Origin of the sequence: Alkaliphilus metalliredigens QYMF, from assembly GCF_000016985.1 — a bacterium.
Taxonomy (GTDB): Bacteria; Bacillota; Clostridia; order Peptostreptococcales; family Natronincolaceae; genus Alkaliphilus_A; species Alkaliphilus_A metalliredigens.
On record NC_009633.1, the window covers coordinates 3,224,770 to 3,282,440 of the forward strand.

At 37.1% G+C, this 57,671-nt stretch carries 54 protein-coding genes, 1 tRNA gene and 1 riboswitch (2 of these 56 only partly in view); of the genes, 14 read left to right on the forward strand and 41 right to left on the reverse strand.

Annotation, left to right across the window (positions count from 1 at the left end; genetic code table 11):
* The 3 genes from AMET_RS15625 to AMET_RS15635 form a co-directional block, all read right to left on the reverse strand.
* Positions 1–644 carry the 5' portion of a dicarboxylate/amino acid:cation symporter gene (locus tag AMET_RS15625; protein ID WP_330368602.1) on the reverse strand. Its footprint begins 592 nt before the window's first position, so 644 of the gene's 1,236 nt are visible here — the first part of the coding sequence; the start codon lies at positions 642–644; the stop codon falls past the left edge of the window.
* Between the two features lie 270 nt (positions 645–914).
* On the reverse strand, positions 915–1,814 hold the full coding sequence (locus tag AMET_RS15630; RefSeq protein WP_012064281.1) for a DNA-binding domain-containing protein: 900 nt from the start codon (positions 1,812–1,814) through the stop codon (positions 915–917).
* A 4-nt stretch (positions 1,815–1,818) separates the two neighbouring features.
* Positions 1,819–2,328, reverse strand: coding sequence for an ATP-binding protein (locus AMET_RS15635; RefSeq protein ID WP_083761022.1), 510 nt, complete (start codon positions 2,326–2,328; stop codon positions 1,819–1,821).
* A 27-nt stretch (positions 2,329–2,355) separates the two neighbouring features.
* Here AMET_RS15635 and AMET_RS15640 point away from each other — a divergent pair, with 27 nt between their 5' ends.
* Positions 2,356–3,810: an ISNCY family transposase gene (locus tag AMET_RS15640; RefSeq protein ID WP_041721426.1), complete on the forward strand. Its 1,455-nt coding sequence runs from the start codon at positions 2,356–2,358 to the stop codon at positions 3,808–3,810.
* A gap of 91 nt (positions 3,811–3,901) precedes the next feature.
* Here the strand turns inward: AMET_RS15640 and AMET_RS26365 are convergent, their stop codons facing one another.
* Both AMET_RS26365 and AMET_RS15650 read right to left on the reverse strand, forming a co-directional pair.
* The gene (locus AMET_RS26365) at positions 3,902–4,399 is read right to left on the reverse strand and encodes a hypothetical protein (protein ID WP_157047270.1); all 498 of its coding nucleotides are present in this window, start codon (positions 4,397–4,399) and stop codon (positions 3,902–3,904) included.
* Between the two features lie 609 nt (positions 4,400–5,008).
* The gene (locus AMET_RS15650) at positions 5,009–5,599 is read right to left on the reverse strand and encodes a hypothetical protein (RefSeq protein ID WP_012064282.1); all 591 of its coding nucleotides are present in this window, start codon (positions 5,597–5,599) and stop codon (positions 5,009–5,011) included.
* 118 nt (positions 5,600–5,717) lie between these two features.
* Here AMET_RS15650 and AMET_RS15655 point away from each other — a divergent pair, with 118 nt between their 5' ends.
* Positions 5,718–6,008: a hypothetical protein gene (locus AMET_RS15655; protein WP_012064283.1), complete on the forward strand. Its 291-nt coding sequence runs from the start codon at positions 5,718–5,720 to the stop codon at positions 6,006–6,008.
* 23 nt (positions 6,009–6,031) lie between these two features.
* Here AMET_RS15655 and AMET_RS15660 read toward each other — a convergent pair whose 3' ends face one another.
* Complete coding sequence (locus AMET_RS15660; RefSeq protein ID WP_012064284.1) at positions 6,032–6,658, reverse strand: hypothetical protein; 627 nt, start codon at positions 6,656–6,658, stop codon at positions 6,032–6,034.
* Between the two features lie 159 nt (positions 6,659–6,817).
* Positions 6,818–7,966 (reverse strand): dicarboxylate/amino acid:cation symporter, encoded by a 1,149-nt coding sequence (locus AMET_RS15665; protein ID WP_012064285.1) that lies wholly within the window; start codon positions 7,964–7,966, stop codon positions 6,818–6,820.
* 309 nt (positions 7,967–8,275) lie between these two features.
* Between AMET_RS15665 and AMET_RS15670 the strand changes: the two genes are divergently transcribed.
* On the forward strand, positions 8,276–9,529 hold the full coding sequence (locus AMET_RS15670) for a [Fe-Fe] hydrogenase large subunit C-terminal domain-containing protein (protein WP_012064286.1): 1,254 nt from the start codon (positions 8,276–8,278) through the stop codon (positions 9,527–9,529).
* 87 nt (positions 9,530–9,616) lie between these two features.
* On the opposite strand, the gene AMET_RS15675 is transcribed toward AMET_RS15670, so the two are convergent.
* From AMET_RS15675 to AMET_RS15685, 3 genes are all read right to left on the reverse strand, one after another.
* Positions 9,617–10,282, reverse strand: a complete 666-nt coding sequence (locus AMET_RS15675) for a P-II family nitrogen regulator (RefSeq protein ID WP_012064287.1) — start codon at positions 10,280–10,282, stop codon at positions 9,617–9,619.
* Positions 10,275–11,765, reverse strand: coding sequence for a DUF1538 domain-containing protein (locus AMET_RS15680; RefSeq protein WP_012064288.1), 1,491 nt, complete (start codon positions 11,763–11,765; stop codon positions 10,275–10,277). Before AMET_RS15680 ends, AMET_RS15675 begins: the two co-directional genes overlap by 8 nt.
* Positions 11,766–12,229: 464 nt before the next feature.
* Positions 12,230–12,306, reverse strand: a tRNA-Val gene (locus AMET_RS15685).
* 252 nt (positions 12,307–12,558) lie between these two features.
* Between AMET_RS15685 and AMET_RS15690 the strand changes: the two genes are divergently transcribed.
* Genes AMET_RS15690 through AMET_RS15710 form a run of 5 tightly spaced genes read left to right on the forward strand, consistent with a single transcriptional unit; the run spans position 12,559 to position 16,458 of the window.
* Complete coding sequence (locus AMET_RS15690; protein ID WP_012064289.1) at positions 12,559–13,521, forward strand: RnfABCDGE type electron transport complex subunit D; 963 nt, start codon at positions 12,559–12,561, stop codon at positions 13,519–13,521.
* Positions 13,518–14,120, forward strand: coding sequence for an FMN-binding protein (locus tag AMET_RS15695; RefSeq protein ID WP_012064290.1), 603 nt, complete (start codon positions 13,518–13,520; stop codon positions 14,118–14,120). Before AMET_RS15690 ends, AMET_RS15695 begins: the two co-directional genes overlap by 4 nt.
* Position 14,121: 1 nt before the next feature.
* Entirely contained in the window at positions 14,122–14,751 is a 630-nt protein-coding gene (locus AMET_RS15700; protein ID WP_012064291.1) for an NADH:ubiquinone reductase (Na(+)-transporting) subunit D, read from the forward strand.
* Positions 14,751–15,341, forward strand: coding sequence for an NADH:ubiquinone reductase (Na(+)-transporting) subunit E (locus tag AMET_RS15705; RefSeq protein ID WP_012064292.1), 591 nt, complete (start codon positions 14,751–14,753; stop codon positions 15,339–15,341). Before AMET_RS15700 ends, AMET_RS15705 begins: the two co-directional genes overlap by 1 nt.
* Before the next feature lie 16 nt (positions 15,342–15,357).
* Positions 15,358–16,458, forward strand: coding sequence for an NADH:ubiquinone reductase (Na(+)-transporting) subunit F (locus AMET_RS15710; protein WP_012064293.1), 1,101 nt, complete (start codon positions 15,358–15,360; stop codon positions 16,456–16,458).
* 63 nt (positions 16,459–16,521) lie between these two features.
* Here the strand turns inward: AMET_RS15710 and AMET_RS15715 are convergent, their stop codons facing one another.
* The 11 genes from AMET_RS15715 to AMET_RS15765 all read right to left on the reverse strand — a co-directional run bounded on the left by AMET_RS15715 (position 16,522) and on the right by AMET_RS15765 (position 27,605).
* Positions 16,522–17,190, reverse strand: a complete 669-nt coding sequence (locus AMET_RS15715; protein ID WP_012064294.1) for a beta/alpha barrel domain-containing protein — start codon at positions 17,188–17,190, stop codon at positions 16,522–16,524.
* Between the two features lie 89 nt (positions 17,191–17,279).
* On the reverse strand, positions 17,280–17,639 hold the full coding sequence (locus AMET_RS15720) for a DUF5416 family protein (RefSeq protein ID WP_012064295.1): 360 nt from the start codon (positions 17,637–17,639) through the stop codon (positions 17,280–17,282).
* 172 nt (positions 17,640–17,811) lie between these two features.
* Complete coding sequence (locus AMET_RS15725) at positions 17,812–18,990, reverse strand: aspartate aminotransferase family protein (RefSeq protein WP_012064296.1); 1,179 nt, start codon at positions 18,988–18,990, stop codon at positions 17,812–17,814.
* Complete coding sequence (locus AMET_RS15730; protein WP_012064297.1) at positions 18,987–20,207, reverse strand: aspartate kinase; 1,221 nt, start codon at positions 20,205–20,207, stop codon at positions 18,987–18,989. The genes AMET_RS15725 and AMET_RS15730 overlap by 4 nt, the downstream gene beginning before the upstream one ends.
* A gap of 6 nt (positions 20,208–20,213) precedes the next feature.
* Entirely contained in the window at positions 20,214–20,927 is a 714-nt protein-coding gene (dapD, locus tag AMET_RS15735) for a 2,3,4,5-tetrahydropyridine-2,6-dicarboxylate N-acetyltransferase (RefSeq protein WP_012064298.1), read from the reverse strand.
* A gap of 104 nt (positions 20,928–21,031) precedes the next feature.
* On the reverse strand, positions 21,032–21,754 hold the full coding sequence (gene dapB, locus AMET_RS15740; RefSeq protein WP_012064299.1) for a 4-hydroxy-tetrahydrodipicolinate reductase: 723 nt from the start codon (positions 21,752–21,754) through the stop codon (positions 21,032–21,034).
* Between the two features lie 14 nt (positions 21,755–21,768).
* A complete protein-coding gene (gene dapA, locus AMET_RS15745; protein ID WP_012064300.1) occupies positions 21,769–22,641 on the reverse strand; it encodes a 4-hydroxy-tetrahydrodipicolinate synthase in 873 nt (290 codons plus the stop codon).
* A 15-nt stretch (positions 22,642–22,656) separates the two neighbouring features.
* Positions 22,657–23,652, reverse strand: a complete 996-nt coding sequence (locus tag AMET_RS15750; RefSeq protein WP_012064301.1) for an aspartate-semialdehyde dehydrogenase — start codon at positions 23,650–23,652, stop codon at positions 22,657–22,659.
* Positions 23,653–23,981: 329 nt separating this feature from the next.
* Positions 23,982–24,164, reverse strand: a riboswitch (Lysine riboswitch).
* Positions 24,165–24,355: 191 nt separating this feature from the next.
* Positions 24,356–25,339 carry a cell wall hydrolase gene (locus tag AMET_RS24430; protein WP_012064302.1) on the reverse strand — a complete coding sequence of 328 codons (984 nt, stop codon included), beginning with the start codon at positions 25,337–25,339 and terminating at the stop codon, positions 24,356–24,358.
* 224 nt (positions 25,340–25,563) lie between these two features.
* On the reverse strand, positions 25,564–26,379 hold the full coding sequence (locus tag AMET_RS15760; RefSeq protein ID WP_012064303.1) for a carbon-nitrogen hydrolase family protein: 816 nt from the start codon (positions 26,377–26,379) through the stop codon (positions 25,564–25,566).
* Between the two features lie 98 nt (positions 26,380–26,477).
* Positions 26,478–27,605 carry a GerAB/ArcD/ProY family transporter gene (locus tag AMET_RS15765; RefSeq protein WP_012064304.1) on the reverse strand — a complete coding sequence of 376 codons (1,128 nt, stop codon included), beginning with the start codon at positions 27,603–27,605 and terminating at the stop codon, positions 26,478–26,480.
* An 86-nt stretch (positions 27,606–27,691) separates the two neighbouring features.
* Between AMET_RS15765 and AMET_RS15770 the strand changes: the two genes are divergently transcribed.
* From AMET_RS15770 to AMET_RS15785, 4 genes are all read left to right on the forward strand, one after another.
* Entirely contained in the window at positions 27,692–29,308 is a 1,617-nt protein-coding gene (locus AMET_RS15770) for a spore germination protein (RefSeq protein WP_012064305.1), read from the forward strand.
* A 23-nt stretch (positions 29,309–29,331) separates the two neighbouring features.
* Entirely contained in the window at positions 29,332–30,483 is a 1,152-nt protein-coding gene (locus tag AMET_RS15775) for a Ger(x)C family spore germination protein (RefSeq protein WP_012064306.1), read from the forward strand.
* Positions 30,483–30,707: a hypothetical protein gene (locus AMET_RS15780; protein WP_012064307.1), complete on the forward strand. Its 225-nt coding sequence runs from the start codon at positions 30,483–30,485 to the stop codon at positions 30,705–30,707. The genes AMET_RS15775 and AMET_RS15780 overlap by 1 nt, the downstream gene beginning before the upstream one ends.
* A gap of 115 nt (positions 30,708–30,822) precedes the next feature.
* Positions 30,823–31,815, forward strand: a complete 993-nt coding sequence (locus AMET_RS15785; RefSeq protein ID WP_012064308.1) for a lipoate--protein ligase — start codon at positions 30,823–30,825, stop codon at positions 31,813–31,815.
* Between the two features lie 104 nt (positions 31,816–31,919).
* On the opposite strand, the gene AMET_RS15790 is transcribed toward AMET_RS15785, so the two are convergent.
* The 6 genes from AMET_RS15790 to AMET_RS15820 all read right to left on the reverse strand — a co-directional run bounded on the left by AMET_RS15790 (position 31,920) and on the right by AMET_RS15820 (position 38,313).
* Positions 31,920–32,933 (reverse strand): alpha-hydroxy-acid oxidizing protein, encoded by a 1,014-nt coding sequence (locus AMET_RS15790; protein WP_012064309.1) that lies wholly within the window; start codon positions 32,931–32,933, stop codon positions 31,920–31,922.
* A gap of 273 nt (positions 32,934–33,206) precedes the next feature.
* Complete coding sequence (locus tag AMET_RS15800) at positions 33,207–33,740, reverse strand: hypothetical protein (RefSeq protein ID WP_012064310.1); 534 nt, start codon at positions 33,738–33,740, stop codon at positions 33,207–33,209.
* A gap of 73 nt (positions 33,741–33,813) precedes the next feature.
* Positions 33,814–35,238 (reverse strand): sensor histidine kinase, encoded by a 1,425-nt coding sequence (locus AMET_RS15805; RefSeq protein ID WP_012064311.1) that lies wholly within the window; start codon positions 35,236–35,238, stop codon positions 33,814–33,816.
* Positions 35,235–35,912 (reverse strand): response regulator transcription factor, encoded by a 678-nt coding sequence (locus tag AMET_RS15810; protein ID WP_012064312.1) that lies wholly within the window; start codon positions 35,910–35,912, stop codon positions 35,235–35,237. Before AMET_RS15810 ends, AMET_RS15805 begins: the two co-directional genes overlap by 4 nt.
* 406 nt (positions 35,913–36,318) lie before the next feature.
* Positions 36,319–37,083, reverse strand: a complete 765-nt coding sequence (locus AMET_RS15815; protein ID WP_012064313.1) for an acyl-CoA dehydratase activase — start codon at positions 37,081–37,083, stop codon at positions 36,319–36,321.
* A gap of 69 nt (positions 37,084–37,152) precedes the next feature.
* Positions 37,153–38,313 carry a double-cubane-cluster-containing anaerobic reductase gene (locus AMET_RS15820; protein WP_012064314.1) on the reverse strand — a complete coding sequence of 387 codons (1,161 nt, stop codon included), beginning with the start codon at positions 38,311–38,313 and terminating at the stop codon, positions 37,153–37,155.
* Between the two features lie 253 nt (positions 38,314–38,566).
* Between AMET_RS15820 and AMET_RS15825 the strand changes: the two genes are divergently transcribed.
* Positions 38,567–40,033: a spore germination protein gene (locus AMET_RS15825; protein ID WP_012064315.1), complete on the forward strand. Its 1,467-nt coding sequence runs from the start codon at positions 38,567–38,569 to the stop codon at positions 40,031–40,033.
* Positions 40,034–40,083: 50 nt separating this feature from the next.
* Here the strand turns inward: AMET_RS15825 and AMET_RS15830 are convergent, their stop codons facing one another.
* Both AMET_RS15830 and AMET_RS15835 read right to left on the reverse strand, forming a co-directional pair.
* On the reverse strand, positions 40,084–41,388 hold the full coding sequence (locus AMET_RS15830) for a CitMHS family transporter (RefSeq protein WP_012064316.1): 1,305 nt from the start codon (positions 41,386–41,388) through the stop codon (positions 40,084–40,086).
* 71 nt (positions 41,389–41,459) lie between these two features.
* Positions 41,460–43,760, reverse strand: a complete 2,301-nt coding sequence (locus AMET_RS15835) for a hydratase (protein WP_012064317.1) — start codon at positions 43,758–43,760, stop codon at positions 41,460–41,462.
* 138 nt (positions 43,761–43,898) lie between these two features.
* On the opposite strand from AMET_RS15835, the gene AMET_RS15840 reads away from it, so the two are divergent.
* A complete protein-coding gene (locus AMET_RS15840) occupies positions 43,899–44,837 on the forward strand; it encodes a LysR family transcriptional regulator (RefSeq protein ID WP_012064318.1) in 939 nt (312 codons plus the stop codon).
* Between the two features lie 166 nt (positions 44,838–45,003).
* Here the strand turns inward: AMET_RS15840 and AMET_RS15845 are convergent, their stop codons facing one another.
* The 12 genes from AMET_RS15845 to AMET_RS24440 all read right to left on the reverse strand — a co-directional run.
* Positions 45,004–46,242, reverse strand: coding sequence for a sodium ion-translocating decarboxylase subunit beta (locus tag AMET_RS15845; protein ID WP_012064319.1), 1,239 nt, complete (start codon positions 46,240–46,242; stop codon positions 45,004–45,006).
* A 37-nt stretch (positions 46,243–46,279) separates the two neighbouring features.
* Positions 46,280–46,666, reverse strand: a complete 387-nt coding sequence (locus AMET_RS15850; RefSeq protein ID WP_012064320.1) for a biotin/lipoyl-containing protein — start codon at positions 46,664–46,666, stop codon at positions 46,280–46,282.
* 22 nt (positions 46,667–46,688) lie between these two features.
* The gene (locus AMET_RS24435; RefSeq protein WP_012064321.1) at positions 46,689–47,090 is read right to left on the reverse strand and encodes an OadG family protein; all 402 of its coding nucleotides are present in this window, start codon (positions 47,088–47,090) and stop codon (positions 46,689–46,691) included.
* Between the two features lie 35 nt (positions 47,091–47,125).
* Complete coding sequence (locus AMET_RS15860; protein ID WP_012064322.1) at positions 47,126–48,673, reverse strand: acyl-CoA carboxylase subunit beta; 1,548 nt, start codon at positions 48,671–48,673, stop codon at positions 47,126–47,128.
* Between the two features lie 107 nt (positions 48,674–48,780).
* Positions 48,781–50,178, reverse strand: coding sequence for an oxaloacetate decarboxylase subunit alpha (locus AMET_RS15865; protein WP_012064323.1), 1,398 nt, complete (start codon positions 50,176–50,178; stop codon positions 48,781–48,783).
* 204 nt (positions 50,179–50,382) lie between these two features.
* On the reverse strand, positions 50,383–52,002 hold the full coding sequence (locus tag AMET_RS15870; protein WP_012064324.1) for a methyl-accepting chemotaxis protein: 1,620 nt from the start codon (positions 52,000–52,002) through the stop codon (positions 50,383–50,385).
* Between the two features lie 193 nt (positions 52,003–52,195).
* The gene (citX, locus tag AMET_RS15875) at positions 52,196–52,708 is read right to left on the reverse strand and encodes a citrate lyase holo-[acyl-carrier protein] synthase (protein ID WP_012064325.1); all 513 of its coding nucleotides are present in this window, start codon (positions 52,706–52,708) and stop codon (positions 52,196–52,198) included.
* Positions 52,708–54,252: a citrate lyase subunit alpha gene (citF, locus tag AMET_RS15880; protein ID WP_041721755.1), complete on the reverse strand. Its 1,545-nt coding sequence runs from the start codon at positions 54,250–54,252 to the stop codon at positions 52,708–52,710. Before citF ends, citX begins: the two co-directional genes overlap by 1 nt.
* A gap of 21 nt (positions 54,253–54,273) precedes the next feature.
* Complete coding sequence (locus AMET_RS15885) at positions 54,274–55,149, reverse strand: aldolase/citrate lyase family protein (RefSeq protein WP_012064327.1); 876 nt, start codon at positions 55,147–55,149, stop codon at positions 54,274–54,276.
* Between the two features lie 3 nt (positions 55,150–55,152).
* The gene (citD, locus tag AMET_RS25880; protein ID WP_012064328.1) at positions 55,153–55,425 is read right to left on the reverse strand and encodes a citrate lyase acyl carrier protein; all 273 of its coding nucleotides are present in this window, start codon (positions 55,423–55,425) and stop codon (positions 55,153–55,155) included.
* Between the two features lie 106 nt (positions 55,426–55,531).
* On the reverse strand, positions 55,532–56,872 hold the full coding sequence (citS, locus tag AMET_RS15895; RefSeq protein WP_012064329.1) for a citrate/sodium symporter CitS: 1,341 nt from the start codon (positions 56,870–56,872) through the stop codon (positions 55,532–55,534).
* 381 nt (positions 56,873–57,253) lie between these two features.
* Positions 57,254–57,671, reverse strand: the 3' portion of a protein-coding gene (locus tag AMET_RS24440; RefSeq protein WP_012064330.1) for a Na-translocating system protein MpsC family protein. The gene runs 350 nt beyond the window's last position; only the last 418 of its 768 coding nucleotides appear in the window; its start codon lies off the right edge, out of view; its stop codon occupies positions 57,254–57,256.

A 57,671-nucleotide genomic window follows, 5' to 3' on the forward strand; every position in this document is an offset into this window, starting at 1 on the left:
AAGGGCAGTAATACAGCCGGTCCATTTTTAGCTACAACTGGTGTAATCAATCCAAATACACCATAGGGGGCGAAGTTCATAATCATTGCAGTAATTTTATACATAATTTCAGCTAAGCTATCAAAAAAGTTTATAAAAGGCTTTCCCTTATCGCCAGGAACTGCTGTAAATCCGACACCAAGGAATAGCGCAAATACTATAATTTGTAACATACTACCAGAAACAAGTCCCTGAAGTGGATTACGTGGGATCATATTTACGATGGTATCAACAAGTTTCGGTGCCTCCGATGCGGCGGCTGCTGCTGCGTCTGTTGGAATACTAAGTCCAGCACCAGGATTAATAAGTTTTCCCAGTAATAATCCTATACTAACTGCAAAGGCAGTGGTGAACAAATAGTAAGCCAGTGTTTTCCCACCGATTCTACCTAATGTCTTAGCATCCCCTATGCTGGCGGCTCCTACAATTAACGAAGAAAATACTAAAGGTACAATAACCATGCCAATCATATTAATAAAAACGCTACCAATAGGTGCAATAAAGTTATCAACGAAGTCAGGCGCGCCTGCTAAAGCAAGACCAGCAACAATACCAGCAATAAGACCAATGAATATTTTTGTTGTTAAACTCATTTTCTTTTTCACCAATAATTCCTCCTTTTTTATTTAGAAGTAAACATAGACTCAACGCCATTATTAAATTTTATCCTCTCCCATCTGTTTTTTTCTTGTAACTCATTTTACATCAACATCCATTTGGATATTTTGGGCTATTGATGTAAACTAAGATACTAAAATGATCTTCATTATAAACTATGCATACCAAGTACATTATATTAAGATTAGTACATGTCCTACAAATAAATACTAAAACATACAGAATAATACTTAGATAATTTTGAATTGTCTGATATTTTACCGATCTATTAAAAGAATAAAAATGCCCTCGATAAATTTTTTCACGCTTATCTTTCCACCATAATTGCATTTCCCTCTTTCAAAATCCATTTCTCTTCTTACCTCAGCAAAATCAAATAGTGCAGAGGAGTAATTGACAAATGAATCATTGTAGTAATCCTCTATCCCTAGGTTAGCAAGGTTTTTTAGCGCACTTTTTATAGCCCTTCTTATTCTCTGCTCTATTGATCCTATATTTGTTGGTGTCCCTTGCTTTGATTCATAGTTTTCCTTAAGATAGCTATAGGCATGTGAAAGCTTGAACTGTGATTGTATACTATTATCTAGGGAACCCTTTTCACGCATCCACATTACTATTTCTATGATATCCTGGCAGCCAGCCTCTCCTAGTATACCAATTTGTGCCAGAAGCTTTCGGATCTCTGCTCTTTCATCATAGACCTCATCCTTCTTTTCCAGAGTCTCTACACCAAGTACTTTCATGCTTTTTATGGCACTTTCAAAGGATTGAATCATTCTAGTCATTTTGTACTTTTCTTTAACACTTTTTATCACAAAAACTACCTCAACAACATTGATTGGTTTATTTATATAAAACGCTATACCCTCTTTGTAGGCTCCTGATATCATCTCCTTTGAGTCTACCTGGGAGATCATAATAAAAAGACTATTGCAGCCCGTATCTCTAAGGGCTGAAACAACACCAATTCCATCTATTTGGGGCATAAGTAAGTCAACCAGCACGATATCTGGCTTTAGTTCTTTGATTTCCTCTATAGCAGTTCTACCATTATCTGAGGTTCCTATTAAACTTCCGAGATTTTGATTTAAAATAATCCCCTTTAGTATCTTCTGAATCACTTTATCATCATCTACGATGTAGAAACTTGTATCCAAATTATCACCTCTTTATTTCAATATTTTCCTTAGGAATCAGAACCTTAAAACAGGTCCATTGATTCTCCTTGGAGCTTTCTGCTGATATGCTTCCTACAAAATGTTTATCAACAATCTGCTTTACATGAGACAGGCCTATTCCTGTAGACATTCTGCCTGTAATAGGATCATACTTCGTTGAAAACCCTGGTTCAAAAAGCACCTCCATATCGTCACTCTCGATCCCAGCTCCACTATCCACTACTCTAAATAAATAACTGTCTCCTTCTCTTTGTTGATCCACTAAAATATGACCACTGCCCTCTATGGCATCTATAGAGTTAATTATCAAATTATTCAACACAGAAATCAGCGGGTAAAAATCTATGGTCCTAAAGTTATCCTTACACTTAAATTTAAAGATAGGCGTTTGCCAAACGCCGCAACCCGCACTATTGCGGGACTTTTTTAAGCATAAAAAAATATAACTCCTCACCAGATTGTGGTAAAATTGAATTGACAGAAACAAATTCACCCAACCTGAAAGGAGTTATATATGGCTATTTTACCACACAAACAGCTTTCTTTGGCTGAAATTTATTCCGATTGTGCCAATTATTTTGAAAATGATAAGCATCACTTTCTTTCTCTTTTAAAAGAAAACCTTAATCTTGATGAGTTAATCCCTCTTTCTTTTCATCGTAATTACTATGCATCTACTGGCAGACCTAGAAAACATCATCTTACATCAATGGTTTGGGCTTTGCTTCTGCAGCGGATTTTCTCCATTCCAAACGATACATTGTTGCTGACTTTTCTTCAGTTTTCTAAGGAACTTAGAAATTTTTGTGGTTTCACCAATGTTCCTGATGCTTCTAGATTTACTAGATTCAAACAAGATTTTCTGCCAGACTTACAATCATTTTTTGAATATCTTGTGGATGTCACTGAACCTATTTGCCAGGCTATTGATCCTCATAAGGCTTCTATGACTATCTTTGATACTTCTGGCATTGAAGCTTTTGTTACTGAAAACAATCCTAAATACGCTAATAAAATTATTAAACAACTTAAAGCTTTTAAAAAGACTCATAACCTTGATGATTCCTATGATCCATATAAAGCAGCCTATGGTTCCATGCCTTCTCATGCAGCTGCTAATCCAGAGATCAAGCAACTTTACATCAATGGTCATTTTTGTTATGTCTATAAATTTGGGATGATCACCAATGGTCTTGGTATTATTCGTGATATTACTTTTTATGACCAAGATTTTATGAATGCTCATCCTAACATCGTTGTTGACAAAAAGTCGGATTCTCCTGATGAGGATAAGTCCCTTGGTGATGCAAAAGCTCTTTTACCAGTGTTATCTGACTTTTTTAATAAACATCCACTCATTCAACCTAATATCTTTATCGGAGATGCTGCTTTTGATACCATTTCTATCTACAAAGGAATTTTTTCGGATTTAAAGTTCAATAAAGCTTATATTCCCTTAAATCCTCGTTCTTCCCTTAGCAGCTCTGAATACACTCTTACTGAAGATGGGATTCCCTGTTGTCCTCATGATCCAAAACTACCTATGAAGCCTGAAGGCAATACTTCTCATCTTCGCTGTGGTATTCCTACTTTCAAGTTTGTCTGTCCGAAAATGTCTTGGACTAAATGTGAAGACGGCAAGTACCGACGCCGGCATAATTGCGATAATCCCTGTACTTCATCACCTTGTGGTAGAATGATTTATGTGTATCCTGAAAAAGACTTACGGGCATATCCAGGCGCCATTCGTGGTACCGATGATTGGGATAAAACCTATAAAGCCCGAGGTGTCGTTGAGCAAACCATTAACCATTTCAAAGATAGCTTTTGTATTGCTAACCGAAGAACACAGAATGCTAAAACATTGCATGCCGACCTGATTATTGCTGGTATAACGCAGCTTGTTACAGTTATCCTTGCTGACAAAATACATCAACACAAATATATCAGAAGTTTAAAACCACTTATTGCATAGTTAACCGGTACGCCTTGTCTCTTTAGAAAATTTAATCAGCACTCAATTTTCTGCCCTTCTAATTACTTTTCAAATTTAGTTTCGCAATTACCTAAAATTTAAAGATAACATCTAATTTCCTAGCTAAGATTATTTTGTTACTATTTTCACTAATTATATCAAATATTTCCCTCAAGCATATACTGGTTTTTCTATCCTCCTCGGATAGTACTTTTTCCATACCATCGGTTACCCTATAGTAGTCCTTCTTTATCTCATGTATATTTTTAGAAATTGTAAGTATCCGCTCCTTAAGAGCTACGTCCTCAATATCTCTATAGAGTTGATAGCTCTTTTCCATTGAATCCTCAATATCAAAAACAGATTTCCTAAGAAAGAAAAGCTCCGTCTTCAGCCTTGAAATAAAAAGCACCATTTCCCTATACTTGCTTTCCTTCTGAGCCCGATCATATCTATCCTTATAATACAGAGACCCATTGTAAAAGATATAGGTTATTATGGATCTTACAAGCCCTACAATAATTATATTCAGAATGGCATGGCTAAAATCAAAATCTGTAAACAGCCTCCTAACTGTAACCTCTGCCACATTAGACATGCTATCACAAAACCAAAGTGATAAAATTAATAGGATTGGTGTATTTAGCTTTTTACGTATTTCTAGTAATTCAAAGAACACTCCATAAAGGATATAAAAAGTCACCACTGGAAAGTAATATAGGACATTTTGTAAAAAAGTAGTCTCCTGGTAGGAGAGAAAATGTACCAAGGCTCTAAAAAACGGTACCAATAGAGCTATCATATTACAGGTGACTATTACTGGTATTTGTTTAAAATAAATTAGCATAATCGAAAGCACTATCACCGCCATAGAAAGTCTAAAGACATTAGATGTAGGATTTATGTAAATTTGTCCCATAAAGGTTGTTAAAATTGCTATAAGAAATATGTTCTCAACATTTCTTCTGCTCCATTTCAATCCACATCATCTCCTTTACAGGAACTGGTCATAAATTTTAAAAATTTCAAATTGATTTTTTGAATGCTTCTAAAACCCTTAGAACTCGAATAACTTTTTGATTATTGACATGTAGAATATAAGTATACCATAATTAACCATGGGTTTTATTTAACTATTCCGACAATTCAGGGCTATTTTTGTCCTTTTTTGTAGAATTAAAAAAGAGGGGTGGTATAGTTACCCCTCAGAATTAAGTCTCGTTTTATAGTGTAGTAGCATTAAGATATTTCCGTAGATTTCTTTGATCAAAATATAATGAGAGAATTCGGATTCGATAAATTGCATTAACTCTTTTTTATTACTCTCACTATGGAGTATTTCGTAAACGTCTACCTCTACAGGGAGCCAACCTAAATACTCTAGCTTATTACTTTGTACCGTTGACATCAATTCTTTTGGCATAGATGCAAATACGTTCCCCTTCTGAACTTCATGAGCCTTCCAAAACTCATTATGTATTGAAAGCAAATTAATATTCTTTAAATCCGAGGTTCTGATCTCACCGAAGCGTTCCAAATAATCTCCTTCATAATAGTCTCTAACTAGAATAGGCCGATATAAAAACTCCTCTTGAGAGATTTTTTCCATCTTGATATTCCTTGTTTTACTCTGATGCTGTTTCTGTTTCTCTTTTTCCTGGGTTAATTGTTTTTTCATTTTTTCAGCAGTCTCAATTAACTCCTCTAATAATCCTTCTTTTTTCATATTTTGATTTTCTTTTTCCAAGTTAAACATAATCTTCTTTAAGTCGTAGAGTGTGACTTCCATTGCAATCCCCTTCCTTGATGCATTACTCTATTATTTAATTATATTACACATCGAATAAATATAAAATAATTTTCCAATACTAAATGTAAATTCAATCATTAGGAGAGGAATTGATCAAATGAAGTGCAAATCATGTCCCAATGGAAATTTAATTTTAAAGGATCAAGTCACTTATGTTTATCATTACCAAATTAGAGATGACGGTGCCATCAAATGGAATGATAAAGAAGGCTATACTCCTTATTTATTTTTTAATCGAGAACAACAAGACTTCAGACAAACTGTTCAGTGTGATCAGTGTACACAAATCTATGATTTTAAAATTAAGAAAGACTACGATAACGAAATGGTCATCCTAAAAGGGGCCATCCATTCCCAAGGAGAGATCGATGCCCAACCCTTCGTTTAAAAACCAGAAGCACTTCTTCTGGTTTATTTATTTAACTCACCATAAGTAAAATTGACACTGCCTTCAGTCCATTGCCTACGGTTTTTACCTTCTTTATAGAATGCCAGCATGCCATGATTTGGGTCTACTTTCCATAATCCTTGCTCGAATTCAGCACTTCCCTTTAATAATATCTCTTCAATTAACATTGTATTATCATAGAAATGTTCATCATAAATTGCTTGAAGGCCTATGGAACTGACTCTCAAATGCTGATATGTGTCTATGGCCATAGCCTTAAGTATCCACGATAAGGAGTCTGCCATATTAAGCATTTTTTTCATGTAATATTTTCTATCGGCAAAAACATAGGTTTTAATATCCTTAGAGGCCTTGAATCCATCTTCAATTCTTTCAAAAATAATTTGATCTACAAAAATCCAATTGTTCTCTTTAAGTTTTCTCTCAATGATATCGATAAAGTCTTTTTCATCAATTTTCTTTAAGTCTAGTAAAATTTCTTCTTCTGGAACATCATCAGATACAAGATTGAGGACAATATCAAGAAAAATTTCTTCATTTACCCATACCCACATTTGCTCTTCTAAATTGATTTGAAACATGGCTTCAACATTAGACTCTCGAAGCTTATTCATTATGTCAGCTTTCATTTTCATCCCCCTCTTCATCTTCACTCTTATTATAACCAAATGATATCAAACATACAATCTCTCATCTTACCACTATTAATATGAGTCAGTGTCTGTCTTGTTTACAAAAAAAAAGAAAGGTCAAGTTTGACCTTTCTTCTATTTAATTTTGTGGCTATATTAAGCCTTAGCCCGAGCAAATTTATTAACAACTAATGCAATGGCACCATCACCAGTTACATTTGCAGCAGTTCCAAAGCTATCTTGAGCAATATATAGCGCCATCATCAACGCAAGGTTTGCATCAGTAAATCCAAGCATGGTTTCTAAAAGCCCCAGAGCTGCCATAATTGCGCCTCCAGGTACCCCTGGAGCTGCTACCATTGTTACCCCTAGCATTAATATGAAAGGAAATACCTGGCCAAAGGTCAATGCATTCCCAGCTAAAGCCATTACAGCGATAGCACAAATTGTTAGGGTGATCGTACTTCCTGCCAAATGGATTGTAGCGCATAAAGGCACTGCAAATTCAGCTACTTCGTCAGTAACACCATTTTTTTGTGCACTTTTTACAGTCACAGGAATTGTTGCTGCCGATGATTGTGTTCCAATCGCAGTAAAGTAAGCAGGCAGCATATTTTTAATAGCCTTAAATGGATTGATTCCTGTTACCGAACCTGCAATTAAATATTGAAGAATAATAAATCCTATATGTACTGCAATTACAACAATAAACACTCTACCAAATACCGCTAATGTTTGAGTTGCTTCTCCTGTAAAAGCCATTCTTGCAAAAATTCCCGCAATGTGAATTGGTAATAAAGGAATGATAATCGTTTCAATTACCTTTTGGATAATTTGTTGGAAATCTTGCATAAACGACAACATTGCCTTACCTTTAATTGCTGCCATTCCTAAGCCAAATAAGAAGGCAGTCACTAATGCTGTCATAACGCCCATGATCGCTGGCATTTGAATTTCAAAGAAGGCTGAAACTGTTATTCCACTCTCTGCAATTTCTCCTCCACTGATAATGCCAGGTAAAATAAGTGTCGCCACAAAATATGCTAAAATACCTGCAACAACGGTAGAGAGATAAGCGATCCCCGCTGTAATACCTAGTAACTTTCCTGCTTTACTTCCTAATTCTGCAATTCCTGGTGCCACAAATCCAATGATTAGAAGCGGGATAATGTATCCTAAGAAGTTTCCAAAAATACCACTGAAGGTCACCAGTAATCTCGTTAACCATTCAATCCCTGTAGTTCCAATAATAATACCTAAAATAATACCAATAATGAGTTTGGGCAGTAATCCTAATTTTTTCATTTTGTTCCTCCTGTCTTTTATTGTTTGATACAATTGTGAATAATACTTCAGGTAAATTTTACCTTAGAACCGCAATATTTACAATACTTTTTAAATGATTTCCATATTAAAATCTTTTTATTCATATATTTTCACTTCAATAACTCTAATAATTCAACATATATATTAATACAAAGCGAATTATATAAATATTGTTATTTTTATATTGATTAAGCCTTCTATTTTATTATATTTATTGTATAATAATAATAACTAATACTATCTATATCATGCACAACCATTCATAATTTGCTTCTAGGAGGAGTTGTTATGCACCCTACAATCCATGGTATTTCTTTGGACCTTTCCAAATGTGTCGGATGCACTCGCTGTGTTAAAAACTGTCCATCAGAAGCAAGTCGTGTAAGAGATGGTAAGTCTCTCATTATTAATACAAAGTGTATCCATTGCGGACAGTGCACACAGGTGTGCACTCACCATGCCCGAAGTAGCATTACAAATGAGCTCAATTCAATTTTAAAATATCCCTACCGAATTGCCTTAGTGGACCCAGTTCTTTACAGTCAATTTGATGAACACCTTTCCATAGATCAAATTCTCTCAAGTATAAAGGATTGTGGTTTTCATTCTATATTTGAGACTTCTCAAGGTGCGGATCTTGTTTCTGACTTTACTAGAGACTGCATTAACGCACCACAACAACTTCCAATTATTTCTTCTTCCTGCCCTACTATCATACGACTTATTCAAATGCGTTATCCCAGCTTAATTCAGAACATTTTGCCAATCAACTCACCAGTAGAGATCGCAGCTTATATGGCTAAGACCCAGGCAATAGAAAAACGACAGCTCTCAGAGGAAGAAATTGGGGTTTTTTATATCACTCCTTGTACAGCTCGCACCTACAGTTTCCAAAATCCTGTAGGAACTCAAAATTCTTATGTGGATGGCACTTTTTCAATCAAAACCATCTTTTTAGAGGTCAGTAAAATCATCGGAAAAAATGACATCTCAAATCCACAAGAGAAGAGCTCCTTTTATCCTTCTGGTAAAGGCATCGGATGGGCTCGGACCGGTGGTGAATCTCAATCCTTAGGAATTAAAGAGTATTTAGCTGTTGATGGGATTCAAAATGTAGTCAATGTTTTAGATGAAGTAGAATTTAAAAAGATCGATGATGTTATCTTTCTTGAGTGTCATGCTTGTACCGGTGGATGTGTCGGCGGATGCTTGACAGTAATCAATCCCTTTGTTGCCCGTAATCGGATCCGCAGATTAGCTGAAAAACATTATGCTAATTCGCCTAATTATGTCAACATTTCCCCTGAGACCTTTGCCCTTACAGAGCCCATCCAATCCTTAGAAATCCTGCAATTAGATGAGGATATGTGCCATGCCATTAAAAAGATGGAAGCGATTCAAAAAGTTTTATCTAGTCTTCCTAACATTGATTGTGGTGCGTGTGGTTCTCCCTCCTGTAGGGCCCTAGCAGAAGATGTTGTAGGAGGCTATGCTTCACTATCAGACTGTATCGTTCAATTAAAAACCCAGCTTAAAAAATAACACAAAAATGTCAAGTACTCAAAAAATCAAAACCGCTGTTCGAGAGCATTGCGCATCTCAATCAGCGGTTCTTCGTATAGAGAAATACTAATACAACCCATAAGTTTTGTTCACATCTTGAATGAAAATAATACCGTTACCAGGTTCATCAATTTGAAGTTCATCTCTAATAGAAGATGAAATTGATTCTGTTAGATGATTCTCAGATATGATCAAGACAATTTCCTTTTCTGGTTCTATTTCCATAGCAAATAGCTTACTGGTTTCATGTATGCCCGAACCTCGTGCATTAACAATCGTCGCTCCTCTAGAACCGGCCTTCTTTGCAGCTTCTACCACAGATTCTGCATTACCTCTATCAACAATTACAAAAATAATATTATACATTGGATTTTCCACACCTCTGCTTTCTTTAGTATCATTACTTGTTAAGTTTTTAGCTCCGAATATGTTCAGGACCGAAGTACTAAATGCGATGCCATGATTTGGTTTATTAAAATTAAATTTCTTATTAAGTGCCTCTAGGCCAGCATAAGCTATGGTTTGTTCAGCTACCATTAAAACAATTTCTTTTCTAGCTTCAGCTAAATCCAGAAATTCTAGAATCGGATTTCTGATCGTTCCTTTACCTAAAAAAATTGTGCCCCCTGTTATTCCATTTTGCTTTGCACATTTTATGACTTTACTTCCCAATCCTCGACTTACTATTAAACATAACAATTCATGCACTATGTAATTAGTACTACTATTCATTCTTTAGAATACCTCCTTTTTTAGACTTTAGATTAAAAATAAAACCTAAGATTTGCAAAGTAATGATTGGAGTTAAGGCTACAGTGGCAATCATACCAAATCCATCTATTAAAATACTTGCGCCTTCAATTGCTTCTGCAGCTCCTTGTGTAAAAGCTAAGATGAAGGTTGCTGTCATAGGGCCTGTGGCAACGCCACCTGCATCAAATGCAATCCCTACAAATAACTTTGGCACAAAATAGGTCATGACAATTGAAATTAGGTATCCGGGTAAAAGATAATACCATAGTTGAATTCCTGGTACGATTATTCTTAGCATCGATAGGGCCACCGCAAGTCCTACTCCTATGGAAAGGGCAATGAGTACAGCTTTTCTTTTAACATACCCACTTGTCACATCTTCTATTTGATTTGTTAATATATAAACTGCAGGTTCAGCTAATATTGTTACAATCCCAAGAATAAATCCCATAATGATAAGATAAAATTTGTTATCTAAAGAGGCAAGACTATATCCGATAACACTTCCTACATCCATGAATCCAGCATTGACACCGACTAAAAATATTAAGAGTCCTACAAATGTATAAACGAAACCTTTTAACATCTTTGCAAAAGCTTTTTTACTCAACTTAAAGGATATTTTTTGTAGCACCAAAAGAATGATTAGAAGCGGTGAAAGAGCAAAGAAACTTTCTCTTAATATAGCTGGTATTATTTGTATAAAGGGTCCCATGATTGTGGTTAATTCAGGTGTATTGGATTCAATATTCCCAGAAAATTCATTGGTTTTCGAAAGAATACTCATGATGATAACTGACATGATTGCACCAACAGATGTTATGGCAACTAAACCAAAACTATCTTTTTCAGATGCCTTACTATCTTTTTTTAGCTTAGAAACACCTATTGCTAGAGCGAGAATAAATGGCACTGCCAGTACCCCAGTGGTTGCACCTGAAGCATCAAAGGATATTGCTAAAAACTCTGATGAAGCAAATAATGCTAAAATAAAAGTGAGTCCATATAATATCGTTAAGACTTTATATAACGGTACATTAAAAACGATTCTAGCAAAGCCTAATGCAAGCATTATTGCCATACCAATGGAGACGACTATCAGAATGCTTATGCTAGATATTTGACCTGATGTGACCAAACCAACTTGATTGGCAAGTACGATTAACCCAGGTTCAGCAATTGAAATAAAAAAACCAAGGATAAATCCAGCAGCAATAACGATCCATAGTTTGTTTGTTTTAGCAAGAGTAGATCCCATTACGCTACCAAGAGGAGTCACACCAATGTCCACTCCTATTAAAAAAAAGGATAACCCCAAGATAATTAAGAATGCACCAATAAGAAATCTAATGATCAGTGGCGCTTCAAGAGGTGTAAGCGTAACGCTTAATATCAATACAATGATTGTAATAGGTAGAATTGAAAATATAACTTCTTTCAGTTTTTCAGTAAATATATTCAAATAGTTTCACATCCTTTTATTGAATTTCTGTTAAAGAATTTAGCTAAGACCCTACCTGATTCCCCGATGTTATAGTTTACTGAAACGAGTTCACAATTCCTCCTTCTTTTCCATATTACCCAATGATTCTATAAATAATATATGATTTACCTTACCTACCATTATAGCGTACTAAAGCCTTAATTTTATAGATTTAAACAATATATTCATTAGTCCTTTTATAATTCACTATAATTTTGCACAAATAAAGGCAACAAAATATCTATAATTTGCTATTGTGTTCATGTATTCCTGATTTATTTTGTAAATGATTACCTCAGTTTTGGTAATTATTTTGAAAGTACAAAACGATAGAAAATTATATTACGATAAGAAAAGCCCAGTTATTTAAACTGGGCTTTTCTTATCGTTTCATTGTTTTGATTGTTAGTGTCCAACATTCGCGCAAATTACCATTTTGTTTTTGGTGGGAAATAATGGACTCGAACCATCGACCCCTTGCATGTCAAGCAAGTACTCTAGCCAGCTGAGCTAATTCCCCAAGCAAGATTCATTTTAACACAAATTATATCCCCTGTAAACATTTTTTTGCCAAATGATTTTCACTTTTCAAGCCTAAAAATTCAAACTAAATTTTAACTGGAATAATACATCACTTATTCTTATAAATTCTATATTAAGAAAAAGGTTATATGTTTCATTTTTTTCTCTGGGGGTAAAAAAAAAGTAGACTTGTAAAATTACATGAAAGTAATGTAAAATCATATCAACACAATGAAGGAGGTCGACATATATGACGGAGTTATATCGTTCTATTTTTATGAAACAAAAAATGATGCGCAAAGTACTGTATAGTTTAATTCCAGTCACCCTAGGATCTATCTATTTCTATGGTTGGCGAACACTAGTGCTTATGGCTGTTATTTCTGTTTTTGGTATATTTACTGAATACCTATTTAAAAGAAAATCAAATAAAAAAGTTTCAGAAGCTGTCTTAGTTACAAGTATATTACTAACTTTGACCCTTCCCGCCTCTACCCCCTTTTGGGTCGGTATTATTGGTATCATTTTTGGTATCGTTTTTGCAAAAGAGATTTTTGGAGGATTCGGACACAATGTATTTAATCCTGCCTTAGCTGCAAGAACCTTCTTGTATGTTACCTTCCCTGAACCAATGACTGTTCAGTGGAGCACAGTGTCCTCTGGTTTCCCTGGAGGCTTTGCAAGATACCTTTCTCCAGCATTAGATACCATAACTCAATCTACTCCTCTAGGCATCCTTCGCCAAGGGGGAGAAATGCTTCCACTTAGAAATCTCTTTATTGGCAATACCTCCGGTTCCTTAGGCGAAGCCAGTGCTTTCTTAATCTTAGTGGCAGCAGCTTATTTACTATTTACTAAAACCGCTGATTGGAAATTAATGCTTGCACCGGTTATTGGATTTGTTGGTATTCATTCCATTTTACTCTTAGCTAATGTTTCCAGTGTTCCAAGTCCACTCCACGGTTTATTATCTGGTGGATTTTTATTTATGACAGTATTCATGACAACAGACCCCATTACTGCTCCAAAACAAACAGAGGCCAAATGGATTTATGGTCTTTTAATTGGTATTATTGCCAGTGTCATTCGTATCTTTGGTATCTTTGTGGGTGGTGCTATGTTTGCTGTGTTAATCATGAATACCTTCTCCCCTATTCTAGATGAAGGAATTAAACATCTGAAGTCTTCTAAAAGAAAGAAGGTGACAGCATGAAGAAATTCACGTTTAAACCGATTCTGTTTATGATTATCTTAACCGTTGTTTATACTGGTGTATTAGCAACCATTAATGAGGTCACCCGAGATAGAATTCAGTTAAATGAAAAGCTCAGCGAACAACGCTCTTTATTATATGTGTTAGATTTCTCTATCCCCGATGATGCTGTTGAAGTCAGTAATTTTTACAGCACCCATATTGAAATCATTGAACATCAGGGTGAAACATTGTATGCTGGCTACCAAGGTGATGAATTAGTAGGCTATGTGATACCCATCGTCGGTGATGCAGTATGGGGTCAGTTAACAGGATTTGTTGCTTTAACTCCAGACTTCACTGAAATTATTGGGGTTGAATTTTTATCCCACAATGAAACACCTGGTCTTGGTGGCAGAATTGACGAACTAGAATTTAAAGAGCAGTTTAGAAGTATTGGCATCGACCCAGATGCCATTGAAAATTTTATCGCCTATCGCCCTGACCCTGAAGGACAGGTAGATGCAATCTCAGGAGCAACAGGGACTTCAAATGCTGTTAGAAGAATCTTAAATGCAAGCCTTCAAGCGTTTCTAGCAGAAACAAGGGAGGGATTATAAGATGTCAAAAAAAACAAAACGTATTTTTCAACTGGGAATCCTAAATGACAATCCCGTTTTTAGACAAATATTAGGAATTTGTTCTGCCCTGGCCGTTACAAATTTAATGATCAACTCCCTGGTAATGGGAATTGGCCTTATTTTCGTGACTGCCTTGTCTAGTTTTACAGTATCCGTCCTTAGAAAACATACCCCAAGACATATTCGGATGATGGTACAAACCTTGATCATCTCTGCCTATGTTATTATTGTTGACATCGTGCTCAAGGCCTATTACCCTAGCATGAGTGATGCCCTTGGTCCCTATGTTGGATTGATCATTACAAACTGTATCATAATGGGACGTTGTGAATCCTATGCACAGAATAATCCCCCTAGCTTAGCCTTTCTCGATGGCATTGCCTCAGGCTTAGGATACACATTTGTATTACTATTAATTGCTTTCTTTAGAGAATTACTGGGATTCGGAAGTATATTTGGCATTACTGTCATGGGTGCTTGGTGGCCAAGATGGATCTTTATGATTATGCCTCCTGGAGCCTTCTTCATGCTTGGTATTTTAATTTGGGTAATGAACTCTCTCGTTCCTTCTGAAGAGAAGGAAACTTCTGTAGCTGGAGGTGCTAACTAATGGAAAATGTGAACCCATTTGTCATCTTATTTGCATCAATTTTTACAAGCAATATGATCCTAGCTAATTTCTTAGGAATGTGCTCTTTTATCGCAGTCTCTAAGGAGATTAAGACTTCCCTGGGATTAGGCCAGGCGGTTACCTTTGTACTGACTGGAACAACAATTATTAACTACTTGGTCTATCATCATGTACTTGTTCCCTTTGGCTTAGAGTATTTAAGGTTTATTGTGTTTATCATTACAATTGCCGCCTTTGTACAATTAGTTGAAATGGTCGTAGAGCGCTACCTCCCTAACCTGTATTATTCCTTAGGGATCTTTCTACCACTAATTACTGTTAATTGTGCCATTTTAGGAGTTTCCCTCTTTATGGTCATTCGTGATTATACCTTCATTCAGTCCGTTGCCTTCGGATTCGGGTCTGGATTAGGGTGGTTACTTGCTATATTAGCGATGTCAGGTATACGTCAGAAAATTAAAAAAGCACCGATCCCTAAAGGCCTTGAAGGAGCAGGAATCACCTTGTTCATTACTGGATTAATGGCTCTAGCCTTTATTGGATTCTCAGGCATCGTTCAAATACAATAGTAACGGAGGTGAATACATGAACACCATTTTGACCACCATTTTAATCATAACTGGAATTACAACTACCCTTGCCCTCCTGCTTACTTTAGCTAACACTTATATTGCAGATTATGGCGAAAGAAAAATTCGGATTAACAAAGATAAAGAATTCATCGTTGAAGGTGGCAATACGTTATTATCTTCCTTAATTGAAAATGAAATCTACCTTCCTTCAGCCTGTGGTGGTAAGGGAAGCTGTGGTTATTGTAAATGTGCCATTAACGAAGGGGGCGGGCCTGTCCTTCCTACAGAGCTTTCCTACCTAACAGAGGATGACATGAAAAACAATGTCCGTTTGTCTTGTCAGGTCAAGGTAAAGGCAGATATGGAGATTCAAATTGCTGAAGATCTATTAAATGTTAAACAATTTGAAGCCATTGTTGAGAAAACCGAAGACCTTACCTCAACCATTAAGTTATTGCGATTGAAGATTACCGATGGTCAGGAAATTGAGTTTAAGGCTGGACAATACGTACAGCTATTGGCGCCACCCTATCCTGGTAGCCCTGATGAAGTCTTCCGTGCTTATTCCATTGCTTCTTCTCCAAATAACAAGGGTTATATCGATTTAATTATCGGTTATGTGCCAGACGGTTTATTGACGACTTATGTTCATAAACATTTATCTGAAGGAGATGAGATCCTTTTTAATGGACCCTTTGGCGATTTCTATTTACAAGATTGTGAAGAGGATGCCATCCTCGTTGCTGTTGGAACTGGAATGGCACCTATTAGAAGTATTTTATTTGAAATGCTTAACAAAAAAATTGATCGTAATACGATCTTCTTCTTCGGTGCAAAGACTCCTGAAGACCTATTTCTATTAGATGAGATGACAATGTTTGAAAAAGAGCTTCCTCGTTTCAAGTTTGTTCCTACTCTTTCACGAGCACCAGAAGAGTCTCAGTGGAAAGGTGAAGAAGGTCGGGTAACCGATGCCATGATGAAATTCTTAGAGAAAAAAGAAGGGCGTGAAGCCTACCTTTGTGGTAGTGCTCCCATGATCGATTCAACTGTCAAGACCCTAGTTGAGAGAGCCTTCGCTGACAACAAAATCTACTACGATAAGTTTGATTAATCAATCTAGACACAAAACAAAAGCAGCCCTTGGCTGCTTTTATTTTGGTTACATTCATTTTATTTAGTATTCCCTACGATAAATCTCCATTCTGCTTCTGAAAATTTCTAATGTAGAGGGTGGATTATAGATAATTGCGTTGGCACCAGCATCAATGGTTCTTTTGATATTTTCTTCATCGGCCCCACCTGTTGCAAAAATGGGTACTTGTTCAAAATGCTTTCGGATTTCTGCCACTATCTTTGCTGTGTCTTTACCCGCTGCTACATTTAAAATATCCACTCCAGCAGCCAAGCGTTCTTCAAGCTTTTTTAAATTCGAAGAAACCACTGTAACTGTAACGGGAATGTCTATCAATTCCTTCATCAGCTTCACTGTATCATTAGGAGTAGGTGCATTAAGCACCACACCAATTGCCCCTTGGAACTCCGCGTGTAACGCTAAGTTTGATGACCTTTGCCCACTTGTCACCCCACCACCGACACCACAAAACACAGGCACATCTGAGGATGTCATAATGGCGTGATTAATGGTTGGTTGAGGTGTAAAGGGGTAGACTGCCCAAATCGCATCGGCATTAATGTTTTCAATAATTGATATATCAGTGGTAAAGGCTAAGGATTTAATCTTCCGTCCAAATACAACCACCCCTGAAGCCTCTCGAATGACCTCTGGTACTTTAATCATATAACTCCTTAGGTTCCCTGTAATATTCGGTATATATTGCTTCATGTACATGACCCCTTTTCTTCCATGAGTTCAGCCTCTGTGCATCCGTAATGGATTATGCAAGCAAGAGAATCCTTTGTAAAGATAATAATCTATGCACTGTGATGTATGAAATATTCAGTCAGCCAATAGGTTAATTTAAATATAAAGAGATTAAACTCCAGTGTGTCTGGTTTCTCATCGGTATTCTTTTTAATGATATGATTGATATACGCCGTGGAATCTCTCGTATGACCATCGTAATAAAGAAGTTGATAATCCTCTTGTTTAATAATCTCCAAAAATGCTTCTTTTAATCTTTTTTCAGGAAGCATATTGCAATTTTTCATAATTTTATCTAGGATTTTTAAGCATTGCACATCCTCTGTTGTCAAGAGCTTGTCCTTAGGATTATAGACATCTCCGGCTTTCAATTCATTGATCTTAGTTGCTCCCCAAATAAAATTTGCCACATAAATCCCTCCTCATTTCAAATCTTATTATTCTACATCAGTCTTACTCTTTACTCTATGTTTATCTTGCTTTTCAAGTTTTATTCTACTCTATTATATTACCCCATTATTTTTTAATCAAACGAAGAATCTAACAAAGAAGAGTCGCACCCGAAGGTGACGACTCCTATATTTATCTTGTCATTATTTCTTCAAACACGCTGATAAATCGGTCTATTTCTTCTTTTTCTATGACCAAGGGTGGGATTAATCGTAATATATTACCACTAGTCATATTGACCAGCATTTCTCGTTCCAGGAAGTTTTGCTTCAAGGTTTGGGATCCCTTGAGGATCTCAACTCCAATCATCAAACCCCTTCCCCTAATGTCACCAATGCTATGGGGAAAAGTCACTTTTAGTGCTTCTAGCTTTTTTATCATGTATTCACCTTTTTCCCTCACTTGCTGTAAAAAGACATTATCTATCACTTCTAACGTTCTTCTCCCTAAGCTTGAACTCAGTGGGTTGGGTGCAAAGGTTGTTCCATGGTCTCCAGGCTTGAAATAATGACTTATTTTTTCAGCCACTATGATGCCACCTAATGGAAGTCCGCCACCAACTCCCTTAGCAAATAGTAATAGATCCGGCTTCACATCACTATACTCATAGGCAAAAAGTCTTCCAGTTCTCCCTATTCCCGTTTGAATTTCATCTACGCAAAACAGAACACCATGTGCTTCACATAATGCCTGAGCTCTTTCCATAAACTCAGTAGAAATCACATGAACACCCCCAGAACCTGAAATAGGTTCAAATAGAAATGCTGCAGGTTGATGTGTTTTAAAGCAGCTTTCTAAAGCTTGTATATCCTCTGTTGGAATTTCATGGACAGGAAATTTAATGGTTGGAAAATCTTGCTGCACATTATTCATACGTGTCAGTTTCAAGGCTCCCAGTGTTCTCCCATGAAAGCTGTTTTCAAATACAACAACACCCTTTCCATTATTTCCCTTACTATATTTGTGGATATATTTAATCATTGCCTCGGTACTCTCAGCTCCAGAATTAGTAAAAAATATTTTGCCTGGAAATGTTCTCTCGATCATTTTTTCTGCTAATTCAATGGCAGGTATATTGTAAAAAAAGTTAGAAATGTGTAAAAAGCGTTTACTTTGTTCTTCTAGCTCCTCCATTAAAGCTGGATGTCCATGACCCAATACATTAACCGCTAAGCCCGCAAACAAATCTAGGTAGCATTTACCTTCTACATCTGTTATTGTTGCTCCTCTGGCATCTGCAACCACCACAGGCATTCGCCCATAGGTGGGTAGTAAATATGCTTGGTCTAGCTTCATCCAATCTCTCTTCACAAACTCATCTCCAATCCAAAATGATGCCCAATTAAATCAATTACCTGTTGCTCTTTTTCCCTGACAACAACCCATGTGATTCTAATTTCTGAAGTTGTGACCATTTTCACTTCTATATTATTATCAGACATCAGCTCAAATACCTTCGCTGCCACTCCAGCATGAGAACGCATTCCCAATCCAACAGCTGAAATTTTTGCAATGTCTTCATTTATCTCCCATTGAATCGTTGGATCCTGTTGCTGCCACTCTCTCAACACTTTTTCCACCAGCCACAAATCGTCCTTTGGTGCAGTAAAGCTCACATGCATTAGATTGTCCTCAGTTAGCATCTGAGAGATCATATCTACATTAATTCCCTTCTCTCCTAGTTGTCCAAAAAGTCGATATAGACTTTTGGTTGGAGAGGGAAGATTTAGTACCGTAATCTGTATATCTTCTAGGCTAGATGCCATTCCAGTCACAACTGCTTCTTCCATTGTTTTCCCTCCTCCATTATCAATTATGGTCCCCGGTTCATCTGAAAAGGTAGAAGCAACATAGAGAGGAATATCATATTTATGCGCTAATTCCACCGCTCTATAGTGCATCACTCCCGCTCCATTACTTGCCATTTCCATCATTTCATCATAGCTGATTCTAGGGATCTTTTTTGCATTTTTCAATCGTCTAGGGTCCATGGCATAAATCCCATCGACATCAGTGTAAATTTCACAGGTTCCTTCTAGTTTAGCCGCTAGAGCAACCGCAGAGGTATCACTACCACCTCGCCCTAATGTTGTAAAATCGTTGTCCTCCGTCACCCCTTGAAACCCTGCCACAACCACAATTTTACCTTCCTTTAAGGCTTCAGTTACCTTTGTTACATCAATATCCATTATTCTTGCTTTTTGATGGCTCGATGTTGTTTGAATGTTTAATTGTGAACCTGTAAATGAAATTGCTTTATAGCCTTTTTCAATTAAAGCCATGGAAAGGAGAGAGATAGATACCTGTTCTCCAGTGGTTAATAGCACATCCATCTCTCTTGGATCTGGTTTTCCTGATATTGACTTTGCTAAATTAACCAGTTCATCGGTATTTTTACCCATGGCCGATACAATAACCACCACATCTTTTCCAGCTTTTTTTGTTCTAATAATCTTATCTGCAACTTTTTTTATTTTTTCAGTGGAGCCTATAGAAGATCCCCCATATTTTTGCACAACAATATTCATCTCACATTACTCCTCTATCAAGCTACGTAGCTCTTTCACGATTTCTGTTTTTGATTTTGTCTTTTCATCTATTTCCTTTATGACCCTAGCTGGCGTTCCTGCTACTACCACATTAGGTGGTACATCTTGAACTACAACCGCACCGGCGGCCACAACAGATCCCTTTCCAACTCGAATTCCCTCAAGTACAACTGCGTTAGCTCCAATCACAACATCATCTTCGATAATAACCGGAGTTGCTGAAGGGGGTTCAATGACACCAGCGATCACAGCTCCTGCTCCTATGTGACAATTTTTACCAATTGTTCCACGTCCACCTACCACAACATTCATGTCAATCATGGTACCTTCTCCAATGACCGCTCCAATGTTAATGCTTGCACCCATCATAATCACAGCATTATTACCAATTTCAACCTTTTCTCGAATAATGGCACCGGGTTCAATTCTTGCGTGAATACCCTTTAAGTCTAATAAAGGGATCGCAGAATTTGCACGATCATTTTCCAATACAAAATCTTCAATATTCTTTTGGTTTGCCTCCATTAACTTAGAAACAATCTTCCACTCCCCAAAGATCACCCCAGTGTTGCCTGTAATGAAGCTTTTTATCCCTTCTTGCTCCCAATTAATCTCGCTCAAATTCCCTTTAATATATACCTTAACTGGTGTTTTCTTTTCACTCTCTTGTATGTATTTAATAATTTCTCTTGCATCCATTTTATGATATTCCTCCTCTGTAATTTACCTTACTTGTAGTTTATCTTTAGTTTATTGCTAAGACTCTCTCTACATTAAGTCTCATTTTATCTTTCACTCACCATTTACGTAAGGCCTAGTACGTCTTTCATATGGTACAGCCCTGTAGGCTGATTGACAACGAACTTAGCAGCCTCTAATGCCCCTTGGGCAAATACCGACCGATCATGGGCTTCGTGGCTGACTTTAACAGTCTCCAATTCATTAATAAAGTTCGCCTCATGAAATCCAACAATATTGCCTCCACGAATGGCATGCACACCAATCTCGCCTTTTTCTCTAGGGCATTGACCTTCTCGTCCATGCTGATGCTTACGGGCTTCACCTAATCCCTTTTCAATACATTCCACAATGGTTACTGCACTACCCGAAGGGGCATCCATTTTACGGTTATGATGTGATTCAATCACCTCAATATCCGCTTTATTCTTTAGCATTCCTGCCACCTGCTCCACCAAGGAAAAAAGAATATTCATTCCTAAAGACATATTGGTGGCCTGTAATACAGGAATGTGCTTCGCTGCCTGATCAATGGCCTCTAGATGCTCTTTTTCAAATCCAGTGGTTCCGATGACTAAAGGAACCCCATGCGCCATGGCATAGTCCAATACACCCTCCAGAGCCGATGGATGTGAAAAGTCAATAATCACTTCTGGTGTGTGTTTTAAATTGCTTGTGGGATTTTTAGCATCCACCCCTGCTATATTTGACCAATGGGAATCCTTCTGTGCTGCAACACTAATTAGATTTCCCATGGTACCACTCAGTCCCCAAATCAGTAATTTCATATTCAACCTCCTCTCTAGATGATTTGAAGCTTTTTCATTTCTTCAACTAGCTTCTCACGATTGACCGCTTCCATTGAAGTAAGGGGCAGACGTAATTCATCTTCAATATATCCCATCTCATTCAGTGCTGCTTTCACAGGAATTGGATTGACTTCAGAGAAGAGCAAGTCAATGCATTTTTTATATTTTAATTGTAAGGAAATAGCCTCTTCAACTTTTCCTTCCATAAAGGCCGCACATATAGATTGCATTACCCTTGGCATGATGTTTCCTGCTACAGAAATTACCCCATGACCTCCACAAGCATAAATCGGAATCACCTGGTCATCATTACCGGAATAAATTTTAAAGCCCGGTGGTGTTAAGCGTTTGATATCTAATATTTGCCCCATATCACCACTGGCTTCCTTCATTCCCACAACATTATCTAACTCAGCCATTTTTGCCACAACCTCGGCAGGAATGTTGACCCCAGTTCTAGAAGGCACATTATATAAAATCACTGGTAATGTTGTTGCATTTGCCACAGTTGTCAAGTGAGCAATCAAGCCTTTTTGTGTACATTTATTATAGTATGGTGTGGTTAATAAAATGCCATCGGCCCCTAATTCCTCTGCCTGCTCAGTATATTTTACTGCAGTTGCTGTGTTATTGGACCCCGTACCGATAATAATTGGTATTTTCCCCTTTGCATTGGCAACTGCTGTTTTGATCACAAGCTTTCTTTCTTCTATACTTTGGGTTGATGCTTCTCCTGTTGTTCCTAATACGATCAATGCCTGAGTATGATTCTCTAAATGAAAATCTATCAATTTTCGAAGTGCATCAATATCAACTTCACCATTTTTAAATGGCGTGACGATTGCAACACCTGTACCATTAAACATATGAAATTCCTCCTTTTATTTTAAGCCTTCCATTGCTTCAATCACTTGCACTGCATTGGTAGCTGCACCTTTTCTTAAGTTATCTGCCACAACCCACATGGATAAAGCCTTTGGATTAAATAAATCCATCCGTATTCTGCCTACATAGGTATCATCAGTGTTTTCTGCCTCTAGTGGTGTTGGGTATTGGTTTTCACTTGGATTATCTACCACCACAACGCCCGGTGCTTTACTTAAAATTTCTTTAACCTCTTCTACACTAGGTGTTTCGTCAAATTCCATGTATAGAGACTCGCTATGCCCATAAAAGACTGGAATTCTAACTGTGGTTGCATTTACTTCAATGGTTTTATCCTCTAGTATTTTTTGAGTTTCATAAACCATTTTTAGTTCTTCCTTGGTAAATCCATTCTCATTGAAAACATCTATGTGAGGAATACAATTTCTTGCAATTTTTCTTGTATATACTTCGTTGGGATGATTTCCATCGGCCATTTGTTGTGTTAATTCCTCTATGGCTTTTTGACCACTTCCTGATACCGCTTGATATGTAGAGACAACGATTCTCTTCATGCGGTACCTGCGATGTAAAGGTGCTAATGCAACAATCATCTGAATGGTGGAACAATTTGGATTCGCAATAATTCCCCGATATCCCTTCAATACATGTGCATTTACTTCTGGCACAATCAAAGGAACACCTTTGGTCATTCGCCATTGGGATGAGTTATCTATCACTACATTACCTGCCTCTGCAGCGATTGGAGCAAATTTTTCAGAAACATCTCCTCCAGCTGAAAACAACAGATAATCATAGGATTCTTTCATCACTTCTTCAGTTAGAAGCTCTACTGTGATCTCTTGATCCTTAAAAAGAATCTTTTCTCCGGCAGATCTGGCTGATGCAAATGCCCTCAGCTTACCTACAGGAATTTGTCGTTCCTCTAAGATTTCAAGCATTTTTCTACCTACTGCTCCTGTTGCACCTACTACACCAATATTTAACTTCATTTTCATTCTCCTTTCGAGTCCATACTTCTACAGTTATTATTACTTATTTACCCTGAAGTTATTAATACTTATTTACCATGAATACAGTCAATAAGATATATACTTCTATACTATTCAGGGCATATGTTTTATGTCATACCCTAATGAAACAATCATATAAAGAAAATAGGAAAATAATGAAATATCACAGCCTTCAATATACACAAAAAAACCCCTAAGATCATTGTTCTTAGGAGTTGTTATGGTAATATTAATAACTATCATATAGAGGAAGCATAGTACCTAGTAACCACTATATCCTATCCTTTTTATGCTCTTTATATTATCCATCAACAAATAGCACTCCATAGATACAATCTATGACAGTGAGCCAGTTTTTCACCAGTCCCCCCAGCCGTTAATCTAGAGTTCTTTCAACGACTTCGGCACGTCAGCCTTTCCCCAGTAGTATTGAGTCCTCTTCCTCTTAACACCTACTGCGTACTTTTCTTCAATGCACCTCTACTTATTAATCTTTATTTTATTGTCTTATTTCCTTTATTTGATTGTACATAGTGTATCATAGACATTTTGCCATGTCAAGCCAACTCCTTCCAGCAAGCTGAAATATTGTAAAATCATGTGAACATCTCATACTTCCAAAGATCTATTATGGCAAAAAAAAGAAACCAGTTACGGTTTCTCTTTTTTTCAAAGTTTATTCTTAATGATAAAAATCATGTAGTCCAATGGTCATCATATGTTTTCTATTTTGTACAATCCAGAAGTTTGTTGCTTTTCTTGGATTTAAGAAGTATAGCGCATCTCCAACTGGACGAGCACCGTCCAGTACTTCTCGGGCGGCCCTTACACTGTCTTGATGTGGTTTATTATGAATACTCCCATCAAGTACAGGGGAGAATTGCGTATAGCCATGTTGACGATCAAAAACAACACCATAAATTGAATTAGGGAAGTTGCCATCTCCAACGCGATTCATGATGACATTTCCAACTGCTACCTTACCTTGATAAGATTCACCTTGGGCCTCTGCATGGATAATTCGGCTCAACCAATACATGTCATCTTCTCTGTCGGCACCTCTTGAAACCGTTGTATTTGATGGGATGGAACTAGCAGGTGCTTGTCCTTTGATTTGTAGGGTCTGTCCCACATTAATTTGATCCGAGTTAAGTCTGTTTAGGTTTTTCAAATGGTCTACAGATACCCCCGCTCTTTGGGAAATCAAGAATAATGAATCACCATTTTGAATCTGGTAGGTGTCAGCAGTAATTGGCTCTACTTTTGTGGCTTGTGACTGCTGCTCACTTTGCTCTTTTGTCTGTTGCGTACTTGTAGATGGCGCACTCAAAGCTTCCTCTGTTGTCGTCTCTACAGTAGCGTATGTAGCGCTACTGCTCATTGTATTTTCTTCTAATAACGATACTTTTTCACCTTGTTCAGTCGAAGCTCCTTCTTCTAGCTCCAGGTCTAGATCTAGATCCAGATCCAGCTCTTTTTCCTTAGCTATAGCTGCCTCTTCCCCTATGCTTTCAGAGTCCAGACTGATCTTTTGCAGTTCCTCAGACTGAAGATTTTGGGCTAAAATACTTGTTGTTAAAATTGCTAACGTAAGTACTGCAAAAATAATTAGCATACTTTGTTTTCTTAATTTGCTTATGTTTTTTAGCTTATCCTTAATATCCATCAAACTCCCACCTTTCTATTCTACCTTAAAAATTCTAACACAAATAAATGAAGGGGAGATGATGTAACATTTGACAATGAAAAAGGAGGTATCCCTACCCCCTTGAAATCAAAAGCTTGCTCTCATTTAGAAACTTTTGCCAAAGGCTTCCTCGTGACTTAATATCCTAAAAATCAGTCTCCTGGGAACCACTTGTCCTTACGATTTATCTGATTTCACTTTCCTTATAAACGGTATAGTTCACTACGTCTATGCTTTAATAATGGTAGCTGCTCTCTCACCCTATTAAGATAATCAAAGTCTAGGTCTCCATAGAGAATTTGTTCGGTTTCATCTGCCTTGTTCACCACATCTCCCCATGGATTCATCAACATAGAATGTCCATATGCATGATATGATGCCTCCAAGTTACGGGCTGGTGAAGCAGCAATAAAGTATATTTGGTTGTCTAATGCCCGCACCTTGATCGTCGCCTCCCAATGGGCAGGCCCCGTGGTCATATTAAAGGCTGCAGGAACAATAACCACCTGCGCTCCCTCTAATGCCATCATTCTAATCAGTTCTGGGAAACGCATATCATAGCAAATAGCCACACCTATTTTTCCCAGTACCGTTTCAACTACCGTCATTTCCTCTCCTGCAGTCAGGGTGTCGGACTCTTTAAAACGAATGCCATTTTTCACATCTATATCAAAAAGATGTACCTTCCGATGACGCCCTATTAGCTCTCCTGCTTCGCCAAATATAAAACAAGTATTGTAAATTCGGTCTCCTTCCTGCTCAGGAATAGAACCCCCAATGATTATGACCCCTAGTTCTTTAGCTAATTGACTCAATAACTGTGTGCTTTCCCCTGGGTATTCCTCTGCAAAGCGAGAAAAATATGCATTATCATAGGGACAATTGAACATTTCAGGTAATACAATGAGCTTAGCACCTTCTCCTGAAGCTTCACGAATCAGTTCCTCTGCCTTTTGTAGGTTTTTAGACTTTTTTTCTGTAATTAGCATTTGACATATGGCTACTTTGACTTTCTCCACTTAAAACGCCCCCTTATTTATATTTATATTCATTTTCTAGCTACCTATAGGTTGATGATTGGCTTTGTCATCATGATGTTCTTAGATGTTAGCCTTGGCTAATTTACTGTTTTATGCTTTCTATGTTTTTTATCTTTCAATTTAATTGTTATAAACAATAACAAGGGTATGGGTGCAAACAATGGTAGCGACACAAAGAAATAAGGTACCACCCATGCTAGAATTACATCAAATCTAGGGATGAGAAATGGCATGGATACCCCAATTAAAATCGCAACAGGCCAAGCAAAATCCTTGGGCTCTCCTAACTGAAAATAATCGGAAATGATTTCACAAATGACATAATACGTAATAATGAATTTAAAGTAAGTCGTCACATAAAAGACTGCCAAAAACAATGGGTCTAGCCTTTCAATAATATCTCCAACCTCGATAATTCTTATTGTGCTAAAGGGAGGAAAATTAAGGGTTTTTAAGGTTTCTTCCTCAAAAGAAGCCACAGAAGCCAATGCTCTAAATGTTAGTAGTACTGTGGCCAAGAAAATTGCTATAAATGTATATTTCAAGAACTGGCTTTTCCCCCGAGCCTTTGTTTTCGTATATCTATAATAAAAAATCACTGGTAGTATTTGAGCATAGGGAAAATTCATATTAGGAATGGCTCCTGCCAATACAGGCTTTATACCCTGGGACATAATGGGTAAAACTTTTCCAAAATCCAGTTTAGATAGAACCAGAAGAAATAAAATACAATAGACAATTATCAGGATGGGTAGTAGAAACTCTAACAACCTTACAAAGACCTCTAGGCCAAGCTTGACCCCATAGACAGCAGGGACTATAAAAAAAATGATAAAAATATAACCAGGGGTCTCTGGCATGGTTATTTTTCCAAAATAAAAAACATCAGAAACAACCAGACAACAAAGAATAAAAAAGAACAAAGCATAATAAAGATTCATCAAGCCCCCCAGGAGCTTACCCCAATACTTATTTAGGGCATTGGTCATACTTAAGCCAGGACACAGTGATAGAGGCAGGTAGTGAATAAAAATAACGATATAGGCGACTATGGATGCGATTATATTGGAAATCCAAACATCCCTACCTGCCTCAATCATACCTGGAAGATAAAGAATGGATGCGCCTCCCAGTTGCGCTACGGTTAACCATAGAAGCTGCCTAAAGGATATCTTTATTTTATTCTCATTTTCTATCCCTAACATAAACTAACCCACCACTTTCTCTGTATTTTGTTATATTTTATCCCATTAATGCACAAAATATAATTGTTACTAAGGGAGGGATGCTGATGAGAAAGTCTACACTACAAATCATTAAAGAATCAATTCATAAAATTACTAAAAATAATAGCAAGACAGGTACAAGTACAAATAAAGATACTAAGAGTCATGAAACGACTCAGTCAGTAAAATTTTCTCATCATTTAGATAAAAATATTCAAATCATTGAGTCCTACTTAGGAGATAGTGATGATATCAAATTTAGATATCTTCAGATCCCTACCCTCCCCAGTATAAGGGCAGTGGTCGTATTTATCGAAACCTTAGTAGATGACAGCATATTAGAGTCTTCGGTATTAACTCCCTTAACTCAAGGCCTTGGAGAAAGAACTGTTGAAGAAAGAACTTATTTAAGCTCCCATATAGATGACTTAATAGAAAGCACATTACCTAATAGCAACATTTGTTTTTTACAAGATGTCAATGAAGCAGTAGATGAACTTTTATCAGGAAATGGTATTATATTGATCCAAAATTATGCAAATGTCATATCAATTACGATCTCCCAGGGTGCTGCTAGGGAATATGCTGAACCCCAAACAGAGAAAGTCGTTAAGGGTCCTCAACAGGGCTTTGTGGAGGATATAGCTGCTAATGTTTCAATGATTAGAAAAAGAATTAAATCACCAAACCTTGTTATCAAAGAGCTTACCATAGGTAGAGAGTCAAGATCGGAAATAAGAGTCGCTTACATAAAGCATATTGTTAATCCTTCTATTGTCAAAGAAGTATTCAAAAGACTTAAGCGGATAGATGTTGATGGCATTGTTGGCTCTGCAAGCATTGAGGAATATATCGACGATGCCCCCACCAACCTCTTTCAAACCACCTTTTATACTGAAAGACCCGATAGGGTACAAGCAATGTTACTGGAAGGCAGGATAACTATATTATGTGACGGAACCCCCTTTGCAATCACCGTCCCTGCCATCGTTACAGATTTTTTTATTAATTCTGATGACTATTACCAGAATCCTTACTTTGCAAGCTTCACTAGATTTATAGGATATCTAGGTGCCTTTATGATGACATTTTTACCCTCTATTTATATCGCTGTTAGCACCTTTCATCAGGAGGTGCTTCCCACAAGCCTTGCCCTCACCATAGCTGGTGCTAGGGCAGGGGTGCCTTTCCCTACCTTTGTGGAGACGTTGATTATGGAGATTGCTTTTGAAGCTCTGAGACAGGCTGGCACCAGACTTCCAACCCATGTCGGTCAAGCAGTGAGTATTGTTGGGGCCTTAATCATTGGTCAAGCTGCCGTTGAAGCTGGATTGGTTTCTTCTGCAGTCGTTATTGTTGTTGCTACCACTGCCATTTTTTCTTTTACCATACCCTACACTAACTTTTCCTTAAGCTTACGATTGACAAGGTTTTTTATGATGGCGCTAGCAGCAACCCTGGGGATTTATGGCATCATGACAGGAGCCTTACTAGTAGCTCTTAACCTCGTCTCCTTAAGGTCCTTCGGTGTCCCCTTTATGGTTCCCTTTGCTCCTTTAAGCTTTCAGGATATGAAGGATTGGGTATTTAGATTTCCCCAATGGGCGATTACCAAAAGATCCCCTTATATTGTTAATGGAAATGTCAATAAAAAGGCAAAAAATCTAAAACCCAAACCATAAAGCACCGAAGGGAGAAGAGATTCATGAAAAAAAGCAGTCTGATACTGATCCTGTTACTATCTACCCTATTGACTACCTCCTGCTGGAGTCGTAGGGAAATAGACGAGCTTGGATTTGTAATGGGTTTAGGCATTTCCAAAACTGAGGCAGGTCTCTATTCAGTGGTGGTTCAGGTTGCCAATCCCGATGCACTTGTGGCAGATGTCACTGATTCCAGACATCTCTACACAATTATAAAGTCCGAAGGTCTTACGTTTTTTGACGCCTTAAGAAATTTATCTATGGTAGCTGGTAGGCGTCTTTATATCGCTCATATTACAACCCTTATCATACACGACTCAATCGCCATAGAGGGACTAGAAGATGTGATTGGTTTTCTTGTGCAGGATATGGAAACCAGACTAGAAACAAAGATCCTTATTAGCAAAATACCTCCTGAAGATATTTTAGATACGCAAAATCACCTAGGCGTCATTCCTGCCGTTGTCTTGTCAACAATAGCAGACAATTATGGAGCCAATTCTAAAATATATATATCGGATCTTCATGAAACCGTTGAAGCAGTCAACAATCCTAGCACCAACTATGTAACCACACTAGTGGAAATACTACCCCCTCCATCAAAAAAAGAGCTACCGCAACTAAAACTAACTCAAATTGCTATTTTTGAAGATGATAAACTTAGGGGATATCTAGACTATGAAGAAGGACAAGGCTTTAACTTGATTACCAATAATTTTAAAAACGCCTTAATTGTATTTGAAAGTGCTGCTACCGGTGATAATATCGTGATAGAGGTATTAGAATCAACAACCAAGATTACACCAAGTTATGAAAATGAAAAGGTAAACTTTCACATTGAACTAAAGCTTACGGGCAATGTGGCAGAGAGAGTCCCCATAAAGGGTCGGGCTCATGATTTAGACATCTATCATGTCCAAGATGAATTATGTCGGGTTTTGGAAAACAAGCTTAATAGATCCATCTCTACTGCCCAAGAAAAATACGAGGTTGACTACTTTAATCTAAGTAAGGATTTTCATAGAAAATATCCTAAAGAGTTTAAGGAAATAAAAGATGACTGGAATGAAGTGTTTTCTCATGCTGATATCACAGTGAAGGTAGAAAGCAATGTAATTCACTCTGCCCTCAATTTAAATAGGGGGAAAATATAATGAATATTATCTTAGTCCTATTAATTACCGTTATACTTTCTATTGATTTTGCTAGATTGAAAAAAAACAAATCAGAGGTCTTATCTCTTTATATTGCTGTCGTTGCAATGATTTTACTTGTTGCTGCAGTAGATAAATATGATTTTTTTGAAACCAGTCCCCTGGAGATAGGGATTAGAAAGCTACTGCCGGTTACTAATTGGCTAGAAACCAAGTTTAATTAAAATTCCTACCAATTGAATTGTATTTTCTGCTAAAATATATTTTTCTTTTAATCCGCCTAAATCTGGGTATTCATATAGAAAGCTAAAAAGAATATCATGTAAAGGAGCGAATTAAATGATTAGTATTCGTAATGATAGCACAGATCCACGTTTTAACTTAGCCCTTGAAGAATATGCTTTGAAATATTTAGATCCCAATGAAGAGTATGTCATTTTATGGCAAAACGAACCCTCTATTATTGTGGGTCGCAACCAAAATACAGTTGAAGAAATTAATGCTGAATATGTGAAGAAAAATAAAATCAATGTGGTTCGTAGACTTTCTGGTGGTGGCGCTGTTTATCATGATTGGGGTAACTTAAACTTTACCTTTATTGTCAAAAGTGGTAGAAATCTCGTCAGTAATTATAAAAAATTTACAGAACCCGTTATCAAAGCCCTTAATCGATTAGGTGTCCAAGCAGAATTTTCCGGTCGCAATGACATTACCATAGATGATAAAAAATTCTCTGGAAATGCCCAGTATTATTATAAGGACCGCTTACTCCATCACGGAACCTTACTGTATGACTCCGAATTAAGTGTGCTTCAAGATGCCTTAAATGTCAAGACTGATAAATTTTCATCTAAAGGGATTAAGTCCGTTCGCAGTAGAGTCACTAACATCGCTTCCTATTTAGAGAATGTTGTCCCAGTTCAAGAATTCAAAGACATTTTAGTCAGCTATATTTTAGAGGATTCTGGAAGCACCTCAAATGAGTATGAGTTGACAGATAGAGATAAAAAGAAAATTCATGAAACGATGGAGGAGCGCTATGCCGCTTGGGAGTGGAACTATGGTCGTTCTCCAAACTTTAATATGAAAAAATCTAAACGGTATGCTGGAGGCTTACTGGATATTCGTTTAAATGTCCACAATGGCTTGATACAAGAATGCAAGCTGTATGGTGACTTTCTAAGTAAAAAAGACGTCACAGATCTGATAGACCTAATAAAAGAATCAAAATATGATGAAGATACCATTCGTCAGCAATTACAGGACTTTGATCTTAATGATTACTTAGGCAGTATCGCTCTAGATGAATTCATTGATTGTTTGTTCTATTAGTGTTATTTGGAATTTCAAGTGCTTAAATGTACAAAGGGAAGTGGTCATCCACTTCCCTTTGTACATTTTCTAATAAATCATTAAATTGTTGTTATCACCTTTTTTTAGTAAACACAGCCTCTATTAATATCCTTTAATTCATGACATCCTGTCATAATCATTGTTTCTTTTAACTCTTTTCCTATTTTTTCAGTATAAATCCCAACTCCCTCTGCACCGCCACCATATGCTGCTACGATATAGGGTCTGCCAATGAGTACAGCGTCTGCTCCAAGGGCTAAGGCTTTAAAAACATCTACTCCAGTTCGAATACCACCATCAATAAATATCTTCATTTTTCCTTTGACTACCGCTACAATTTCTGGTAACACTTCGATTGTGGCCGGTGTATGATCCAGGACTCTCCCTCCATGATTTGAGACCACAATCCCATAGGCACCTGCCTCCATGGCCTTTTTAGCTCCTTCAACTGTCATGATTCCCTTTAAAATCACAGGAATACTTGTTGAACTAATAATTTTCTTTAAATCTTCTACAGATTTTGTTGCCACTGGTTTTCCTAGAAGCGCTAAGGTAACAAGTCCTGCCGCATCTATATCCATGGCAATAGCAGTCACACCTACTACTTCAGCTTTCTTTATCTTCGAAATGATTTCATCGGTTTTCCAAGGTTTAATTGTAGGAATTCCATTGCCTCCATGTTCTCCGATTACTTGAAGAGGTAAATCATAAAACTCATCCTTCACCCCATCCCCAGTAAATCCAAGGATTCCTGCATGATTGCATCCCTCTATAATCGCTTGAGAGTAGGTAAAATCATCTAACTCGTCACTATAATTGAGGGCAACTGCACCAACAGGAGCAGCAAATACAGGGTACTTAAATTTTCGCCCAAATAACTCAATAGACGGATCGATTTCCTTTTCCATTACAATTGTATCTAAATTGATTTTGACGTCATTTAATTTCTCCCAATTCCGAATAAATCCTGCTCCGGACCCCTTACCTCCGGCTCCTGGTACTTCTCCTCTACAGACGATTCCATTGCATTCTTTACAAACCTTACAACGTTTTTCTATTTTTTTTCTTGCATTATCCCGTATTTCTTCATAATTCATTGCTTCATCCTCCTTTGGTTTCTACTTAATTTATTTCGATGAAAGAAATTAAATTCCTCTTTCTCTATACAAAAAAGTCTTTCGTAAAATCTATTGCATAGTTGTATTATTTCATAATCAAATCTATGATCTACGAAACAATAGAACATCAACACACTTTGAACATAGAAAAGAGAAGGCATCAAAATACCTTCTCCTCTCAACACTTACTTTTCCAACATATTATTCTATAGTATTAAATACGCGAGTCTTACTATTTTTAATTTGTCTACTCTAGAAGTTAAGTTTCATTCTTCTTTCATTTCCTCGGTGAGGTCCCTTACCATCTAATAAAAGTCTACTAGATTCCATTTTTTCTTTGATCATTTCCATCTGTTCTTCAGTAATCTCCCCAGATTCCACCTTAGCCTGGATCGCTTTCATTCGTTCTTCTAAACCTACTTTTCTGACGTCCTCTAAATCAACTCCTCGTTCTTCTAACATTTCTCTAACATGCACCCCTGCTTCTTTTTGTGCCAATAGGTCTTCTAATGGAATATCCAATTTTTCGGAAATTCCTTCTAGTCTTTCCTCGAATCTTCCTCCTTGCATTTCTTTAAATCGTCCTCCAAATCTAGCTCCCTTTTGAGCCTGGAATTCTTCTACAGACATCCCCAATTTTTCAGCAACTGCTTCAATGTTTACCTCTCTATTTGTTCTGAACCTAAGTTGCTGGTTTTCTTGTGGCACTTCATTTGCAAAGGCAGGTGCTGCGATGGCACCTACTAAACTTAATGCTGCAATTGATATCACTAGTTTCTTTTTCATTTTGACACACTCCTTTAGAATTTTTTTCTTACCTACTGCTTTCATAGATAGTATAGGCTTTTAAAGTGACAACTTAGTGACAACTATAAGAAACTTTTTTTAATGTAAAGAAAAACATTATACCCTCTTCATGATTTTCTACACCATATTGACTTCCATGGAGTTCAAGTACATTCTTCACAATAGCTAATCCTAATCCTGTTCCTTTTTTTTCTTCACTGCCCTTATAAAAACTTTCCCATATTGACATTCTTTCTTCTTCGCTAATTGGATTGCCTTCATTATACACACTTATTTTAATATTCTCTTTTTCTTCTTGTATCGAAACACTGATTAATCCTCCTGATTCAGTGTGATTAACCGCATTTTGAAGAAGATTGGTGAGTACCTGTTCAATCCGATATTCATCTCCTAGGACTTCACATGACTCCATTGATGTATCTACTTGAAATCTCAAGTTTTTTTCCTTTTTAAATAATTCAAACTTCCAGAGACTTCGTTGAACCATCACGCCAATATCAAGTTGTTCAACATTTACCTTGAAGTTTCCCGATTCAAGTTGTCCCAGGTCCAACAGATCTCTTACCAAGTTACTCATTTTATTTATTTCATCCTCAATAATTGTAAAGTATTCTTCCCTCTCCTTCTCATTTGTTGCCATTCCATCTTCTAGTGCTTCAGTGTAACCTTTTATCAATGAAATGGGTGTCTGCAATTCATGAGAAACACGGGCAACGAATTCCTTACGCATTTTTTCTAAATTTTTTTCATTTTGTAATTCTTTTTGTAGTGCTTCAATTGTTGTTTTTAGTTTTTCTGTTAAGAAGTTTAAGGTTTCTCCTAGCTGACCAATTTCATCTCCTCTATTTCCATTCCACCTTACTTGAAAGTTTAACTGACTCATTTCTTTGGCAACTTCATTCAAACCAACTAAAGGCTTCGTAATGGTTTTTGAAAAAAACCACGATAAAATGACTGCCACAATTAAGGCTACCAGTAGTAGATATAGCGTAAACTGCTGACTAATAGCGACTGCTTCTTCAATAGGCTGTAGTGGTGTTTGAAAGAAATATATTTTATTATCTATTGGAACCAAAACAGCCAATAACTCAATTTGACTACTGTGTCCAGAAATTTTATAGTATTGGGTTTGCCCTCTTCTAGCCTGGTTTAAATGTTCGCTAGGAATGAAATTAGCTCGACCTATTCTGATGAGCCCCTCTTGATAAATAATTTGATCCTGCTCATCAATAATCAGCACTCGACCATTAATCTCCTCGACAACATTTCTAATGTAAATTACCATTTCTTCACTCGTACCGTCTTCTTGAATTTGTCTGTCAATTTTTGTTCCGTACGCCTCCATACCCTGTACTTTCTGATAAATATAATAGTGGCTCAATAACTGACTTTGTAATAACCAAAAAATACCATTAACAATTAATGTAAATAGTAGAAAAAGCAAAAGTAATTTTATAAAAATGGATTGCTTTTTCACTTTGTCACCTCAAACCGATACCCTAGCCCTCGGACAGTTTTAATCTGCTCTCCCATTTCCTTCAATTTATGTCTTAACCGCTTCACATGAGTATCCACTGTTCTCAAATCACCATAATAATCATATCCCCAAACTCCATCTAAAATTACTTCTCTAGATAGCGCTTGGTTTTGATTATGGAGGAAAATTAAAAGCAGATCATATTCCTTAGGAGTTAACATAAGACGTTCACCTTGTAAAAAGACTTGGTGCCCTTTTTTATCTACCTTCAATCCTTGTACTATCAAAGTTTCTGTTGATAACTGGCGATTACTTCGCTTTAATAAAGCCTTCACTCTAGCCACCAGTTCCTTTACACTAAAAGGTTTTGTCATATAATCATCCACCCCTAAATCAAACCCAAAGAGTTTATCATGTTCTTCACTTCGCGCTGTTAATATTAATATAGGCACATTACTCTTTTCCCGTATTCTTTTACAAATTGTCCAACCATCATACTCCGGAAGCATAATATCCACAATAATCAGGTCGTACTGCTCCTCTTCCCATAATACCAAGGCCTCTTTACCATCAGCTGCTTCAATTACGCTGACCATTTCCTTTTTTAAATAAGTTGCCACCAATTTTCTTAAGTTTTTTTCATCCTCTACTAAAAGAATCCGACTTCCTACCATAACCTTCACCTCTTTTGATCTTCACATTATTTTTATACCGTTCTAGCTTTCCCCATATCTATTATACTAACAAAATGTGACAGTTTTGTGGCAAAGATTTCGTGTCCTTCAGTCTACTTTTATCAACTATCATCTACATAAAAAAAGCGTCTCCGACGCTTTCGCTAGGGAAACCTAGTTTCCCTTCGACGACGACAAAGTCGTCTGAGCACCCTTCTGACTACGGAAGGGGAATACTTCCCCTTTCAACCCCTGTTTTTTATATAATTAGGAAAGTAGAACTTACCTATTATATAAAAAAAGTAGTGATATTTTAATTTATCACTACTCTTTCTGGATGTTTATATTCAAATATTTTACTTTTTAGAAAATACATAATATGTCGTTATCGACATTTATTAATGGCTTATAACTCATAAGCAATAATCGCAGCCCCAATAGCCCCAATAAATTGGGAAAGATCAGATACTTGAATTTCTACTCCCAGCTTGTCACTTAAGTATTTTTTAAGTAATGGGTTTTGAGAAACACCTCCTGAAAAAAACACCTGATCTTCTGCACCTACTCGACTCACTAAGGAATAGGTTTTATTACATACAGATTGTAATAATCCTGCAGCAATACTTTCCTTTGAAGCACCTTCAGCCATCAAACTAATGACCTCTGATTCAGCAAAAACAGTACACATACTATTAATGTTCTCAGGCTTTGCATCTCCTGCTGTTTCAGAGAGTTGACTCACATCCATTTCCATGGTATTGGCCATGACCTGCAAAAAACGCCCTGTTCCAGCTGCACATTTATCATTCATTAGAAAATCCATTACCAATCCGCTTTCATTTAGTCGAATGACCTTGCTATCCTGTCCCCCAATATCAATCACGGTTCTAATTTCAGGGTTAATAAAATGTGCCCCTCTCCCATGACAAGTAATTTCAGTTACCTTTTTATTAATAAAATCCAACGAAACACGGCCATAGCCAGTTCCAACAATGGCATGAACTTCATCTAGCGTAAGTTGGCTTTTGTTCAAAATTTCCTCTAATAGCCGGTTTCCTGACTCCTTAGGACTCCATCCAGTTGGAATGATTGCTGTTGCCATGATTTTCTCTCCATTAAAGGCCACAGCTTTTGCCGCCACGGATCCCACATCAATTCCAATACTAATCAATTTATCACGTCCTTCTCAAATGAGACTTAATCTAAAGGGAGTCTTAGTACGACATCGAAGTTCCACTCCTTAACCAGTGACCGTAACCCCCAATGTTTCTAAGAAGGCTTCTATCCTTACCTTTAATTGTCCTACATCTGAATCCGAATAATCTGTTTCGATTTGAGTAAAGGCAAGTCCTAATTCTTCTTTGACATATTTTTTCACAGTGAAGGATTCAATATTGTATGTATGACAGGCTTGCCACGTTAGATCTACCACAGCATCCACTTGATACTCCGCTGCCATTCTTTTAATTAAATCCAATCTACCATTGTTGTTATTCATACAAGAGCAAGGAGTAGATAAATACTTTTCTGCTAAAGCAAGCATTGGTTCTTTATGTTCATCTACCATGGTATCTAGACCTTTATATCCTGTACAGTTTTCTAATGCAACAACACTGGCCCCTGCTTCTTCGATCAACTTCAGTACCTTTTCCGAGCCACTTCCAATTGGACACCCTGTCAATAAAATTCTCGGTGCCCCCTCACTGAAGGCGTATTGTCCCTTACTCATTTGATCCTCAACATCATGGATTAGTCTTTCTATTAATTCAATTCCAGCCTCTTTATCTACGTTAAACCCCTTTAACCATTGCGCTAACATCATATCCATTCCTGATAGCGGTGCAGGTTTATGGGCATTTAGTTGGTGTAGACGCTTCATTGCCTGTCTTTCACGGTTCATTAGCTTAATGGCATCCTTTAGTTTTTCTTCTGTAATTTCTACATTAAACTGCTTTTCTAAAAAGTCTTTAAACCGAACCATTTCATTTTTCCAAAGGGCCAATGATTCCTCTCCTTCAGCCGTTTGTGGTAAATTCATAATATGCATTGGCTTAATCTTACCCATCAACTCATACATTTTCTTCTTTCCATCACAGGTGGTTTCCGCTAATAATACATCGGAAAAATAGAAATAAGGGCATTTATCTGTAATGGCAAATCCATAGCTTGATTTAATCAGTGGACAAAGATTTCTTGGCAGTTCTTTTTCTGCATCTTCAATGGGTTCTTGTTTTGTTCCACAAAGTGTCACACTAATTGCATCAGCAGCTAGGGCAATCTCCTGTGGCGAAAAAACACAGTACATACCCACTACCTTCTTCCCCGCTTCACTTGCCTCTTTAATTTTAACTGAATTGACACCCCGTAAAGCCTCTACTTCTTCCATCATTGCTGGTCTCATTTTCATTCCCCCTAGGTTTATTCTTTTTCAGTGTAACAGGACTTCCTCTGTGTCACAATCATTTGAGAGTCTTTTACTTATTGAAAATATCTATGGGTTTTACATTAAATATAGAAAAATTTTACAACTATAAAATTCAAAAGTAGCATCAGTAATGAATTGTGTTATCCATCTGTAAATTCATATTTCCCTTATACATATCTCCGCTAATTTCAAGACATAATAATCCTATTGTGATGAAAGGAGTGGGAAAATGGGCAAAGGAGATAATAAAGTCCCTCTTTCAAAAAATTTTAGTCATAATATTAATTATTTATTGAAGGAATTGCGAGTAGATGAAAACTTCGACATTATCCATCGACAGTTAGAGTATGCCAATCGTAAGTTTGGTCTTTTTTTCGTGGATGGGTTTGCTAATGAAAACGTGATGGTTATGATTATGAGGGAATTAGAACATCTCGCTCCCAATGATATCTATAAAGATGCCGTAGACAAATTAGTGAAACGATTTATTCCCCACATCGAGGTGGAGAAAATTGATGACCTAGAAGAGAGCATTACCCAGATCTTATCTGGACAAGCAGTATTAATTATTGAAGGATGTAACGAAGGGATTTTAATCGATATCAGAGAGTATCCTAGCCGTTCTCCTGAAGAGCCAGACATTGAACGCGTTGTCCGGGGACCTCGAGACGGTTTTGTCGAAACCTTGGTCTTTAATGTGGCGTTAATTCGCCGTCGTGTGAGAGATCGTTCTTTAATCATGGAACCATTACAAGTGGGTACCCGTTCAAAAACAGATATCGTCATCGCATACTTAGATAGCGTCGTAGACTTGGATTTAGTGGCGCAATTAAAGCAAAAAATCGAAGATATCTCAATTGATGGATTACCCATGGAGGAAAAGTCCTTGGAAGAGTTTATATTTGGCCGTCACTATAACCCCTATCCCATGGTTCGATATACTGAGCGTGCGGATACATGTGGTGTACACCTCAGGGAAGGGCATATCCTCATGCTTGTGGATGGCTCACCCAGTGTGATGATTTGTCCTGCAACCTTTTGGCATCACCTCCAACATGCGGAGGAATATCGTCAAAAACCAATTGTGGGTATGTTTTTACGCTGGGTTCGTTTTACAGCGGTTTTTGCATCTTTATTTTTGTTACCCTTATGGTATGTTTTGGCCGAAAACCCTCATCTTCTTCCTGAGTCATTAAAGTTTATTGGCCCTGAGACAACAGGTCAGGTTCCTTTGTTTTGGCAGTTTTTCTTGGCGGAAATTGGGATCGAAATCCTAAGGATGGCAGCCATACATACCCCCAGTGCCTTGGCTACAGCCTTAGGTTTGGTCGCTGCCATTTTAATTGGTGAAGTTGCCATTAATGTTGGTCTCTTTGCCGAAGAGGTAGTTCTTTATTTAGCCATTGCGGCCATGAGTACCTTTGCCACGCCTAGCTACGAACTGAGTTTAGCCAATCGAATGTTTAGACTGGTATTCCTCATCGGTGGTGCGTTATTTGGTATTTATGGTTTTCTGGGGAGCATCTTGCTATGGATTATTTTACTTGCTACATCCAAATCATTAGGCGTCCCTTATTTATGGCCATTGATTCCCTTTAACGGTAAAGCTTTATTAGATTTATTTATTCGAATTCCAGTACCATTGAAAACCAAACGACCTAGTGCTTTAAAGACACAGGACGATACAAGAGAGTAAAAAAACAAAGGTGCGACTTCATATGTTTAGAAGTCGCACCTTTTATTTTTTTATATATGCACTAACCCTATTAATATTGATGCGATCAACATTAATATACTCATGCCGTATAACCACTTAAAACTAAATTTCATATGATCTTTTAAGTCTAGATCTACTAACCCTAATGCTAAAAAAGTTGCAGGTACTATGGGACTAACCAAAAGACTTATATTTTTCCCCACTAGCATCGTTGTTGCAGTATTAAATGGCTCAACTCCAAATTGTGATCCAACTTCGAGTACCAATGGCATCAGTCCATAAAAATATGCATCGGTACCGATCATCATACCCAGAGGAAGTGCAATAACACCAAATACTAAATGTACATATCTTCCTAGAAAATCTGGAACAATAGATAGCATTGAACCTGCCATAGCTTCAAGCATACCCGTTCCATCCATTATCCCCACCATAACACCTGCTGCTAGCATTGTAGCAGCTATAACAAGGGCTGCAGGTGCATGGGCTTTAATTCTCGCATCTTGGGCTTTTAATGACGGGAAGTTTATAACTAAACCAAGACATAGTCCTATCATAAATACCAAGTAAGCAGGCATGACATCCCAAACCAATGTTCCAATAACAGCAACCGTAAGCAGTAGATTAAACCATAATAACTTAGGTCGTTTAAGGTCTTGTCCTTTTATATCATCTTCTTGACCTATTTCTATTGCTGTCGCTTCTTCTATACTGATTCCAGCACCCTTTTTCTTTTCAATTATACCCAGTATTGCTGCAAGACCTAGTGTAAATATGACACCCAGTACTTGGAGCGGAATAAGCCTTAACCATAGATCATTTGCATCCATGCCCAGTACAACTGCAGATCTAGCTACCGGACCTCCCCAAGGCAATAAATTCATAACCCCCATTGCACTAGCAAGTATTAATATCAGTACCTGTGGTCGTATATTCATTTTTTTGTAAATAGGATACATAGCTGGTACAGTAACTAAAACAGTAGTTGCAGTTGCACCATCTAAATGTGCTATTGTAGCGATTACACCGGTAGCTACTGTTATTAAAACAACATTATTTCCAGCTCTTTTTACAAGTGCAGACACCATTCCATCAAACACACCCACATCCGACATTAATCCAAAAAAGATAATGGAAAATATAAATAATATGGAATTATTTTGTACAGTCCCAATTCCCCCTTTAACCATTTCACCTATTTCTTCAATTCCAAAACCTGCTATAAGTGCTGCAACCAATGGAACTAAGATAAGTACAACGATTGGACTCATTTTTCCTTTTAGTAAAATCACAATAATACTAATAACCATTAAAAATCCAAGTATTGATAACATTTTATTCCCCCTCAAGTTTTTTAGTTGAAACTAGATCTTTTATTATTATTTACTATAGGAGATATTTGATCTTATCTCCTATAGTAATTTATTAAACAGCCTTCAATTAATATCTCTCTTTCATCATCGGTCAATTGTCCAAGTCTTAAAACGGTTTCTTTTATTTCTTCACCAATTACATATGCCTTTATTTCATCTGTCTTGTTAATGATAGCTGATCTTATACCAGGTATTAAAACAAAATCTCCCTTACTTACAGCATTTTCATCTTCCGTTAAAAATGGCAAGATACCCCAGTTGATCAAATTGGACCGATATCGTTTTGTAGCATATTCTTTTGCAATATTTGCCCAACCTCCTACTACCTTTTGGCAAGATGCTGCTTGCTCTCTAGCTGAGCCATCTCCGGGTTTATTGGCATATATCGTACTTCCGATGGCAATATCCTTTGCTTCTTTATTTTCAAAACCTTTTATGGATTTGATCTTTTTATAAAGATTTTTCAAAGCTTCAAATTCAATATCTACAGATTTTCCTTCTTCTCTAGCTACTTCATAGGATAATACTTGTTTAGAATTCGAAACGTAGTTTGGATCTTTTCTACTTAAGGTGAATTCTGCTAGTCTCAGAGGGTTAGATCTATAGGATGAAGTTTCCCCTGATGGAATCAGTTCATCTGTTGTGGTTACTGGATCCGTTATATGCGTTACAACTTTTAAAAGAATATCCTCTGTTAAACTAGGCATCTCTGGCCAGTCTTTTATATTAGGTCCAGATACCAGTTCCACAGAATCATCTGCTTCTTCTACATCATCGTAGACTCTATTATCATAAATGGTTTTATCAAAATAGTATTTTTTATTGCTATATTCTATATCTATTTCATCTGCTCCGGTTAATCTTCCTCCATTTATGGCAGTTGCTGCAATGGATCTAGCATCCATAAGACCCACCATAGAGATTTGTCCTTCATTTGGTTTTGAGCCTTCTCTATTAGCAAAATTTCTCGTGGTATGTCGGATAGAAAACTCCCCATTTGCAGGTGTATCTCCTGCTCCAAAGCATGGTCCACAAAACGCTGATCTAACTATGGCACCAGCTTTCATCAAATCATAAACCGAACCATTTTTCACCAGTTCAGCATAGGTAGGTTGACTTCCTGGGTATACACTCATAGAAAAACTTCTATTTCCTACAGTTTTATCTCTTACAAAATCTCTTAGGATATCACTTACTGCAACAATATTGTCAAATGTTCCCCCTGCACATCCTGCAACGATTCCTTGATCAACATATATATCCCCATTGATGATCTTACTAGACAAATTTATTTCCACAGTATTGGACTCAAATAGTGCTTTACTCTCTTCTTCTACTTTATGGAAGATGTCTTTGGCATTTTCTTTTAGTTCTTTTATCGTATAAACATTGCTTGGATGAAATGGCATTGCTATAGAGGGTCTAATCTTCGATAAATCGATTTCAATAATCCGATCATAGAAAGTAATATCTGCTGGCTTTAGTTCACTGTAATCCTTTTCCCGACCATGAATTTTGTAGTATTCCCTTACCTTCTCATCAGTTTGCCAAATAGAACTCCAACAAGCTGTCTCAGTAGTCATTACATCGATTCCATTTCGATACTCAATAGGCAATTTTTCGATCCCATCTCCCACGAATTCCATTACTAGATCTTTTGTAAAATTATTTTTATATACATTTCCAATTATAGATAAGGCAACATCCTGTGGTCCAACCCCTAGTATAGGCTCTCCTTTTAAATAAACAGCAACAACCTTCGGTTTTTTAAAATCATACGTTTTTCCTACAAGTTGTTTGGCAAGTTCTCCGCCACCTTCTCCTACTGCCATTGTTCCAAGTGCCCCATATCTAGTATGACTGTCAGATCCCAAAATCATATTTCCACATTTCGCCATCATCTCTCTGTTATAAGAATGAATGACTGCTAGGTTTGGAGGTACATAGACTCCCCCGTATTTTTGTGCAGCAGATAATGCAAACTTGTGATCATCTTCATTGATCGTGCCCCCTACTGCACATAGGGTATTATGACAATTAGTTAGCACATAAGGTATGGGGAATTTTTCCATCCCACTGGCTTTAGCCGTTTGTATGATACCAACATAAGTAATATCATGAGATGTTAAAGAGTCAAATTTTAATCTAAGTTCATCTCCTGTTCCAATATTATGGCTATTTAATATTTGACAGGTAATAGAGCCTTGTTTAGCGGCCTTTTCATTTAATTCTTTTCCTGTTTTATTTCTTATTACTTCTTTTACATCTGGTGTATTGAAAATGATTTCATTTCCATTTATAAGATATCCTCCGTTTTCGTACAAATTAATCAAGATAAGATCACCCTCCTATATTTTCTAGTATTGTATTGTCAATTCATTAATTTAATTATATAATTATTCTGAAATATAGGCTAATACTATTATAGTTATATCATCCATAGGCTTTGCCTATGGGCAAGGAGGTTATTTATGAATCAACGTGAATTACTATATATAAAAGCGATTGCTGATACAAAAAGCATCTCAAAAGCAGCAAAAAAATTATTTATAGCACAGCCTTCCCTTAGCCAATCAATTCAAAAAATTGAAGAAGACTTAGGTTTACACTTATTTAAACGTACTAATCAAGGTATGCTATTAACTTATGCTGGAGAAAAATATTATCTAGCTGCTACTCAAATATTAAAGATATATAATGATTTTGAGATGGAAATTAGCTATATAAACGATTTAAAGAGCGGTAGAATCACGATTGGAATTACAAATTTCCTGGCTACACACCTTCTACCTACCGTCCTTCCTGATTTTAAAAAGCTTTGTCCTAATATACAGGTCCTTATTCAAGAGAAAAATTCTACGGAATTAGAAAACACCTTAATAAACGGTGAAATAGACTTTGCTATCATGCATATGCCTGTCACCAAACGTCAATCTTCATTATTGTTTGATCCTATAGATGATGATCCTTTTCTATTAGCGACAGAAAAGAATCATCCCCTATCAAGACATGCTAAAAATATAGATGGTCTTTCTTTTCCATCTATAGATTTAAAATTATTTAAAGATGAACCATTTATCGTTCTCCATTCCGGTAAAAGGATTGGTCAAGTTGCAACGATGATATTTCAAAAAGCTGATATTATCCCAAATATAGTTTTGACCTTAAAGAACTTCGAAACAGCTAGAAGATTAGCTAGTACTGGGATAGGATCAACTTTTATACCTTACGAATACAGTAAAATTTTTGGAGAAAAATACCAACCATCGTATTTTTATATAGATCAAAAATATGGTGCTTATTGGACTACATGCATTGCTACAAGTAAAAACATGTATGTTTCTAAAGCGTCTAAGTTATTCATTGACTTAGTTAAGACAAAGTTTGGTAATGAAAAATCACCTTCTTAATTTATAGATAAGTTTGTCCTATTTTATATAAAAAAGAAATCCTAAAAGAAATTTAACCGTAAAATTTATTGATTTTATAATTACTGAATCCTCCAACATATAAAAAGGAGAGGTGCGTTGAACACACCTCTCCTTACCTTTATCATCAATTCATTTGTATTGCTTTTTAGTTAAACAAAGATAGTAAAACCCCTGCTGCTACTGCTGATCCAATCACACCTGCCACATTGGGTCCCATGGCATGCATTAATAAAAAGTTTGTTGGATCTTCTTTTTGTCCCATTGTTTGTGATACCCTGGCAGCCATTGGTACAGCCGATACCCCTGCTGATCCAATTAATGGATTAATGGCATTTCCACCCATTAGCTTATTCATAAATTTAGCTAGGATCACACCGGTTGCAGATCCAACTGCAAAGGCCACCATTCCCAATACAATGATCTGGATTGTCGTTATCTGTAAAAATTCCTCTGCTCTTGCACTGGCACCCACACTTAACCCTAGTAAAATGGTTACAATGTTAATCAACTCGTTTTGTGCGGTTTTAGAAAGTCGGTCCGTTACTAAGCTTTCCTTCAGTAAGTTACCAAACATCAGCATTCCTATTAAAGGCGTTGCCGCTGGCAACAGTAGAGACACTAGAATTGTCACTAGGATTGGAAAAATAATTTTTTCCTTTTTACTTACATTTCTTAACTGCTTCATCCTGATCATACGCTCTTCCTTAGTTGTCAGCGCCTTCATAATCGGTGGCTGAATAATTGGCACAAGGGCCATATAGGAATAAGCTGCCACAGCAATGGGTCCTAGTAAATGACTGGCCATAATGGCTGTAATAAGAATTGCCGTGGGTCCATCTGCCCCTCCGATGATCCCTATGGCAGAGGATTCCTGTGCTGTAAAGCCCATCAAAATGGCTCCAGTAAAGGTAAAGAAGATCCCTAATTGAGCTGCAGCACCTAAAAACAAACTCTTAGGATTGGCAATTAACGGTCCGAAGTCTGTCATAGCCCCTACCCCTAAAAAGATCAGAGGTGGAAAAATCCCCAATTGATTACCTCTATAAAAGTATTGCAGCAATCCTCCCGGTGTTTCTGTATAAATCTGAGCCGGAATTCCTTCTCTTAGCATTTCTGCTGTTGGCTCTGCCAGCATTTGAACTGTTTCTCCCACAGTTCCTGGAGTCAAAGCCCTGAGGACCGTATGCCCTAGCTCCATCACCCCGGATTGCGGCAGATTCGTCAGTAGCATTCCAAAGGCAATGGGTACAAGTAGCAGTGGTTCAAACCCTTTTCCAATGGCAAGATATAATAAAACACAAGCAACACCCATCATAACTAGGGCTTGCCATGTGATATTGGCGTAACCAGTGGTTTCCCAAAATTTCATGACCACATCAAGCATTTGTGCATCTCCTTTCAATCCATTTTATGAAGTTGTATTATTTTAAAGAAACTAACGCATCTCCTCCATTGACGGATGCACCCTCTGAAACATGAATGGCAGCCACTGTTCCATCACAAGGAGCGACAATTTCATTTTCCATTTTCATCGCTTCTAAGATTATAAGTACTTGACCATTCTTTACTTCTTGTCCTTCTTTAACTTGAATTTTCCATATGTTTCCTGGCATTGGTGATTCCACCTTAGTGGCTCCTGCCACTGGCCCTGATTTGGCTTCAGTCTTGGCTGCTGCCTTTGGTGCTGCAGGCTTTGCCACTGGTGCTGCAGTTGGTGCCTTCGGTGCAGATGCCACAGATCCATCCTTAATTTCTTCAACTTCTACCTCATATGACGCGCCGTTTACAGTAATATTAAACTTTTTCATGGTTGATTTCCTCCTTATGATATTATAGACGACTTTGAACTTGCTCCCCACGTCCAGCCCGAGCCCAAGCCGGTGTGTTTTCAGAGGTCCGCACAATGTTTCTCACCACAATATTGTGAGTAGATGTATGTAAACTCGCTGCGATAGCTGCTGTTATTACGGCCACTAGCTCTGTGTCAGAGGTTGTGTCCTCTTCCTCAGCCTCCTCTATTGTTGCTTCAACCGGTACAGGCACTTCCTTTTTTGTTTTCTTTTGTTCTGCACCATAAAGCATTTTTTCCATTATGGTAATGGCTAAAAATAGAAACATCAGAGCCACAAATACAATTGAAACCCCCATTACCGTGGCCTGTAAACTGCCACCTAATTTTTCCGCCATGGTCATTTGATCGATGGATACTTTCATTTTTTCTAACAAAGTCATTGACTAATCACCTCTTTTGAATTCAGTTTCATGTATTAGACTGGCAAGTTACCATGCTTTTTAGATGGTCTTGAATCTCTTTTACTGGCTAACATATTTAAGGCACTGACTAATCTTGGTCTAGTGGATGAGGGTTCAATGACATCATCAACATACCCTCTCTCCGCAGCTTTATAGGGGGTTGCAAATTCCTGTTTGTAGTTTGCTATCTTTTCCGCCCTAAGGGCTTGTGGGTCCTCTGCGTCTTTAATTTCATTACGGAAGATAATATTTGCAGCTCCCTCGGCTCCCATGACAGCAATTTCAGCTGTAGGCCATGCCAGTACTAAGTCCGCACCTAATTCTTTACAGCACATGGCAATGTATGCCCCCCCATAGGCCTTTCGTACAATCAATGTAATCTTTGGTACCGTGGCTTCACTGTAGGCATAAAGCATTTTGGCACCATGACGAATAATCCCACCATGCTCCTGGCCTTTTCCAGGCAAAAAACCTGGTACGTCTACAATATTTAAAACTGGAATATTAAAGCAGTCACAGGTTCTAACAAATCGTGCGGCTTTATCTGAGGCATTAATGTCTAAACAGCCTGCCAATACCTTTGGTTGATTTGCAATGACCCCAACAGATTGACCATTAATACGAATAAAACCAGTGACAATATTCATTGCAAAGTATGGTTGTACTTCAAAAAAGTCTCCATCATCTGCTAGCATCTCAATAATCGTCTTCATGTCATAGGGCTTATTAGGGCTATCTGGAATCATGTCATCTAATTCTGGAATGATTCGATTAATATCGTCCTCTGTTTCAAATACCGGTGCCCCCTCCATATTGTTAGAGGGTAGGAAGCTCAATAATCTACGAATTTCTAGAATACATTCTTCATCATTATTGGCTACGCCATGGGCAACACCACTGATGCGGTTATGGGTCATGCCTCCCCCTAGCTCCTCGGAGGTGACTTCTTCTCCTGTTACGGTCTTAATGACCTGGGGTCCTGTAATAAACATTTGACTGCTTTGATCCACCATAAAAATAAAGTCTGTTAATGCCGGTGAATACACAGCGCCTCCTGCACAAGGTCCCATAATGGCAGTGATTTGAGGAATCACTCCCGAGGCAATTGTATTACGGTAAAAAATATGTGCATATCCAGAGAGGGCGTCGACTCCTTCTTGAATCCTGGCACCACCGGAATCGTTCATCCCAACGATTGGTGCCCCCATTTTCACTGCCATATCCTGTACCTTACAAATCTTTTTGGCATGCATTTCTCCTAGGGATCCACCCACAACAGTGAAATCCTGGGCGTAAGTATAAACCAATTTCCCCTCTACAGTTCCATATCCAGTGATGACACCTTCACCCGGTGCATCGACCGTTTCCATGCCAAAGTTCACGCATCTGTGCTTGACAAAACCATCTATTTCAACAAATGATCCTTCATCAAACAGTAAATTAACTCTTTCTCTAGCTGTTAACTTTCCTTTTTCATGCTGGGCCGCGATACGCTTTTCTCCGCCACCTTCTTGGATTTTTGATTTTTGTTGGCGAAGACCTTCCAGTTTGCTCATGGTCATAATTCTCCCTCCTATACTGCTTCATTAATCATGATTTTCTCGTTCTTACTTCATCCTATAGATCATTTTCTATGTTAAGCTTGTCATAAATTTTAATTTATGTAGTTTTATACTGGATGGGTTTTTTGTTCCATATCTACACAAATCGTCTCGATTTTATACTTTTGTGCCCTTCTATATTTAAAGTATTCCTGTGCAACCTGTGGAAACAAGGCATAGGATAATACATCCTCTTCTTGCTCTAAAAACTCTTTCATTTCATTACGAAATCCTTCTAGCTGCGGGGGAATACTGTCAGCTGGCCTTTTGGTCATCACTTCTTCATTCCCAATAATCTTTCTTTGTATTTCTTCAGAAATCGCCACTGCAGGTCGCCCATATTCTCCTCTAACGTAGGCTTTTATTTCTTTTGGTACTATTTTATAGCGTTCTCCCATGATTACATTAAATACGGCCTGGGTACCAACCATCTGGCTTAAGGGAGTCACTAAAGGTGGATATCCTAGCTCAGCTCTAACTTTTGGTATTTCCTTTAGCACTTCCTCATACTTATCCTCTGCATTTTGCAGTTTGAGTTGAGAGACAAGGTTTGATAACATCCCACCAGGTACCTGATAAACTAAAGTATTGATATCTACACCCAATAGCTTAGGATCTAGCAGTCCACTTTTAATATATTCATTTCGAAGTGGGGCAAAGTGTGCAGCAATTTGGTCTAAATCTCCAAGATCCATTCCAGTGTCATATTCAGTTCCTTGTAAAGTAGCCACTAATGGCTCCGTAGGCGGTTGGGATGTCCCCGATGCCATGGGAGAAATAGCACAATCCACCACGTCCACCCCAGCTTCTATTGCTTTAATGTAAGTCATAGAAGCAACTCCACTAGTATAATGGGTATGCAGCTGTATTGGGACCTTGATCACCGCTTTTAATCCTTTAACAAGTTCATAGGCATCATAGGGTTTTAGAATACCAGCCATATCTTTAATACAAATTGAATCTGCACCCATTTTTTCCATTTCTTTAGCTAGCTGAATATAATATTTTGTATTGTGTACAGGACTGGTAGTATAGGAGATGGCAATTTGAGCATGAGCTCCTGCCTCTTTGGTGGCTTTTAAGGCCGTCTCAAGATTTCTTACATCGTTTAAAGCATCAAATATCCTGACTATATCGATTCCATTTTCCACTGCTTTTTTGATAAAGGCTACTACAACATCATCAGCATAATGCTTGTATCCCAACAGATTTTGACCTCGTAAAAGCATTTGTAGCTTTGTGTTTTTCACATGTTTTCTAATGGTTCTTAGCCGTTCCCAGGGATCCTCATTTAAAAATCGTAGACACGAATCAAATGTAGCTCCTCCCCATACCTCTAGAGAATGGTACCCTGCTTGATCTAGTTTTTCTAATACAGGCAACATTTCTTCTATCTTCATCCGAGTAGCAATTAATGATTGATGCGCATCCCTTAAAACTGTTTCGGTAATCTTTACTTTAGCCATCTTACTTCATCCTCTCTACATCTTTTCGATATAACAATTTGCTAAAATTCATAGCTTTGTTAGTTCTCATTTAATATAACTATTTTCTGACATCCATTCTTCAGTCCCATTTCAATCATTTCATCTATCTTTGACTTCACATTAGTTATTTGCAAAGAACCTTTCGAAGAGTTCTTCCTGAATGATAACAAGATACAATTATTGCTAATATTTGAAACTGCTAATACTATGTTTTAAATTATTGGCCATATTTTCTATGTCGTTTATGACATCCTCTAACCTTGATGAATATTGGAACTGCTCTTCAATATTACTTGTTACCTCTTGAACCGTGGCTGTATTTTCCTGTGATGCAGCAGTTGCTTGGGTCATTACTTTTTCAATATTCTTAATAAAATCGTTTGTGCCATTAACAGTAACAAAAATTTCCTTCACATCTTGTTGATTTGCTTCTGAAGCACTTATTATTGTATTGAATATACTCTTATTCTCTTCGAATGATTTTTCCTGTAATTGTGATATCGCATTTGCTACCTCTACTTTTTTCGATACATCACTTAATGTTTCTTTTATTAAACTCAAAGTCTGATCTATATCACTTACTTCTTTATTAGATTGTTCTGCTAGCTTTTTTATTTGTTCCGCTACCACAGCAAAACCTTTACCGTGAACCCCTGCTCTAGCTGCTTCAATAGATGCATTGAGCGCTAATAAATTGGTCTCATCAGCTATCTGTCTTATAACAGAAACAATGCCGTTTATTTCGTCAGTTTTCTTGTCTAAGTCAGTCACTACTTTGTTCACTTCTGCAAGCGCACCTTTACTTTCCTTCATTTTATCAAATAATTCATTTAATTTATACTGTCCTAATTCGATTGTATTGGATGATTCTATCGTGTTGTTTTGAATTTTATCAGTTATCTTTACTATATTGTTTAATTCAATTACAACATCTGCTATTTTAGTACTCCCAGTTTGAATCGCATCATTATTATCTGCAACACGATTTGCCATATCTTCAATTTCTTTAACGATCTCTTTGTTACCATTATGAATGCTTCGGTTTAACCGAGCTATTTCCTGTATAGATTGTATCAGTTTCTTAGCAGCTTCAGCTACTTTTTTTATTAATTTATTTAATATGGATACTGTCCCTAACAGCATATTTGTAATTTTTTCTTCTTCATTACTTATCTTTTCCAGGTCAAGTGTTGCAGCTATAACACCTCTAAAAACTCCATTTTTTTCATACGGCACTGCTACAATGATAGCCAACCTATTTTCACGTTTTGAAAATGAGAAATCAGATGTTTGCGTTTCATTCGTTTCTTTAGCCTTTGTAAAGTAGTCTCTGTCTCCATTGAAGAGTAATTTGCTTTTATTTTCCATGCTTTGTGCTGAATTATATATTTGTTGTCCACTTTCATCTGTAACAAAAAATCTAACAATACCATTACTTTTAGATATAAATTCTTTGCCTTTTTCATGCATTATGCTAATATTAAACTTATTATGTATGAAAATTTCTGTTAGTTTTTCTACCTTTAAAAGATCATTATAGATTTTCTGTTTTGTTTTCTTAGAAATTTCTGTGGCAATAGCTAGGTTTCCTGCAGCAATTTCCCTAAGTACCTTTGTCATCTCTTGTTCATTAAAATTCACTTTCATTTCTAATTTAGACCTTAATAGTGAAATAACAAAAAAGTATGAAATATAATATAATATCCCCCCAATCTTACTCATATCTATCATTGTTAAAAGAATATATAATGGCATAGAATAAAGTAGAAAATCTATGCTATACGAGTATATTTTTCGTCTCATATGCAGCCTCCTTAGGTATGTTGGTATGCATTGTTTTTTCTTAATCTTACATAACTATTACGACACCTTTTTACAAATTTCTTCTTTTTTAAAGTTTATTAATTTTACAAATTATAAATGCAATAGTGGAAAATTACAGAAGTGTTTACTAAAAAAATATAAAATTAATATCTTGTTAAAACGAATTGATTTTCTACCATCCCTTTTCCAGTCCCTTATCAATCATTTCGTCTATCTTTAGCTTCAGCTCTTCTCCTGTATGTTTTTTACCAACATAACAGTCTAGGGCATCATGATTGCAGATCATACATTTTCTTGCTTTTATATGAAAGTCCCTTCTAGATATGGAACTTCCTTGTTTATTGATCACATCAATATCAAATAATCTACCTAAGGGATGAATGTCTTCTATCCGAATGGTTCCTATCTTTACATTTTCAAGTAATTGGTCTATAACCCAAAACCCTTCGGGACCCCACTTACCGACTCTTGTATCTTTAAACATCACATCATTGTCAAATGCCTTATCAATGGCTATTACTGCCTTCTCCATAACATTCTCCCAACCAGTATATTGAAAATATCCTCCTGGTAAATTCAATGTTAAGGAAACCAAAGGCAGCTGATAGTTATCTATCAACTGCTTTTGATAAGTTGCTCTTTCTTCCTTAGCCTCTAGCACCTTTTCTAGTAAATCCTGTTTCATTATTTAACTCTCCTAATGGTGTCAATGATGGTACCATCTCTATATTCAACTAAAGCCACAATTTCATCTGTAGTTTGGATCTTTCCCGGTTTACCAGTCAATCCTTCTGCTATGTTTTTTAATTCCTGTATGCTCATGACATTCAATTTAGCAGCCTTAAATAACGCTTCTAAATCCTTTCTTCTAGGATTGACGGCTATTCCTCTTTCAGTAACGACAGCATCAATGGTCTCACCTGGTGTGACCACTGTTGTCACCTCATCTACTACAATAGGCAGTCTACCTCTTAACAGTGGTGCGATTACAATAGAGAGCTTAGATCCTGCGGCTGTATCGCAATGTCCTCCAGATGCACCCATGATAATACCATTTGAATCCGTAATCACATTAACATTAAAATCTACATCTATCTCTGTGGCACTTACAATCATAATATCCAGTTGGTTTGCTGCACAACCTTTGTTATGAGGATTTGCATAGAATGAAGCTGACATCTCTATATGATTTGGATTGGATTTAATGGATTCTACAGCTTTTAAATCAAAACACTGCACATCTAATAATGTCTTAAATAGTCCTTCTTTCAACATATCAACTGAATGTCCTGTGATTCCACCAGAGACAAAGCTACCTTTAATTCCTTCTGTCTTCATTTTTTCTCTTAGAAATTGAGCAACGGCTAGAGATGGTCCACCGGTTCCTGCTTGAAAAGAGAATCCTTCCTTTACTAAGCCCGATGCAACCACAGCTTCAAATGCCCTCTCAGCAATTAATAGCTCTAGTGGATTTTTAGTCACTCTGGTTGCTCCAGATACAATTCCTTTGGGATCTCCTATTTTATCTACTTTTACAACATAATCTACTAAGGTTTGTGGTATGCTTATGGGATTTGCAGGGTATGGCACCATGAAGTCAGTTACGACAACGACTTTATTAGCATATTCTGCATCTGCCATGGCATAACCCATGGAACCACATGCAGTTGGACCTTCTACACCATTGACATTTCCATAGAGATCCGCTGCGGGAGCTGCGATAAAAGCAATATCAATTTTACTTTCACCTGATTCGATGGCCCTAGGTCTCCCCCCATGGGAACGAATAATCACAGGCTTATCTAGTATTTTATCCCTCGTAATGGCTTCTCCTAATTCACCTCTAAGTCCACTGGTTTCAATGCCAGTCACCACACCATTTTTAATATGATTAATTAATGGCTTATGAACAGACTGCAGGGAACTAGCAAATACCGTGATATCCTTAATACCCATTTTAGCAATTTCATCGATTACCATATTGACTAAATAATCACCATTTCGAAAGTGATGATGAAAGGATATTGTCATACCATCCTCAATGCCACATAATTCTAAACTCTTTTTTATATTGTCTACTATTTTATCATTTCCATGAAATGTTTTTGTTATTTTGGGAGCTAATTTTTGCCCTTTTGGATCGTAAGCAAAAGCTCCTTGAAATGCCTTAAGTTCTCCTATTCCATCTATATGCTTTGGTACTTCTCTACCTAGTGCATTTTTTACCATATTACACACTTTCGCCACCTCCTATAGTATTCCTGCGCCTCTAGCTAAACACACGATTTTTTCAGCCCTTGCCACAACCGGTGCATCCACCATTTTTCCATCTAATGATATGACTCCTAGACCTTTACTTTCTGCTTCTTCTATGGCCTTAATGACCCTTAATGCCTTTTGGGCATCCTCCTTAGAAGGAGTAAATTCATTATGCACTGTTCTTATTTGCCCTGGATGAATAATCGATTTTCCTGCAAAGCCCAATTGCTTAGCCGACTCTACTTCTTTCTTAAATCCATCATCATCTTCCACATCAGCAAACACTGTATCTATGGCATCAATACCAGCAGCCGCAGCGGCCAGTACTATTTTCGATCTAGCTACAAACAATTCTTCTCCACCCTTGCTACGTTCCGCACCGATGGTTCTTGTAAAATCTTCTGCCCCAAAGGAAATCCCTATTACTCTTGAGCTAGCAATGGCAATCTTTTCTGCATTTATAACGCCTTTTGCGGTTTCTATAGCTCCTAATATCTTGACAGTCCCATCTTCTAAGCCTAGTTCTTTCTCAATGTCAGTTAATAGTTTATCTAGTTGTTCAATATCTTGTGCCGTTTCAGACATAGGTAATCTTACGTTTCTTAGGCCTGCTGCCACCAATGTCCTCACATCTTCTTCTCCAAAGGGTGTGTAGAGAGGATTCACTCTAGCAAATATCTCACAGTCACCATAGTCTATGGTTTTTAGCGCCTCTACAAGTAAATCTCTGGCACTATCTTTCTCTCTTAAAGAGATAGCATCCTCTAAGTCAAATATAATACAATCTGGTTTAAAAACCGATGCATTCACCATCATATTTGGATTGCTTGCTGGTACAAAAAGCATGGTTCTTCTTAATCTTTTCACTTTCTACGCCCTCCCCTCTGCCCTTTTAATTGCTGTTTTTAATCGTGCTCTGATTGCAAAATCTAAAGCACCCCGATCCGCTACTTTGATATATCCATTTTTTATATTATTTTCCTGTAATGTTTGTTCAACAACAGCCTTTATTTGTTCCCCAAACTTTTCTTTAACGATGCTTTCTATTTCTATTGTCAAATCTTCACTTTGATTTAAATCTACAATTACCATTAAATCATTGGACTCTAAGCTGCCGGTTTGGCCTATTCCACTTGGTTTCATTGTTTGTAACCCTCCTTCGAAAACAGTTTACTAAATAATAGAGCCAAGGTCTAGTAAACTTTGGCTCTATTATCTTAGCCTCTAAAAATATTTTCCAATTAATTACTTAAACAAATATACTGAAAAGTACACTGGCTATAATCAATACCATCCCGCCGCCAAGCCTTGACGCTATTTGTCCATAGGATATTAAGTCCATTCTCTTTGCAGCACCTAATACTGCTAAGTCACCAGAACCACCTCTATTTGCCATACATAATCCTGCTGTTACCGCTGTGTCTATTGGGTAAAATCCTACAAGATATCCAATAAATCCACTACCAATAATTGCTCCGAATACAATAAGCGTTGCGATAAACACATTTCCTAGTGTAATCGCTGCAAAGAGCTCTCCTAAGTCTGTATAGGCGATCCCTACACCAGCCATGATCACCCATATAAACTGACCCGTAAAAAATGTTTGCAGTTTTTTGGCACCCATTTTTAGTTCTTCCGGTATCATTCCCATGGCATTAAAAATTGCTACAAATACAACCATGTATGCATATTGATGGATTACCACACCACCTATTGTCGGAAGTAAATAACCCGAGAAAAGTCTTCCTAATGCAAAGAACATTGTGGCTAATACTAATCCAGCTGCAATTTCTCTATTTGTTATTTTTTTCTCTTGTTTTTCTGCAGTATCTATATATGCACTTTCATTTCTGATTAAGTCTGAACCATTTCCTGTTAAAGAAGGTCTCTGTTCTCCAAGCTTATTCAATAGTGCTCCACTAAAGATTGCAACAATGTTTGCAATGGTAAGAATGGCTATGGCAAATGAATAGTACCCTTCCTGTGACTCTCCAGTTACTTGATGCCATATTTCACTTAAGGGTATGGCACCGCCACCGTTTCCTCCACCCATAACAGGTAGCACATATCTCATCACAACATCTTTAAAAGGAACACCGATAAATAAACCACCAATTCCTCCTAATAACATAGCACCAGCTACGCCACCTAATATAGCTGGAATATACCCTGCAAAGGACTTGATTAATAGCTTTCTATTTACTGATAAGATGGATCCTGTGATTAAAACAGTAATAAATAATGTCAAGAAACCTGTACTAGCCATAAAATTCGTTGTTGAATCAACATATCTCTCAGGCAATATTCCTTGGTATACTAAGTATGCTGCACCAAGAAACGCTAATATTGCGCCTCCACCGATATATTCCTTCCATACAGGAATCCGATCCCCAATTTCACCAAAGGTAATTCCTAGGAAAAATAATATTGCAAATCCACCAGCCAAATCAGTAGATATGGTCTCCGTAGCAAGACCAGCAACCATGACAACTGCAAATATTGCATACACATGAAGCGGCATACCAAACATCTTCAATCCTTTAGTTTCTTTAACTTCTTTAATTTCTTTAGAAACTTTTACATCACTCATTGTTTGCACCCCTTTTAAAATTTTTTTTAATCCTAATCAAGTCTTAATTTTACATAGTCGTTCACATTCTTAAAATACACCTGTGTTTTTCATCATTTTCTTTTAAACTCTACTTTTTCATCTCCTCTTCTTCGTATTTTATAGCGCTTTAGACAACAAAAAAAGCCAGCACAGAAATAAAGATTTCTGTGTTGGCTTATTTAAGCTAAGTCTATAGACTTTCTCAAACGTACTCAACATTTATTCATATCATATTGTGGCTTGCTACTCTGCTGCTTAACTATTTTGAAAAGCCTTTCTCTTGAAAACCTTTTCAAACTTAGCTCTATAATAAATATATAGCAAATTGTGAATTTTGTAAAGTATTTTTAACAAAGTATTTTAACAAATTAAAAAAATAAGATTACTTTTATCTTCTACTACATCGATCTTGATATCATTTAATTGACTTTCACAGGGCAAAAACGTGTTAATCATCGTTTTCATTTCTTCTTCAAAGTCTTGATAAAAGGTTTCTCGGTAGTATCGGATTAATGCTCTGTTTTTTTCTACTTCCAACATTGTTTTTTCAAATTTCGTTAAGACCTCTACCATTTCCACTTCTAATTTATTACCGTGCATAAACACTTTTACGTTTTTAGGCCCTTTTCCAGTCTTCTCTTTGATGAACTTTCCAAATGAATTTTTGAGATTGTCTTCTATGGTAAGTTTTTCCTCTTTAGACATCATCCTACTTCTAACTTCTAATAGTACCCCTTTATTTCGAAGAATTTTAACAGCAATTTTTTTCATTACCTCT

Coding starts and splice junctions, on each gene's coding strand:
- AMET_RS15870 (WP_012064324.1), bottom strand. CDS start 52,002: ATGAGACGAAAAATATACTCGTATAGCATAGATTTTCTACTTTATTCT.
- AMET_RS15660 (WP_012064284.1), bottom strand. CDS start 6,658: ATGAAAGCTGACATAATGAATAAGCTTCGAGAGTCTAATGTTGAAGCC.
- AMET_RS24430 (WP_012064302.1), bottom strand. CDS start 25,339: ATGGATATTAAGGATAAGCTAAAAAACATAAGCAAATTAAGAAAACAA.
- AMET_RS15865 (WP_012064323.1), bottom strand. CDS start 50,178: ATGGCTAAAGTAAAGATTACCGAAACAGTTTTAAGGGATGCGCATCAA.
- AMET_RS15810 (WP_012064312.1), bottom strand. CDS start 35,912: ATGGTAGGAAGTCGGATTCTTTTAGTAGAGGATGAAAAAAACTTAAGA.
- AMET_RS15655 (WP_012064283.1), top strand. CDS start 5,718: ATGAAGTGCAAATCATGTCCCAATGGAAATTTAATTTTAAAGGATCAA.
- citX (WP_012064325.1), bottom strand. CDS start 52,708: ATGAAACAGGATTTACTAGAAAAGGTGCTAGAGGCTAAGGAAGAAAGA.
- AMET_RS15710 (WP_012064293.1), top strand. CDS start 15,358: ATGAACACCATTTTGACCACCATTTTAATCATAACTGGAATTACAACT.
- AMET_RS15775 (WP_012064306.1), top strand. CDS start 29,332: ATGAAAAAAAGCAGTCTGATACTGATCCTGTTACTATCTACCCTATTG.
- dapD (WP_012064298.1), bottom strand. CDS start 20,927: ATGGATGCAAGAGAAATTATTAAATACATACAAGAGAGTGAAAAGAAA.
- AMET_RS15780 (WP_012064307.1), top strand. CDS start 30,483: ATGAATATTATCTTAGTCCTATTAATTACCGTTATACTTTCTATTGAT.
- AMET_RS15845 (WP_012064319.1), bottom strand. CDS start 46,242: ATGCTTGATGTGGTCATGAAATTTTGGGAAACCACTGGTTACGCCAAT.
- AMET_RS15820 (WP_012064314.1), bottom strand. CDS start 38,313: ATGAGACCAGCAATGATGGAAGAAGTAGAGGCTTTACGGGGTGTCAAT.
- citS (WP_012064329.1), bottom strand. CDS start 56,872: ATGAGTGATGTAAAAGTTTCTAAAGAAATTAAAGAAGTTAAAGAAACT.
- AMET_RS15850 (WP_012064320.1), bottom strand. CDS start 46,666: ATGAAAAAGTTTAATATTACTGTAAACGGCGCGTCATATGAGGTAGAA.
- AMET_RS15690 (WP_012064289.1), top strand. CDS start 12,559: ATGACGGAGTTATATCGTTCTATTTTTATGAAACAAAAAATGATGCGC.
- AMET_RS15860 (WP_012064322.1), bottom strand. CDS start 48,673: ATGACCATGAGCAAACTGGAAGGTCTTCGCCAACAAAAATCAAAAATC.
- citD (WP_012064328.1), bottom strand. CDS start 55,425: ATGAAACCAAGTGGAATAGGCCAAACCGGCAGCTTAGAGTCCAATGAT.
- AMET_RS15800 (WP_012064310.1), bottom strand. CDS start 33,740: ATGAAAAAGAAACTAGTGATATCAATTGCAGCATTAAGTTTAGTAGGT.
- AMET_RS15830 (WP_012064316.1), bottom strand. CDS start 41,388: ATGTTATCAATACTTGGATTTTTAATGGTTATTAGTATTATTGTGATT.
- AMET_RS15670 (WP_012064286.1), top strand. CDS start 8,276: ATGCACCCTACAATCCATGGTATTTCTTTGGACCTTTCCAAATGTGTC.
- AMET_RS15705 (WP_012064292.1), top strand. CDS start 14,751: ATGGAAAATGTGAACCCATTTGTCATCTTATTTGCATCAATTTTTACA.
- AMET_RS15770 (WP_012064305.1), top strand. CDS start 27,692: ATGAGAAAGTCTACACTACAAATCATTAAAGAATCAATTCATAAAATT.
- AMET_RS15785 (WP_012064308.1), top strand. CDS start 30,823: ATGATTAGTATTCGTAATGATAGCACAGATCCACGTTTTAACTTAGCC.
- AMET_RS15825 (WP_012064315.1), top strand. CDS start 38,567: ATGGGCAAAGGAGATAATAAAGTCCCTCTTTCAAAAAATTTTAGTCAT.
- AMET_RS15695 (WP_012064290.1), top strand. CDS start 13,518: ATGAAGAAATTCACGTTTAAACCGATTCTGTTTATGATTATCTTAACC.
- AMET_RS15730 (WP_012064297.1), bottom strand. CDS start 20,207: ATGAATATTGTTGTGCAAAAATATGGGGGATCTTCTATAGGCTCCACT.
- dapA (WP_012064300.1), bottom strand. CDS start 22,641: ATGTTTAATGGTACAGGTGTTGCAATCGTCACGCCATTTAAAAATGGT.
- AMET_RS15750 (WP_012064301.1), bottom strand. CDS start 23,652: ATGAAGTTAAATATTGGTGTAGTAGGTGCAACAGGAGCAGTAGGTAGA.
- AMET_RS15715 (WP_012064294.1), bottom strand. CDS start 17,190: ATGAAGCAATATATACCGAATATTACAGGGAACCTAAGGAGTTATATG.
- AMET_RS15665 (WP_012064285.1), bottom strand. CDS start 7,966: ATGAAAAAATTAGGATTACTGCCCAAACTCATTATTGGTATTATTTTA.
- AMET_RS15765 (WP_012064304.1), bottom strand. CDS start 27,605: ATGTTAGGGATAGAAAATGAGAATAAAATAAAGATATCCTTTAGGCAG.
- AMET_RS15675 (WP_012064287.1), bottom strand. CDS start 10,282: ATGAATAGTAGTACTAATTACATAGTGCATGAATTGTTATGTTTAATA.
- AMET_RS15700 (WP_012064291.1), top strand. CDS start 14,122: ATGTCAAAAAAAACAAAACGTATTTTTCAACTGGGAATCCTAAATGAC.
- AMET_RS15650 (WP_012064282.1), bottom strand. CDS start 5,599: ATGGAAGTCACACTCTACGACTTAAAGAAGATTATGTTTAACTTGGAA.
- AMET_RS15790 (WP_012064309.1), bottom strand. CDS start 32,933: ATGAATTATGAAGAAATACGGGATAATGCAAGAAAAAAAATAGAAAAA.
- dapB (WP_012064299.1), bottom strand. CDS start 21,754: ATGAAATTACTGATTTGGGGACTGAGTGGTACCATGGGAAATCTAATT.
- citF (WP_041721755.1), bottom strand. CDS start 54,252: ATGGTAAAAAATGCACTAGGTAGAGAAGTACCAAAGCATATAGATGGA.
- AMET_RS15840 (WP_012064318.1), top strand. CDS start 43,899: ATGAATCAACGTGAATTACTATATATAAAAGCGATTGCTGATACAAAA.
- AMET_RS24435 (WP_012064321.1), bottom strand. CDS start 47,090: ATGACTTTGTTAGAAAAAATGAAAGTATCCATCGATCAAATGACCATG.